The organism is Streptosporangium sp. NPDC000509, from assembly GCF_042898365.1.
Taxonomy (GTDB): Bacteria; Actinomycetota; Actinomycetes; order Streptosporangiales; family Streptosporangiaceae; genus Streptosporangium.
Map to the genome: position 1 here is coordinate 687924 of NZ_JBIAYX010000001.1, position 57671 is coordinate 745594.

The 57671-nt window shown below is 71.0% G+C and carries 48 protein-coding genes (2 of these 48 cut by a window edge); 14 read left to right on the forward strand and 34 right to left on the reverse strand.

The features are described from left to right. On the forward strand, positions 1-63 hold the 3' end of the coding sequence (locus tag ACFY3D_RS02785; RefSeq protein ID WP_389974001.1) for an AAA family ATPase. It extends 723 nt beyond the left edge of the window; 63 of the gene's 786 nt are visible here — the last part of the coding sequence; its start codon lies off the left edge, out of view; it ends in the stop codon at positions 61-63. A 26-nt stretch (positions 64-89) separates the two neighbouring features. Here ACFY3D_RS02785 and ACFY3D_RS02790 read toward each other — a convergent pair whose 3' ends face one another. After that, complete coding sequence (locus tag ACFY3D_RS02790) at positions 90-869, reverse strand: putative hydro-lyase (protein WP_389974004.1); 780 nt, start codon at positions 867-869, stop codon at positions 90-92. A gap of 326 nt (positions 870-1195) precedes the next feature. On the opposite strand from ACFY3D_RS02790, the gene ACFY3D_RS02795 reads away from it, so the two are divergent. Beyond that, on the forward strand, positions 1196-2155 hold the full coding sequence (locus ACFY3D_RS02795; protein WP_362902534.1) for a LysR family transcriptional regulator: 960 nt from the start codon (positions 1196-1198) through the stop codon (positions 2153-2155). A 209-nt stretch (positions 2156-2364) separates the two neighbouring features. Beyond that, entirely contained in the window at positions 2365-3861 is a 1497-nt protein-coding gene (locus ACFY3D_RS02800; RefSeq protein ID WP_389974007.1) for a hypothetical protein, read from the forward strand. Between the two features lie 26 nt (positions 3862-3887). Here the strand turns inward: ACFY3D_RS02800 and ACFY3D_RS02805 are convergent, their stop codons facing one another. The 5 genes from ACFY3D_RS02805 to ACFY3D_RS02825 all read right to left on the reverse strand — a co-directional run bounded on the left by ACFY3D_RS02805 (position 3888) and on the right by ACFY3D_RS02825 (position 9606). Next, complete coding sequence (locus ACFY3D_RS02805; RefSeq protein WP_389974011.1) at positions 3888-4727, reverse strand: sugar phosphate isomerase/epimerase family protein; 840 nt, start codon at positions 4725-4727, stop codon at positions 3888-3890. A gap of 191 nt (positions 4728-4918) precedes the next feature. Continuing rightward, on the reverse strand, positions 4919-6085 hold the full coding sequence (locus ACFY3D_RS02810) for a substrate-binding domain-containing protein (protein WP_389770219.1): 1167 nt from the start codon (positions 6083-6085) through the stop codon (positions 4919-4921). A gap of 73 nt (positions 6086-6158) precedes the next feature. Continuing rightward, positions 6159-7097: an ABC transporter permease gene (locus ACFY3D_RS02815; protein ID WP_362925783.1), complete on the reverse strand. Its 939-nt coding sequence runs from the start codon at positions 7095-7097 to the stop codon at positions 6159-6161. Beyond that, the gene (locus tag ACFY3D_RS02820) at positions 7094-8137 is read right to left on the reverse strand and encodes an ABC transporter permease (protein ID WP_362902542.1); all 1044 of its coding nucleotides are present in this window, start codon (positions 8135-8137) and stop codon (positions 7094-7096) included. Before ACFY3D_RS02820 ends, ACFY3D_RS02815 begins: the two co-directional genes overlap by 4 nt. Then, positions 8134-9606, reverse strand: a complete 1473-nt coding sequence (locus ACFY3D_RS02825; RefSeq protein WP_389769408.1) for a sugar ABC transporter ATP-binding protein — start codon at positions 9604-9606, stop codon at positions 8134-8136. The genes ACFY3D_RS02820 and ACFY3D_RS02825 overlap by 4 nt, the downstream gene beginning before the upstream one ends. A gap of 286 nt (positions 9607-9892) precedes the next feature. Here ACFY3D_RS02825 and ACFY3D_RS02830 point away from each other — a divergent pair, with 286 nt between their 5' ends. Beyond that, entirely contained in the window at positions 9893-11080 is a 1188-nt protein-coding gene (locus ACFY3D_RS02830) for an ROK family protein (RefSeq protein ID WP_362902546.1), read from the forward strand. A gap of 170 nt (positions 11081-11250) precedes the next feature. Here the strand turns inward: ACFY3D_RS02830 and ACFY3D_RS02835 are convergent, their stop codons facing one another. From ACFY3D_RS02835 to ACFY3D_RS02855, 5 genes are all read right to left on the reverse strand, one after another. Continuing rightward, positions 11251-12216 (reverse strand): UDP-glucuronic acid decarboxylase family protein, encoded by a 966-nt coding sequence (locus tag ACFY3D_RS02835; RefSeq protein ID WP_350947342.1) that lies wholly within the window; start codon positions 12214-12216, stop codon positions 11251-11253. Continuing rightward, on the reverse strand, positions 12213-13268 hold the full coding sequence (locus ACFY3D_RS02840; RefSeq protein ID WP_389974015.1) for a glycosyltransferase family 9 protein: 1056 nt from the start codon (positions 13266-13268) through the stop codon (positions 12213-12215). Before ACFY3D_RS02840 ends, ACFY3D_RS02835 begins: the two co-directional genes overlap by 4 nt. Positions 13269-13302: 34 nt before the next feature. Next, positions 13303-14529: a glycosyltransferase family 9 protein gene (locus ACFY3D_RS02845; RefSeq protein ID WP_389974018.1), complete on the reverse strand. Its 1227-nt coding sequence runs from the start codon at positions 14527-14529 to the stop codon at positions 13303-13305. A gap of 355 nt (positions 14530-14884) precedes the next feature. Further along, positions 14885-15328 carry a deaminase gene (locus ACFY3D_RS02850; RefSeq protein WP_389974021.1) on the reverse strand — a complete coding sequence of 148 codons (444 nt, stop codon included), beginning with the start codon at positions 15326-15328 and terminating at the stop codon, positions 14885-14887. A gap of 25 nt (positions 15329-15353) precedes the next feature. Then, positions 15354-16082 (reverse strand): RibD family protein, encoded by a 729-nt coding sequence (locus ACFY3D_RS02855; RefSeq protein ID WP_389974024.1) that lies wholly within the window; start codon positions 16080-16082, stop codon positions 15354-15356. A 456-nt stretch (positions 16083-16538) separates the two neighbouring features. Between ACFY3D_RS02855 and ACFY3D_RS02860 the strand changes: the two genes are divergently transcribed. The 3 genes from ACFY3D_RS02860 to ACFY3D_RS02870 all read left to right on the forward strand — a co-directional run bounded on the left by ACFY3D_RS02860 (position 16539) and on the right by ACFY3D_RS02870 (position 18945). Continuing rightward, positions 16539-17519 carry an anion permease gene (locus ACFY3D_RS02860; protein WP_389974027.1) on the forward strand — a complete coding sequence of 327 codons (981 nt, stop codon included), beginning with the start codon at positions 16539-16541 and terminating at the stop codon, positions 17517-17519. Continuing rightward, a complete protein-coding gene (locus tag ACFY3D_RS02865) occupies positions 17516-18175 on the forward strand; it encodes a DUF47 family protein (protein WP_350947336.1) in 660 nt (219 codons plus the stop codon). The genes ACFY3D_RS02860 and ACFY3D_RS02865 overlap by 4 nt, the downstream gene beginning before the upstream one ends. A gap of 104 nt (positions 18176-18279) precedes the next feature. Further along, positions 18280-18945 carry an AIM24 family protein gene (locus tag ACFY3D_RS02870; RefSeq protein WP_362902557.1) on the forward strand — a complete coding sequence of 222 codons (666 nt, stop codon included), beginning with the start codon at positions 18280-18282 and terminating at the stop codon, positions 18943-18945. A 9-nt stretch (positions 18946-18954) separates the two neighbouring features. Here the strand turns inward: ACFY3D_RS02870 and ACFY3D_RS02875 are convergent, their stop codons facing one another. Continuing rightward, entirely contained in the window at positions 18955-20172 is a 1218-nt protein-coding gene (locus ACFY3D_RS02875; RefSeq protein WP_389974030.1) for a damage-control phosphatase ARMT1 family protein, read from the reverse strand. 95 nt (positions 20173-20267) lie between these two features. Here ACFY3D_RS02875 and ACFY3D_RS02880 point away from each other — a divergent pair, with 95 nt between their 5' ends. Beyond that, on the forward strand, positions 20268-20897 hold the full coding sequence (locus tag ACFY3D_RS02880; RefSeq protein ID WP_350947333.1) for a cupin domain-containing protein: 630 nt from the start codon (positions 20268-20270) through the stop codon (positions 20895-20897). Between the two features lie 24 nt (positions 20898-20921). Here ACFY3D_RS02880 and ACFY3D_RS02885 read toward each other — a convergent pair whose 3' ends face one another. The 14 genes from ACFY3D_RS02885 to ACFY3D_RS02950 all read right to left on the reverse strand — a co-directional run bounded on the left by ACFY3D_RS02885 (position 20922) and on the right by ACFY3D_RS02950 (position 39568). Further along, positions 20922-22301, reverse strand: a complete 1380-nt coding sequence (locus ACFY3D_RS02885) for an FAD-dependent oxidoreductase (RefSeq protein WP_389974359.1) — start codon at positions 22299-22301, stop codon at positions 20922-20924. Continuing rightward, positions 22253-23746 carry a kynureninase gene (gene kynU, locus ACFY3D_RS02890; protein WP_389974033.1) on the reverse strand — a complete coding sequence of 498 codons (1494 nt, stop codon included), beginning with the start codon at positions 23744-23746 and terminating at the stop codon, positions 22253-22255. The genes ACFY3D_RS02885 and kynU overlap by 49 nt, the downstream gene beginning before the upstream one ends. A 151-nt stretch (positions 23747-23897) precedes the next feature. Then, the gene (locus tag ACFY3D_RS02895; protein WP_389974036.1) at positions 23898-24926 is read right to left on the reverse strand and encodes an LLM class flavin-dependent oxidoreductase; all 1029 of its coding nucleotides are present in this window, start codon (positions 24924-24926) and stop codon (positions 23898-23900) included. Positions 24927-25076: 150 nt separating this feature from the next. Beyond that, a complete protein-coding gene (locus ACFY3D_RS02900; RefSeq protein WP_389974038.1) occupies positions 25077-25424 on the reverse strand; it encodes a TIGR04076 family protein in 348 nt (115 codons plus the stop codon). 13 nt (positions 25425-25437) lie between these two features. Next, on the reverse strand, positions 25438-26427 hold the full coding sequence (locus ACFY3D_RS02905) for a zinc-binding dehydrogenase (protein WP_389974041.1): 990 nt from the start codon (positions 26425-26427) through the stop codon (positions 25438-25440). Beyond that, a complete protein-coding gene (locus ACFY3D_RS02910) occupies positions 26424-26912 on the reverse strand; it encodes a DUF4440 domain-containing protein (protein ID WP_389974044.1) in 489 nt (162 codons plus the stop codon). The genes ACFY3D_RS02905 and ACFY3D_RS02910 overlap by 4 nt, the downstream gene beginning before the upstream one ends. Further along, complete coding sequence (locus ACFY3D_RS02915; protein WP_389974047.1) at positions 26909-28261, reverse strand: amidohydrolase family protein; 1353 nt, start codon at positions 28259-28261, stop codon at positions 26909-26911. The genes ACFY3D_RS02910 and ACFY3D_RS02915 overlap by 4 nt, the downstream gene beginning before the upstream one ends. Beyond that, positions 28258-30060 (reverse strand): hydantoinase B/oxoprolinase family protein, encoded by a 1803-nt coding sequence (locus ACFY3D_RS02920; protein WP_389974050.1) that lies wholly within the window; start codon positions 30058-30060, stop codon positions 28258-28260. Before ACFY3D_RS02920 ends, ACFY3D_RS02915 begins: the two co-directional genes overlap by 4 nt. After that, positions 30053-31792, reverse strand: coding sequence for a hydantoinase B/oxoprolinase family protein (locus ACFY3D_RS02925; RefSeq protein ID WP_389974052.1), 1740 nt, complete (start codon positions 31790-31792; stop codon positions 30053-30055). The genes ACFY3D_RS02920 and ACFY3D_RS02925 overlap by 8 nt, the downstream gene beginning before the upstream one ends. Next, positions 31789-33846, reverse strand: coding sequence for a hydantoinase/oxoprolinase family protein (locus tag ACFY3D_RS02930; RefSeq protein WP_389974055.1), 2058 nt, complete (start codon positions 33844-33846; stop codon positions 31789-31791). Before ACFY3D_RS02930 ends, ACFY3D_RS02925 begins: the two co-directional genes overlap by 4 nt. An 8-nt stretch (positions 33847-33854) precedes the next feature. Continuing rightward, positions 33855-36026 (reverse strand): dipeptide ABC transporter ATP-binding protein, encoded by a 2172-nt coding sequence (locus ACFY3D_RS02935; RefSeq protein ID WP_389974058.1) that lies wholly within the window; start codon positions 36024-36026, stop codon positions 33855-33857. Between the two features lie 6 nt (positions 36027-36032). Beyond that, entirely contained in the window at positions 36033-36878 is an 846-nt protein-coding gene (locus tag ACFY3D_RS02940) for an ABC transporter permease (protein WP_350947322.1), read from the reverse strand. Next, positions 36878-37888: an ABC transporter permease gene (locus ACFY3D_RS02945; RefSeq protein WP_389974060.1), complete on the reverse strand. Its 1011-nt coding sequence runs from the start codon at positions 37886-37888 to the stop codon at positions 36878-36880. Before ACFY3D_RS02945 ends, ACFY3D_RS02940 begins: the two co-directional genes overlap by 1 nt. 3 nt (positions 37889-37891) lie before the next feature. Then, on the reverse strand, positions 37892-39568 hold the full coding sequence (locus ACFY3D_RS02950; RefSeq protein ID WP_362902584.1) for an ABC transporter substrate-binding protein: 1677 nt from the start codon (positions 39566-39568) through the stop codon (positions 37892-37894). A 447-nt stretch (positions 39569-40015) separates the two neighbouring features. On the opposite strand from ACFY3D_RS02950, the gene ACFY3D_RS02955 reads away from it, so the two are divergent. Continuing rightward, positions 40016-40201 carry a hypothetical protein gene (locus tag ACFY3D_RS02955; RefSeq protein ID WP_350947319.1) on the forward strand — a complete coding sequence of 62 codons (186 nt, stop codon included), beginning with the start codon at positions 40016-40018 and terminating at the stop codon, positions 40199-40201. A 121-nt stretch (positions 40202-40322) separates the two neighbouring features. Here ACFY3D_RS02955 and araA read toward each other — a convergent pair whose 3' ends face one another. From araA to ACFY3D_RS02975, 4 genes are all read right to left on the reverse strand, one after another. Then, positions 40323-41819, reverse strand: a complete 1497-nt coding sequence (gene araA, locus ACFY3D_RS02960; protein WP_362902588.1) for an L-arabinose isomerase — start codon at positions 41817-41819, stop codon at positions 40323-40325. Continuing rightward, on the reverse strand, positions 41816-42484 hold the full coding sequence (locus tag ACFY3D_RS02965; RefSeq protein ID WP_389974065.1) for an L-ribulose-5-phosphate 4-epimerase: 669 nt from the start codon (positions 42482-42484) through the stop codon (positions 41816-41818). Before ACFY3D_RS02965 ends, araA begins: the two co-directional genes overlap by 4 nt. 109 nt (positions 42485-42593) lie before the next feature. After that, positions 42594-44297, reverse strand: a complete 1704-nt coding sequence (gene araB / locus ACFY3D_RS02970; protein ID WP_389769455.1) for a ribulokinase — start codon at positions 44295-44297, stop codon at positions 42594-42596. A 170-nt stretch (positions 44298-44467) separates the two neighbouring features. Next, positions 44468-45457, reverse strand: coding sequence for a LacI family DNA-binding transcriptional regulator (locus ACFY3D_RS02975; protein ID WP_350944824.1), 990 nt, complete (start codon positions 45455-45457; stop codon positions 44468-44470). Between the two features lie 688 nt (positions 45458-46145). Between ACFY3D_RS02975 and chvE the strand changes: the two genes are divergently transcribed. From chvE to ACFY3D_RS02995, 4 genes are all read left to right on the forward strand, one after another. Then, the gene (chvE, locus tag ACFY3D_RS02980; RefSeq protein WP_362902592.1) at positions 46146-47279 is read left to right on the forward strand and encodes a multiple monosaccharide ABC transporter substrate-binding protein; all 1134 of its coding nucleotides are present in this window, start codon (positions 46146-46148) and stop codon (positions 47277-47279) included. Between the two features lie 100 nt (positions 47280-47379). Further along, complete coding sequence (gene mmsA, locus ACFY3D_RS02985) at positions 47380-48909, forward strand: multiple monosaccharide ABC transporter ATP-binding protein (RefSeq protein WP_350944271.1); 1530 nt, start codon at positions 47380-47382, stop codon at positions 48907-48909. 8 nt (positions 48910-48917) lie between these two features. After that, complete coding sequence (gene mmsB, locus ACFY3D_RS02990) at positions 48918-50201, forward strand: multiple monosaccharide ABC transporter permease (RefSeq protein ID WP_389974067.1); 1284 nt, start codon at positions 48918-48920, stop codon at positions 50199-50201. A 151-nt stretch (positions 50202-50352) separates the two neighbouring features. Continuing rightward, on the forward strand, positions 50353-51390 hold the full coding sequence (locus ACFY3D_RS02995) for a TerC family protein (protein WP_389974070.1): 1038 nt from the start codon (positions 50353-50355) through the stop codon (positions 51388-51390). 84 nt (positions 51391-51474) lie between these two features. Here the strand turns inward: ACFY3D_RS02995 and ACFY3D_RS03000 are convergent, their stop codons facing one another. The 4 genes from ACFY3D_RS03000 to ACFY3D_RS03015 form a co-directional block, all read right to left on the reverse strand. Beyond that, on the reverse strand, positions 51475-52203 hold the full coding sequence (locus ACFY3D_RS03000) for a maleylpyruvate isomerase family mycothiol-dependent enzyme (protein WP_389974072.1): 729 nt from the start codon (positions 52201-52203) through the stop codon (positions 51475-51477). Positions 52204-52427: 224 nt separating this feature from the next. Next, positions 52428-54056, reverse strand: a complete 1629-nt coding sequence (locus tag ACFY3D_RS03005) for a serine/threonine-protein kinase (protein WP_389974075.1) — start codon at positions 54054-54056, stop codon at positions 52428-52430. A gap of 322 nt (positions 54057-54378) precedes the next feature. Continuing rightward, positions 54379-54948 (reverse strand): dihydrofolate reductase family protein, encoded by a 570-nt coding sequence (locus ACFY3D_RS03010; RefSeq protein WP_350944279.1) that lies wholly within the window; start codon positions 54946-54948, stop codon positions 54379-54381. A 73-nt stretch (positions 54949-55021) separates the two neighbouring features. Beyond that, positions 55022-55609 carry an NADPH-dependent FMN reductase gene (locus ACFY3D_RS03015; protein ID WP_389974078.1) on the reverse strand — a complete coding sequence of 196 codons (588 nt, stop codon included), beginning with the start codon at positions 55607-55609 and terminating at the stop codon, positions 55022-55024. 162 nt (positions 55610-55771) lie between these two features. On the opposite strand from ACFY3D_RS03015, the gene ACFY3D_RS03020 reads away from it, so the two are divergent. Continuing rightward, positions 55772-57671: the 5' portion of a BTAD domain-containing putative transcriptional regulator gene (locus ACFY3D_RS03020; protein WP_389974081.1), read on the forward strand. It continues 1520 nt past the right edge of the window; the window shows 1900 of its 3420 coding nt (coding positions 1-1900); the start codon lies at positions 55772-55774; its stop codon lies beyond the right edge, outside the window.

Here is a 57671-nt window from a genome sequence, read left to right on the forward strand (position 1 = left end):
GACACCGAGAACACCGAGGACACCGAGGACACCGAGGACACCGAGGACACTGCCCGCGCCTGAACGCCCGGCGGCGCGGGGCGCGGCGTTCAGGGAACCTGGAAGCGGTCGTCCCTGGCGTCGGTGATCGCCATGTGGCCCGGGAGATGGCCGATGGCGAAGGACACCCCGCTCGCCATGACGGCCGCCTGCGGCGTCACCCCGCAGGCCCAGAAGACCGGGGTCTCCCCCGCCCGCACCTCGACGGGATCGCCGAAGTCGGGGACGCCGAGGTCGGCGATCCCGATCTCCTCGGGGGCGCCGACATGGATCGGCGCCCCGTGCACGGCCGGATATCTCGCGGTCACCCGTACGGCGGCCGGAACCAGGGAGGCCGGGACGGGGCGCATCGAGACGACCAGCGGGCCGACCAGCGATCCCGCGGGACGGCAGGCGATCGAGGTGAGATACATGGGAACGTTCGTCCCCGTCTCGATGTGCCGTACCGGAACTCCGGCCCTGAGCAGAGCGTCCTCGAAGGTGAAGCTGCAGCCGAGCAGGAAGGCGACCAGGTCCTTCCGCCAGAGGTCGCGCACGTCGCCGACGTCGGCCACGGCCCTGCCGTCCTGGTAGACGCGGTAGGCGGGCAGGTCGGTGCGAAGGTCGCCGCCGAACAGGACGGTGCTCACCGCACCGGGATCGCCGACGTCCAGGACCGGGCAGGCGACGGGGTTGCGCTGGGCGAACAGGAGCAGGTCGTAGGCGAGTTCGCGGGGCACGGCGAGCAGGTTGGCCTGGGTCCAGCCCCGGCACCACCCCGCGGTGGGCACCCGCAGCCCCTCCCTGAAGTGACTCCGGGCCCGCGCCGGGGTGAGCGCCGCTACGTCCATCGGCGGATCATAACCTCGGCGCCGTCCGCCGCCCAGCGTTCCCCGCCGCGGATGGGGATACGGATGCTGGATATCGGTGTCTCCGACAGCCGAAACTTCGGCGCAACTCCGGTCCCTGGAATCTCGGATGTCGGACACCGCTGTCAGACTCCGGCCGGCGGGAACGGGCGTCCTCCGGACGAGACGGCCGGAAAGAGGCTAACGGCTGTCCATAAATGCATAAATTAAGGAGCCTAAAACGTTTTTGGAACGATTCGACAAAATTGAGTCATATTTCATGACAAGTTTGCATTGCAGGTATAACGCCCCGGCCTTACGTTCCCGGTATGGATCTCGAGCTCCGACACCTCAAGATCGTGCGCGCGGTGGCACAGGCCGGCAGCGTCACCAAGGCCGCCACCCACCTCGGATTGGCCCAACCCGCGCTGACGGCGCAGCTCAAACGGATAGAGCGGGTTCTCGGGGGAGCTCTTTTCGAACGCGACCACAACGGCGCCAGGCCCACGCCCCTGGGGCAGCTGGTCCTGTCACGTGCACTGGTGCTGCTGCCCGCGGCCCGCGAACTCCAGGAGGAGGCACTTCGATTCGCCAACGCGAACGCCGACCTTCCCAGCTACCGGCTGGGCGCAACCCACGGCCCGATACTCGGCGGTCTGGTGGACCGCCTCGCCACCGCCTGGCCGTCCACCCCGGTGAGCACCCACACCTCCTGGTCCGCGAAGGAGCTCACCGCCATGGTGATGCTGGGCCGGATCGACTTCGCGTTCATCGGCGCCTGCGGAGAGAGCCCTCCGCCGGTGGAGGGGCCGGTGGTGTGGTCGACCGTGGGGACCGACCCGGTCTTCGTACTGCTCAACGAGGACCATCCGCTGGTGGACAGGAAGGAGGTGGAGCTCGCGGAGCTGGCCGACGAACAGTGGACGGTGACCCCGGGCGACAGCTGCTTCGGCGACTGCTTCGCCACGGCCTGCGCCCGCGCCGGCTTCACCCCCAAGACCATCTACGAGACCGACGTGGCCACCTGCATGCACCTGGCCAAGGTCGGACGCGCCGCCGCGCTGTGTCAGGCGACCTTCCAGCCCGCCGAAGGGCTGAAGCTGGTACCGCTCGCCGGGGCCCCGCTGCGCTGGCGGCAGCTGCTCGGCTGGCACCCGGAGGCCGCGAGCGCCACGGTCGCGGCGTCGATCCTCGAACACGCGAAGGCCGCGCATTCCGACGCGATCGGACGGAGCAGACGATACGCGGCGTGGCTGACCGAGAACCCCCGGCTGGGCACCTCGCCATAACGTGACGGTAGGGGGCATCTGATAGAGGCGCGCCTCAGGCGCACCCCGTTACGTTGACGGCACCCCCACCCGAAGGGTTCCAGAGACCAGGCCGGTCCGCCGCCCCCGCGGCCCGGCCGTCCCCGCCGCCCTTCCCCGCCACGAGCTTGTGCGAGCTCCTGGCGGGGAGGGCGGCCTCTCCACGTCCGGGCGTCGAGAACAATGGGGGGATGAGCGACCTTCTGACGCTGAGCGAGGGCGCGGTGCTGACGCACCTCGCCACCCGGGCCGAGCTGGCGAGCGGGGTGCTGCCCGCCTCCGACGACCTGCGGCTGTGGGCACGGCTGGCCGACGGTGCGGGGGTGCCCCTGGCGGGCGGCGGCCGGGTGCGGACCTCGCTCGACACCGGCGAGCCCGTCCTGACCGGACCCGACGGCTGGCTCGCCGGGGTGGAGCCGGAGCAGGTGATCGCGCTGCGGTTGCGCGGCGGCACCTTGGAACTGTCGGTCACCGAGTTGGACGACGTCCCCGCCGAACGGGTGATGCGGGTCGTCCAGGAGTTCGGCGAGCAGGCGCTCGACGCGCTGCGCGCCTTCGCGGAAGGGCTGGAGCCCAGTCCCGGCGTGCCGGTCGACGTCGTGGTCCTGGAGCTGCTGATGAAGGCCCCCGAGACCTTCGCCGACCCGCTGCCGCCGCTGTCCCCGCTGCTGCTCAACGCCTCGCTGGAGCTGCGCGAGGGCCGGGTGGGCATCGTGGGCGCCCCGTGGGACACGGCGTCGGTCGCCGACCTGGCCCCGTTGGACATCATCAGGCTCGCCCTGGTGCGCAGCGCGCTGCGCACGTACGGGGAGGGCGCCGACCTCTCCAAAGCCGTCACCTACCTGTCGCGGTCGGACGCGGTGCTCGCGAGGGTCGCCGACGAGGTGGAGCGCGAGCCGCTCGGCCCGGCACTGGTCGAGGCACTGCCCCGCACCGAGCCGGCCGCTCTGCTGCTGATCGCGAGGTCCGCCGAGGGCGAGGGCCGTTCGTTCGAGGCTGCGGGGCTGATCTCCGAGGTGCTCTCCCTCTCCCCCGATCTGGCACCGGCCGTTCGCGACGCGGCCGAGTACGCCGCGTGCCGCACCACCCCCGGGGCTCCGCTGCCCGAGCGGGCCGCGCACCTGTTCCGGCAGCTGCTCACGTACGCCTACCGCCCGGCCCGCAGGCGGCTGATCGAGGATCTGATCGCGCTGAGTGTCCGGGTGGCGGAGCCCGCCCTCGCGGACCTGGCGCTGTTCGAGAACGACGTCGTCGGCGAGTTCCTGGACGCGCGGGCCGAGTGGCTGCGCGACGACGAGGTGGAGCTGCTGGAGTCCTGGCGGCGGACGCCGCTGCGGCTGTGGGAGGTCCTCGACGTGTCCGGGGACGAGATCACCGTGACCGCCCTCGGGGACGGGACCGGGGAGCGGGTGAGGCTGGTCGACGAGTTGCTCTCCGGGCAGGCGATACCGGGCGACCTGATGCTGACCAGGCTGCTGGACGACGGGACGGGACCGCACGTGTTCGGTCACCCGTTCAAGGTCGATCCCGAACGCGGGGAGGAGATGCTCGCCCTGCTCTCCGACCCCGTCGACCCCTACGCGGTGGCCGCCTTCTTCAGGCGCCCCCGACGGGCACCCACCGCCCCCGGCACGGACGCGGCCGAGGCGGCGGACTCCACGGTGACGGACGACGACACCGGCCGCTGAACGGCTGAAGGCGGGGCGAAAGCCCGTCAGAGGGTGCGCAGGAAGGCCAGGCCCGTGGTCGCGAGGTCGTCCTGGGTCTCGGCGAGGGGGCGCCAGATCGAGGCGGCCGTGGCGATCGTCCGGTTGTGCGCGGTGAACGACTCGATGCAGAGCGGTCCCCGGTAGTCCACGGCGCGCAGCGCGTCGGCGAGGGCGGGCCAGTCCATGTGGTCGGCCCCCGGCGCACCCCGGTCGTTCGCGCAGACCTGCACGTGCGCGACGAGATCCCCGGCCAGCCGTACGGCCGCCGCCGGGTCCCGCTCCTCGATGTTCATGTGATAGACGTCCAGCGCGAGGCCGACTCCCGGGATCCCGCCGACCGCCTCGACGGCCTGCTCGACGGTGTTGACCAGGCTGGTCTCGTAGCGGTTGAGCGGTTCGACGGCGACCGTCACCCCGCGTTCCGCCGCGTACGCGCCGACCGGGGTCAGGTTCTCCCGCAGCTCGGCGTAACAGCTCTTGCGCTCCTCCTCCGACATCCGCCAGGTCCGCCCCACCGAGGCGTAGGCGGGTCCGCCGATCACCGGGCTGCCCACCGCCACGGCGGCGTCCACGCATCGCCGCAGGTAGTCCTGGGTGTCGGCGACCGTCGCCGCGTCGGCGCCGACCAGTTCCCTGCCCGGTGGCATGACGAGGACCACCGAGGCCTTCAGCCCGAGGCTCCCCAGCAGTTCGGCCGCCCGCGCGGGATCCCAGTCTCCGGCCTGCTCCACCGGTAGCTCGATCACGTCGAACCCCCAGTCGGCCACCTTCGGCGCCAGCCGGGCGAGATCCTCGTCCGTCAGCGGCGAGACCCATACCCACGTGTTGACCCCGATGGGGAACATCGGCAACCCCTTTTCGTGCTGAACGCGTACTCGATGTCTCCGAGCCCGTCGGCGGACTCGTCTGGCGGGCCCTTCGTGAGCCTCGTGGCGGCGGGCTCCGGGCACCGCGAGGCGGTGCCCGGAGCCCGGTGGATCCGCTTTGCTCACCGCCCTGGCCGGGGGGATCGCCCCGGTCCGCGGGGAGATCGGCCTTACTTACCGCCCCAGGCGGCGGGGAAGTCCGGCAGCTTCTCGCAGCCGCAGAGCGCGTAGTGCAGCGGCGGCATGTTGGGCTGCAGGTAGGTGTCCAGGTTCTCGGAAGTGATCTTGGGCTGGGGGAGCTTCCAGGTCTTGGGCACCTCCTCACCCTTGAGGATCTTCAGGGCGGCGATGATCGGGGTGCGCCACTGGTAGGTGGGGTAGGTCGGTGCGACGGCCGTGAGGCCGCCGCTCTTCCACTTCTGCAGGAAGTCCTGCTGGTCCTCGCCGACGATCGCCGGCACCGGGACCCCGGCGTCCTCGAACGCCTCGACGGCCGCCACGGCGGTCGCGCCCGCGTCCATCCACACCCCGTCGATCTTGCCGTGCCGCTGGATGTAGTCGCTCACGATGCTCTTGGTCTTGGCCGCGTCACCGTCGGTGAACTCCACCCCGACCACGTCGAGCTGGCTCTGGTCGAAGGTGACCTTCGCCGCCGACCAGCGGGTCTCCAGCACGTCGACGCCCGGCAGGATCCGCAGCGCGAGGACCTTGCCCCCGGCCGGCACCTTCTCCACCAGGAACTCGGCGCCGTCGGCGCCGAAGGCATAACCGCCGATGGGGTTGATGAACGTCACCGGGCAGTCGGTCTCCACGCCTCGGTCGAAGACGATCACCGGGACCTTGGGACAGGCGCCCGTCACCGCGGGGGTGAGCGTCGCGGTGGTGTTGGGCGAGACGATCAGAGCGTCACAGCCCTTGCCGACCAGCTCGGCGATGTCGGAGATCTGCTTGTCGTCCTTGCCCTCCGCGTCGAGGGCGGTGAACTTCTTGATCTCCTTGTGCAGCGCCACCTCGGCCTGCATGGTCTTCCAGCCCACCTGCCGCCACGGGTTGTTCACCGCCGCGTTGGAGAAGCACAGGTTGTAGGGACCATCCTTCTTGTACTTGGCCGTGTCCACCATCTCCGGGGCGATGGCCTGCTCCCACGGCTTGTCCGCGGGCCCCTCCGCGCTCTGGGCCCGCATGGCGAGCTGGGCGTCGTAGTCGGCCTGGACGAAGAACTTCGACTGCTCTCCGGTGTTGGAGGACGCGGCGGTGGAAGGGGCGGCCGCCGAGCTCTCCGGCGCCGCGCTTGAGGTCACCGGCTTGTCACTGGCGCATCCCGCGGCGAGCAACATCGCGGAGACACCCGCGACGAGCACCGTGATCGATCTGTTCAAAGAAGGCTCTCCTTGTTTCTCTGGGGGGCGTTCAGACGCGTAGGGCGCGTCTGAACGGAAGCCGTACGGAACTCGCCGCGACGGCGGCGATGATGATCACGCCCTGGACCGCGAACTCCAGGGCCCCCGAGATCCCGTACAGGTTGAGCAGGGTGAACAGCGCTTCGAGGGTGAAGGCCCCGGCCATCGCGGCGACCACGGAGCCGCGCCCGCCACCGAGCGCGACGCCACCGAGGACGACGGCCGTGATGGCCTGGAACTCCAGGCCCTGCCCGACCTGGGCCGAGACGCCCGCGAAGCCGCCGAGCAGGATGCCCGCGACGGCCGCGGCCAGGCCGGAGATGACGAAGGCGGCGATCCTGGTCCGGTCGACCCTCACCCCGGACAGTCCTGCCGCGCGTTCGTTGTCGCCGGTGGCGATGAGCCGCTTGCCGAAGTCGGAGCGCATGAGGAGGATCGCCGCGGCGCCCGCGACGAGAAGAATGAGCACCGACCAGGGCACCGGGCCGAGGTCCCTGCGACCGAACATCCGGAACGTCTCCGACAGCGCGCCGCGCGGGGCGCCACCGGTCCACAGGAACACCGCGCCGGACAGCACGAGCATCATGCCGAGCGTGGTGATGAACGACGGCACCCTCAGCTTGGTGGTGATGGCCCCGTTGGCGAGCCCGACCAGCAGCCCGATCACGATCAGCAGGGCCAGCACCGGCCAGGTCGCCTGCTCCTGCCCGTCGATCAGCCGGGCGGCCACCACGACCTGCACGGTGACGAGCGACCCCACCGACAGGTCGAACTCCCCCGAGACGATCACGAAGTACTGCCCGGCGGCCAGGATGACCAGCGGTGCGGCTCTCTTGAGAAAGGCGAGGAACCCGGCGGGTTCCAGGAAGAACGGGTTCACCAGCGCGATCAGCACCAGCAGCACCGCCAGCACGGCGAGGATCGGCCCCATGGACCTGAGGGCTCTCATCGGGATCGCCTCCTCGCGCCGCGGCGGGCGTAGACGGCCACGGCGACGACGATCACCAGGCCGCGGACCACGTCCTTGAAGAACGCGTTGACCTCCAGCTGGTTGAAGACGCTGTCGAGCACGGCGAGCAGCAACACCCCGCCGACCGTCCCGGCGACCCCGCCCCTGCCTCCGGCCAGGGCCGTACCGCCGAGGACCACCGCGGCGATCGACTCCAGGTCGTAGCCGCCGTCGGTGCCGACCGTGGGCGCGCCCGCGCCGAGCCTGCTCGCCAGCAGCAGCCCGGCGACGCCCGCGCAGACCGAGCACAGGATGTGCGCGGCGACGACGATCCTGCCGGTCCGTACGCCGGACAGCCTGGCCACCTCCTCGTCACCGCCGACCGCGTAGATCCGGTACCCGAGCCTGGTGCGGCGCAGCAGGAACCAGACGGCGAGCGCGACGGCGGCCCACAGCAGCGCGGAGACGGGGACCGGTCCGATCCTGTCGTAGCCGAGCCGCTGGAAGGATTCGGGCACGCTGCCCGCGGGACCGTCGTAGAGGTGGTCCACGATCCCCTTGACGATGAGGGCCGTGCCGAGGGTCGCGATGAAGGCATGGACGTGCAGCCGGGTGATGACCAGGCCGTTGACCAGCCCGATCAGCGCGCTCACCGCGAGCACCGCCGCGACGCCGGGGACGATCCCGCCGTCCTGCCCGGCCATGATCTCGGCCGCGACGAGGGAGGTGAGGCTGATCAGGTACGCCACCGACAGGTCCAGCGACCCGACCAGGATCGCCAGCGTCTGACCGACCGCGACGATGCCCAGCGCGGCCGAGCGCTGCTGGATGCCGACGATGGTCTCCAGCGTGAGGAAGTCGCCCCCGTCGAGGGCGACCAGCACCCATCCGACGAGCATGACCCCGGCCAGGGCGAGGTAGATGACCTGGGTCGAGCCGATGCGGCCCGCCAGAGCGCGCCTTCTCTCCCCTTCCTGCGGGACGGGGGCGGCGGGCGCGGCGGTGCCGGTCGCCGCCGCGGGCCTGCCAGGGCCGGTCACGACGTCACCTCACCGGCGGCCAGGCGCATCACGGCCTCCTCCGAGGATCCGGCGGGCAGCGCACCGGCGATGCGGCCGTCACGCATCACGACGACGCGGTCGCTCATGCCGATCAGCTCGGGAAGCTCGGACGAGATCATCATGATCGCCATTCCGTCCTCGGCCAGGCCGCGCATCAGGTCGTGGATGGCGGCCTTGGCACCCACGTCGACCCCGCGCGTGGGCTCGTCGAAGATCAGGACCTTCGGCGCCACGGTCATCCACTTGGCCAGCACGACCTTCTGCTGGTTGCCGCCGGACAGGTAGCGGACCTCCTGCTCGGGGCGGGGCGGGTGGAGCCGTACCGCCTCCAGGAGTTCGAGGACACCGGTCCCGCCGGTCCCGCCGATCCTGCCGCCGTTGCCGATCCTGCGCACCGAGCGGGAGACCAGCAGGGCGTTGTCCCGTACGGACTGGCGCAGCGCGAGCCCTTCGGCCTTGCGGTCCTCGTTCACCAGGCCGATCCCGGCGGCCACGGCCTGCCGCACCGACGCCGGCCGCAGCGGGCTCATCGTGCCGCGCGTGAACGGCTCGGCGCCGAACAGGGCCTTGGCCAGCTCGGTGCGGCCCGACCCCTGCAGGCCGGCCACGCCGAGGATCTCGCGTTCGCGCAGTTCGAGGTCGATTCCGTCGAGCACGGCGTTGCCTCCGCCGCGCACGCTGAGCCGCACCTCTCCCGGCTCCGTGCCCCGGTCGGGGAAGTAGGTGCCGAGGTCGCGGCCGACCATCAGCCGGACCAGCTCGTCGGAGGTGATCTCGGCGGTGTCCGCGGTCCTGACCAGCGTGCCGTCCTTCAGCACCGTCACCCGGTTGGACAGGTCGAAGACCTCTCGCAGCCGGTGGGAGATGTAGAGGACGGCGATCTTCCGCTCCCGCAGGCGGGCCACCAGCCGGTAGAGCAGCTCCACCTCATGATCCGCGAGTGCCGCCGTGGGCTCGTCCATCACGATGATCCGGGCGTCCTGGGAGAGCGCCTTGACGATCTCCACGACCTGCTGCTGGGCGATGGAGAGGTGACGGACCAGGTCACGGGGGGTGAAGGAGGTCTCACCGAGTTCCTGGAGCAGCCGGGCGGTGGCTGTCTCCATCGCCTCCCTGTCGACCAGCCCCCGCCGGACGGGCTCGCGGCCCAGGAAGACGTTCTCGGCGACGCTGCGCTCGGGCAGCAGGTTGAACTCCTGGTAGATGATCGCCACCCCGGCGCGCTGCGCCTCGACGGGGTGGGCGAAGGAGACCTCGGTGCCGTCGATCTCGACGCTGCCCTCGTCAGGGGCGTGCACCCCGGCGAGAACCTTCATCAGCGTGGACTTTCCCGCGCCGTTCTCTCCGACGACCGCGTGCACCTCTCCGGCGGCGACCTCCAGATCGACCCCGCTCAGTACGCGGACTCCGAGAAAACTCTTGGCGATGCCACGCATTCTCAGGATCATGAGGCTACCGTCCCCGCGCGAGATACGGCGGCGAGAAAACGCGTTTTAGGTGCCAGGGACACCTGGGATATCAGGGATAGGGCTAACACATCCGAAAATCCGGTCCCGACGTCACCGGATGGTAATCGATTCGTCGGTAACCGGCCGATTTCCTTCATGTGTCCGGATGCTAAAGCGCTCTTATGGCGATGGTCAAGCAAAAGGATGTCACCATTTGGCATAATGAGGCAGGCCGAGCGCCTAAGTCGCTTTGACGCAGCGGAAACAAGGGGTGTTGACTGTGTGCATGTTCAGCGAAGCGAACGGTTCGATCGCCGGTGCGGGGGCGCTTCTCAACATCCTGCGCGACGGTCAGGCCAGAACGAGGGCCGAACTGGTCCAGCTCACCGGGCTGGCCAGGTCCACCCTGGCCCAGCGTCTCGACGCGTTGCTGAGCCAGCAGTGGATCATCCCGACCGAGGAGGCCATCTCCTCGGGGGGCCGCCCCGCCATCGCCTTCACGTTCAACCGCACCGCCCGCGTCGTCCTCTCCGCCGACCTCGGCGCCACCCACGCCCGGGTGGCGGTCACCGACCTCGGCACCACGGTCCTCGCCGAGCGCGCGGCCGAGGTGCCGATAGACCGCGGCCCCGAGGAGACACTCGGCTGGCTCCAGCGCACCTTCGAGGAGATGCTCGCCGAGATCGGCCACCGCCCGGAGGAGATCTGCGGCATCGGCGTCGGCCTCCCCGGCCCGGTCGAGCACAGCTCGGGACGCCCGGTCAATCCGCCGATAATGCCCGGCTGGGATGGTTTCCCCGTTCCCGAGTGGCTCGGCTCGCGCCTCGGCGCCCCCGTCCTCGTCGACAACGACGTGAACATCATGGCGTTGGGCGAGCACTGGGCCGCCCGGCCCAGCGCCGACCACCTCATCTTCGTCAAGATCGGCACCGGCATCGGCTGCGGCATCATCAGCGACCGCCGTCTGCACCGGGGCGCCCAGGGCGCGGCCGGCGACATCGGGCACATCCGGGTGGCCTCGGCCCTGGACACCGTCTGCCGCTGCGGCAACATCGGCTGCCTGGAAGCCGTCGCCAGCGGCGCCGCCATGGCCGCCAAGCTGTCCGCGGACGGGGTGGAGGCCGACGACAGCCGCGACGTGGTCCGCCTCGTACGCGCGGGCAACACCGACGCCGTGCAGCTCATCCGGCAGGCGGGCCGCGAGGTCGGCGACGTGCTCGCCTCGATCGTCAACTTCTTCAACCCCTCGGTGATCGTGGTCGGCGGCGACATCTCCGAGGCCGGTGAGCAGGTGCTCGCCGGGCTTCGCGAGGTCATCTACAGCCGGTCGCTGCCCCTCGCCACCCAGCACCTGACGATCACCGCCAGCGAGCTGGGCGACCGCGCGGGGGTGATCGGCGCCGCCGTCATGGTCATCGAGCACGTGCTCGCCCCCGGCAGCGTCGACCGCTCCGTCGCCGTCCCCGCCGTCTGACCGACCCTCGGTGCGGCCTTCGCGATCCACCTCGCCCATCCCGCTTCCCGGCGGGTAGAGGGCCGCGATTTCCCGGCGGGCAGAGGGTCGCGATCCACCCCGCCTGCCCCGCTTCCCGGCGGGTAGGGGGCTTTCCCGATCCGCCCCGGCTCCGGTGGAAAGGCGGGCTCTCAGCGGGGGATCAGCTCCTGCGACGCGCTGAGTTCCCGCGCGAACCAGGCGATGGTACGGCGCAGTCCCTCGATGACGTCGATTTTCGGCCGCCACCCCAGCGCGGAGACGGCGAGGGAGATGTCGGGACGGCGGATCTGCGGATCGTCGTCGGGGCGGCCGACGAAGCGGATCGGTGACTCCGAGCCGGTCAGGTGACGGACCGTCTCGGCGAGGGCCAGCACGCTCAGCTCGGTGGGATTGCCGATGTTGACCGGCCCGGTCATCTCGCCGCGGGCCAGAGCCAGGATCCCCTCCACGGTGTCGTCGACGTAGCACACCGACCGGGTCTGCCCCCCGTCGCCGGCCACCGTGATCGGCTCACCGCGCAACGCCTGGCGCACGAAGGTGGGAATGGCCCGGCCGTCATAGGGGCGCATTCTCGGCCCATAGGTGTTGAAGATCCGTACGATCGCGGTGTCGGTGCCGTGACAGGTCCGGTACGCGGTGGTCAGCGCCTCGGCGAACCGCTTGGCCTCGTCGTAGACGCTGCGCGGTCCCACCGGGTTGACGTTGCCCCAGTAGGTCTCGCGCTGCGGATGCTCCAGCGGATCTCCGTAGACCTCGCTGGTGGAGGCGAGCACGAGCCGGGCGCCCTTGTTCCTGGCCAGCCCCAGCGCGTGCAGCGTGCCCAGGCTGCCCGCCTTCAACGTCTCGATCGGATGGCGCAGATAGTCCACCGGCGAGGCCGCCGAGGCGAGGTGCAACACCAGGTCCACCTCCCCGGGCACCCGCAGGAAACCCGTGACGTCGCACTCCACCAGCCGGAAGGCGGGCAACCCGACCAGGTGCCCGACGTTGGCCGGCGAACCGGTGAGGAAGTTGTCCAGGCAGACCACCTCCGCCCCCTCGCCCAGCAGCCGCTCACACAGGTGTGACCCGACGAATCCCGCGCCACCGGTCACCACCACCCGCCGCCCGTTCACCGCACCCCCACCTCCATCAGGCGCGCGGCGGCGTCGAGGACGTCCCAGACCCCGATCTCCAGCAGTCCCGGATCGGGCCGGTACCCGTAGGAATCGCCGAGACCTCCCGCCCACAGGACGGTGTGCGGCCCCGCCGGCGGCGGTCCCCACAGCGCGGGCGAGACGGGGCCGAAAAGCGTCACGGAGGGGGTGAGGAAGGCGGCCGCCAGGTGAGCCACGCCGGTGTCGCCGCAGATCACCAGCCGCGCCCTCGCCACCAGCCCGGCCAGTTCGAGCAACCCGGTGCGCCCGGCGAGCACGGACGTGGACGGCAGCCCCGCGAGCAGGGCCACCCGTTCGGCGAGGTCCCTTTCCCGCTCGCTCCCCGTGACCACGACCTGGTGCCCGTTGTCCCGCAGTTCCGCGGCCACGAGCGCGAACCGCTCCGGCGGCCAGCGCCTGGCCGGGTACGCGGCTCCCGGGTGGATGACGACCGGCCGCGAGCCCTCCTCGGCGAGCGGGGGGCGCTCCAGTTCCAGATCGGCGGGATCGGCCTCGATGCCGTACCAGCCGAGCAGGTCGCACCAGCGCCGCACCTCGTGCACGCCGTCGGGCCAGTCCGGTCCGTACGCGTCGGGAAAGGCGGGATGCCGGTAGGTCAGCAGTCGCGCCGGGCCGGTGCGGTGCAGCGCGGCGATGCCTCGCCGGCCACCGCCGTACAGGTTGACGGCGACGTCGACGCGCCGCCCGAGGCGCGGCACGTGACCGGGGCCCGACACGTCGCACACCTCGTCCACCCCGCCGATCAACGGCACCAGGGGCGCCAGCGCGGCGGGCGCGGCCAGCACGATCCGGTGGCCGGGATGGGATCGCCGCAGAGCCCGCAGGGCGGGGACGACGGTGAGCAGGTCACCCAGCCCCAGCCCGCGCAGCACGATCATGACCGGCCGATCGTCCTCCGGGGCGACGTTCCGCCTCGCGGTGTCACCGCCGGTCTCGCTGCCGGGTTCCCTGTCGGTCTCGCTGCCGGCATCAGAGGGACGCGCATGGTCCGGTACCGGGGGGAATCTCATGTGACGACCTCTTTCGCGAACGTCGGGGCGATCCTCATGTGACGACCTCTTTCACAAACGTCAGGTGTTCGACCGCCTCGACGACCCGCGCGCTCGGCACCGACGCCGGACACGGGTGACCGGCGACCGGACGGGCTGCGGCCCACGTCGTCTCGCTGGACGTCCGCCGGTCTCCGAGGAGCACGGCCGGCACCCCGTACGGCGCCCGGCGCCCGGCGGAGGCGAACAGGCCGACGACCGGTGTGCCGACCGCCGCCGCGAGGTGGGCGGGTCCCTCGTCGGCGACGACCACCGCGCACGCTCCTTCGAGCACCGCGGCGAACTCGGGGTAGGTCGTCCTGCCGCCCAGGTCGACGACGGACCTGCCCGGGTGGCCGCCGGACCGCCCGTCACGCGGACCCGGGGGTCCGTTCGGACCCCGGCCACCCGTCGCGGCCGACTCACCGTCGACCCAGCCCGCCGTGAAGGCGGGCTCGTCCGCCTCCCAGCCGCGCAGGCGGGCGGGGCCTTCGCTCATCCAGTCGCCCGCGAAGAGGGGCCCCGGCGACAGGCCGTGCTGCCCGGCGCCGGAGGCGATCCGCGCGGTGAGTCCCCGCTCGTCCCGGTCGCCGGTCACGACGACCCTGCGACCCGAGCGGACCAGGTCGTGGACCACGCGCGCCCAGTTCTCCTCCGGCCACGCCCTGGCGGGTGCCGAGACGCCGGGGTGCAGGACCACGTAGCCCGGCGCCCCGGTGAGGTGGCCGACATCGGGCAGCGGGTGCCGTACGGCGAGGCCGCCCGCGTCTCCCGCCGGGAGCTCGAATCCCGTCGCCGCGGCCAGCCCGAGCATTCGCTCGGGCTCCGGTGTGTCCGCCTCCTCGTCGACGACGTGCCACACGTCGAGCAGCGAGCCCGGATGGTCGGTGGAGATCGCGGCGATCCTCGGCGTGTCCGCCAGCCTGAGCAGCAGAGCCAGCGGCAGCGGAGACCGGTGGTGCGAGGTGAGGATGAGCGCCTGGTCGGGAGCCACGTCACGGACGACGCGCAGCAACCTCAGGACGTGCGTGCCGGTCACGGGCGGCGCGGCGGGATCGATCCACGGCGTACGCCACTCCACCACTCTCGACACCCCGGGCAGCAGTTCGGCGGCGGCCCGGCCGTACGGCCCGGTCAGCAGCACGACCTCCCGCGCGCTCGCGGCCACCGCGCGGATCGCGGGTCCCGCCAGCAGGACATCGCCCGCCTTGTCCAGGCGGGCGACGAGAACGGTGCCGGTCACCGTCGCTCCCCCGGTCGCGTCACGACGTGGGTGATCTCCCCATTGACCAACAAAACAGCCAATGAGTCACGAAAAGTCGCATTTTTACCGAGAAATCCCATGGCGCTCGGCCTCTCGTTCGATATCTACTGACTACCGAGAGGAGCGACTACACAAACCGAAAAATCGTACATAAGCGCAGTTAAGAGGATTATGCAATTACTTTTATCACTATAAGTAATCACTACCGCGATTACCCGGCCCATCGGCCGGGTAACGAAGCACCGCGAGCCCGGACAACCCGGACAACCCGGGGGCAGGCGCGGGAGGCGGCGGGCGAGGAGCCGATCGGCCGGAGAGCCGGACGAAGAGCCCCTCAGCCGGGAATGAGGTGGGCGTTGGGCTCGCGGGCCCGGTCCGCCAGCTCGGGGATCTCCAGCACGGTCACCCCGGCCGCCGCGAGTTCCTCGGCCCCGTGGCAGTCGACGAAGACCAGCGGCTCGCGCCACGCCATCACCACGCGCCGCACCCCGCTGTCCAGGATGAGCCGGGTGCAGGTCCTGGGACGCGAGGCTCGCGCGCTGCACGGCTCCAGGCTGCTGTAGACCGTGGCGCCGGCCAGCCGGGGATCGTCCGGGGAGATCTTGGCCAGCGCCGACTCCTCCGCGTGGACGTGCGGATCGTTCTCCCGTGAGTAGCCCCGGGAGATCTCCTCACCGTCGGCGGAGACGACCACGGCGCCGACCGAGAAGGCCGTCTCCGAGGGCGGGCACGACCGCGCCAGGTCGCACGCCAGCTCCAGCCATTCGCGGTCGCTCATCTCGGCCTCCCCCGTGGACGGCGTCTCAGGTCAGCAGGTAGCGCAGGAGGGTGACGTCGCCCATCTTGCGGACCTCCGCCAGGTCCATTCTGCGATCGCGGTCACGGGGGAACTCCCCGCCCCCGACGAAACGCGGGGCCGCCGGATCGCCGACGAAGAACGGGGCGACGACGAGGTGGAGTTCGTCCACGAGATCCTCCCGCAGGAAGCGGGTGTGCACGGAGGTACCGCCCTCGACCATCAGGCGGCGCACCCCCCGCCCGTACAGGTCACCCAGGACACGACCCAGGTCGACCGTGCCGCCCGTGCCGATCGCGCCGACTGTGCCGTCCGTGCCGCCGTCGGCACCCGGGGCACCGGCGTCGACCACCTCGGCGGCCCCGCCGAGACGCCCGTCGAGCTTCGCCACCGCCGTCGGCGCGGCGTACACGATCTTCTCCGCGTCACCGGCCGTGAAGAAGGCGGCGCCCGGGTCGAGGTCTCCGGTGGCGGTGAGCGTCACCTTCGCGGGAGACGGCGGCAGGCCGCGCGCGACCCGCTCCAGCGCGCGCTCCCGCGACCTGACGAGGAGCCGCGGATCGTCGCGGCGGACGGTGCCGGCTCCGACCAGGATCGCGTCGCAGGTGGCGCGGACCGCGTCGACCCGGTCGAAGTCCTCGTCGTTGGAGAGCAGGAGCCGTCGTGGCGTCTCGTCGTCGATGTATCCGTCGACGGACATCGCGCAGCTCAGCAGCACGTAGGGGCGCTCGCCCACCCTCCACCTCCCCGCCTCGGCACCGGCCGATCGTAACAACCTCGCCGTACCCGCTCGCGGCGACGTCCGCCTCCGCGCGTCCCGCCCGGCCACTTCCCGTCGGTCGCGTACCGGCGAAGACAGGATGTCATCTGTACGTCAGCGGCAATTCCCCCTTCGTTTACCCTCTGTTAACCTAAAACTAAAGCTTTCTCATTGAAGGGGCATAAATGCGCGCGAGTCCGCCGAGATGTGGCCACGGACCATCCCCAGGTCTCCTCCGTCCTCTCGGAAGGCCGACCCGCCACCGTCTCCGCGGCACCGGCCGCGCGCACCCCCTCGCCGCCCTCGCCGTCCCCGCCCTCCGCACCGCCCGTGCCCTCCGCGCTCCCGGGGGCGAGGGGGAGGCGTGACGGCGAGGCATCCGGGACACCGGTGCGGCGCGGGCGCGAGGCACGAACGGCGGTATCACCGCTGATGGGATGGACCCTCGCGTTCGCCGTCGTGGCGATCCTCTTCGTGCTGGCCAGCGGGGCCAACGACGGGGCCACCATCATCGGTCTCGGGCTCAGGTTCCCCCGCTCCCCCGGATGGGCGGTCACCGTGCTCCTCGTGGCCGTGCTCTTCGCCGTCCCGTACCTCCTGGGGGTCGCGGTCGCGCGCACGTTCACCGAGCGGCTGGCCGGGCTCGGGACGAGCGGCGGCGCGGCGGCGTTCCTGGTGGGAGTGGTGATCGCGGTGGCGGTGGTCGCGGTGCTGACCGGCAGGGGCCTGCCGACCAGCCTCACCCTCGCGGTGATCGGCGGCATCAGCGGCGCGGGACTCGGCGCCGGGCTCTCCGTGTCGTGGGGGGAGCTGGGCACCGTCCTGGCGATCGGGGCCTGCGCGCCCCTCGCCGGGCTGGTCCTGGGCTATCTGCTGGGGGCCCTGTCGCACCACGTGCCGTCCTACCGCCGCATGCCGCGACTGGTGTTCACCACCCACCTGCTCGCCTACTCGGCCCAGTGCGTGGCGTACGCGGTGAACGACGGCCAGAAGATGATCGCGGTGGTGAGCGTGGCGATCGGCGTGAGCCGTCACGGGCTCGGCGGGGTGGGGCCCGTCGAGGTCCCGCCGGTGTGGATGGCCGCCCTCGTGGTGCTCTTCCTCGCCGGTGCCCTGACGAGCCTGATCCGCGTCGGAGGCCGGTTGGGCCGCGGGGTGGTCATCACCCGCCCGCTGCACATCGTCTCCGCCGAGACGGCGGCCACCGGCGCCGTCCTCGGCAGTTCGGCCCTGGGAAGCCCGGTGAGCATGACCCAGTCGATCACCGCGGGGGTGGTCGGCGCGGCGACGAGCGAGGGAACGAGGAGAGTGCGATGGCAGGGCGTCGTGAACGTGGGTACGGCATGGCTGGTCACGCTGCCGTCGTCGATGGCGCTGGGCTGTCTCGGCGGTCTCGCGCTGAGGCTGATGTGAGCGGTACCGAGGGCCGCACCCGGAGGTTCGCGCGTGCCTGGGACGACCTGCGCGGCCGGTCGGGGCGGCGGATCGTCTCTCTGGTGCGGGAGCAGGTCGCCATCGCGCGGGCGGGAGCCGTGCTCGCCCTCTCGGTCGCGGACGGCGAGATCGAACGGTCGAAGGCGCGGGCCCGGATGGCCGACGTGGAGCACGAGGGGGACGAGGCCAGAGCCCGGCTGGTACGGATCCTGCGGCGGGTGCTGGCGACCCCTCTCGACAGGGAGGACCTGTTCAGGCTCTCCCGTTCGATCGACGACGTGCTGGACCAGCTCCGCGACTGTGTGCGCGAGATCGACCTGTTCGGGCCACAGGACGTGCGGTTCGCGGTCGAGCCGCTGCGGGCGGTGATCGACGGTCTCGACGAGCTGGAGGGCGCCGTACTGAAGATGATCGACGACCCGGCCTCGGTCACCGGGGCCGTGCTCGCCACCCGCAAGGCGTGCAGTCGCGTCCGCCAGCTCTACCAGGCCCGGCTCGCCGAGTTGTTCGCCGAGCGGCTGACCATGGACACCCTGCGCAGGCGCGAGCTGCTGTCGCGGCTCGACGCGGTGGGCCGCCGGCTCGGCGAGGCCGCCGACGCGCTCGCGGACGCGATGCTCAAACGGAGCCACTGAGGAGCCGCTGATGAATCGCCGAAGGGAACTCCCGCGCGGCCGGATTCGTCAATCTCATGCGACCGTTCACCATGCGACGTCCCCGACGCTGAGAGGCATCTCCCGTGCGCAGCTCGTTCTTCGGAAACCTTGACCAGGACCGGTTCCCCGGCCACTTCGCCCTGCAGAACGCCAAGATGCTGCGGGTGCGGCTGAACGGAGAGGTCCTGGCACGACAGGGATCGATGGTCGCCTTCCAGGGACAGATGGACTTCGACTACGAGGGTGCGGGAAGCGTCGGCCGCTTCCTGAAGAAGATGGTGAGCGGGGAGGGCGCGCCGCTGATGCGCGTCCGCGGGCAGGGCGTGATCTTCTTCGCCGACAACGCCACCGACGTGCACCTGTTCTACCTGGAGGACGAGGCGCTCACCGTCAACGGCACCAACCTGCTCGCCTTCGACCCGCAGCTCACCTGGGACATCCAGCGCGTCCAGGGCGCGGGCGTCGCCACCGGCGGCCTGTTCAACACCACGCTCAAGGGCACCGGCTGGGTGGCGGTCACCGCGCACGGCGCCCCCGTGCTCCTCGACACCTCCCAGGCGCCGACCTTCGCCGACGGCCAGTCCGCGGTGTGCTGGAGCGCGGGGTTGCACGTGGGGGTCAACCGCACGATGAAGGCGGGGGCCCTGATCGGGCGAGGCAGCGGCGAGGCTCTGCAGCTCGCGTTCAGGGGTGAGGGCTTCGTCCTCGTCCAGGCGAGCGAGGGCCCGATCATCCCCAGCTCCGGCTGACCCGGCCGCTCACGCCCTGGCCTGGATGAGGCCGTGAGCCCCGGTGGTCAGCCAGGGACCGCCCGTGGCCTCCAGCGACGTGACCACGTCACCGTCCAGGCCGACGGCGACCTCGGACTTCAGGGTGCGCAGTGCCACGACGGGGCCTGGGAAGTACGCGGTGGCCTCGGCGAACGGGGTGGTGTGCGGCCAGGCCCTGTCGCCGACGAGACGGCGGTAGTTCAGGTCACCCTTCATGATCGTTAGTGACGCGGACGCGAAGTCCTCCCGCATGCCGAAAGGCATCTCGTGGTAGGGCAGGGGCGCGCAGGAGAAGGCGTACGCCCGCAGGAGCAACCTCCCCGACCCGAGCGCCGCCCGCAGCCGCCCCGCGACCTCTCCCGCCTCGCCGCCGGCGGCGGCCATCCGGCGCAGGCAGGCCAGGACGTCGGCGGGGGTGGCGTCGGACAGGTAGTACGGCAGGGGCTTGACGTGCAGGACGACCTCGCCCGCTCCCCTGGCGTGCAGCAGGTGGTCGATGAGGACGAGGTCGGGCAGCAGCTCGCTCCCGGCGTTGTCCGCGACGAGGCAGATCCTCGTGAGCCCTCCGCGACCGGCCTCCCCGCCGTCGACGAGTGACCACAGGAGCGCGCTGTCGTCGGCGAGGAGCCCGGACTCCCGCCCGGCGAGTTCGGGGCCGGCCGCGACCCGGAACACCAGGTCGGCCCGGTTCCCCCACAGCGCCCGCAGAACGAGCGCCTGGGCCCGCTCGGCGGAGGGCAGTTCGGCCAGGGCGTCGAGCTCGCCGAGCTCCTCGTCGACGGCCTCGCCGAGCAGCTCGGCCTGCTTGAAGGGCTCGAACGGGTCGACGCCTCGCCACGGGCCCGGCCCGAAGTAGCCGACCGCGGACAGCAGCCTGCGGTAGAAGTAACTCTCCGCCCACAGGAACGGCGCGTCGTCCCACCGCCGCCCGACATGGCCCCGGTCCCAGCTCTCCCACAGGTCACGGTCGTGCGCGGACTCCTCAAGCGGCTCGATCACCCCCTCGATCTCCTCAAGCAGCAGGTCGAGAGCCCGGTTCACCCCGAGGTCGTACGGCGTGGCGGTGCGGACCTTCTCGATCAGGGCGGGGTGCCGTTCATGAAGAACGCGCCACGGATAGGAACCGGGGACGTCGCTCAGGAACACCTGCGGATCCTGCGGCCCCCAGGGCCCTGCGGCCCGCTGCCGGGCATCACCGTCTGCCATTTCCGACTCCTTTTTGACGCGCGACGACTCTTGTTATGAAATATGTTTAGCTAGAGCGAACAGGCGGCCACGCCGCTTGACGGAGGGAGCCGCGGGTGGGCACATCGGAGCGTCACAGCGGTGAGGAGCTGGACCGCCACGACGCCGTCGGAGCCCGGATGCGGCAGTTCCGTAAGGAGCGCGGTCTGACCCTACGCGGTCTCGCCACCCACTCCGGGCTCTCGATCGGGTTCCTCTCGCAGGTCGAGAGGGGGATCTCCTCCATCGGCCTGACCGCGCTCAACAGCGTGGCCACCGCGCTCGACCGCAGCGTGGCGGAGTTCTTCAACGACGTGCCGCCCGAGGAGGAGACACAGGAGACGCGCGCCCCGGTCTCCCATCTGCCGAGCCACTTCACGCTCACCCGCTCGGCGACGGCCGCCACCGAATACATCTCGGGCCAGCAGACCTACCGCATGCTCTCGGCGAGGGGCCCGAACCTGGTGCTCGAACCGCTGCTGGTGCACATCGCGCCCGGCGGCAAACGCGAGAACTCCTACGGTCACGCCGGGGAGGAGTTCGCCTTCGTGCTGGAGGGCGAGCTGCTGTACGAGGTCGACGGCGTCGAGCACCGGCTGTACCCGGGCGACAGCGTCCACCTGAGGTCGACCGTCCCGCACAGCATGTTCAACGACACCGACCGGGTCACCACGGTCGTGTCCGTGGTGACCCCCCGGCTGTTCTGACCCCTCCCCCGGGCGCGAAGGTGGTCAGCGGCGGCGCAGGGCGCGGGTGGCCAGTGCGACCGCGGCCAGCGCGCCGAGCGCCCCGGCGGCGACCGCCCCGCGCTGGCGGGAGATGCGCCGCTGGATCTCGGCGTAGGGCACCGTGCTGAACGAGACGAGCTCGTAGCGGGAGACGTAGACGCCGGGCAGCAGCCGTTCCAGGCCGTGCTCGACGCGTTTGCGCAGCAGGAACGACCGGGAGGCGACCTTGTCGCGCATCTCGACGAAGTTCTCCAGCGCGAGCTCGGCGATGGTGTCGGCGTGCTCCTTGCGCCGGGCCCCGTACATGGCGAGGGCCCTGGGGAAGTCGTCGCCGGCCTCCTCCAGGCAGCGGTCGAGCTCCACGCAGTCCTCGAAGCCGCAGTTCGCGCCCTGGCCGTAGAAGGGGACGATCGCGTGGGCCGCGTCTCCGAGCAGGCCGACCACCGCTCCTTCCGTGCCGCGTACGTGCCAGGGGCGGGCCCGCATGGTGACCAGGTGCCCGATCGGGTTGTGGGCGTAGTCGTCGGCGAGGTCGGGCATGAGGGCGTGGGCGTCGGCGTAGTTCGCGGCGAAGAACTCCTCGAAGCGCTCCGCGGTGTCCAGTTCGGCGAAGCTGCCCGGCCCCGACTTGGGCCAGAACAGCGTGCACGTGAAGGACCTGTCCGGGTTGGGCAGGGCGATCATCATCGCCTTGCCGCGCGGCCAGATGTGCAGCGCGCCCGGGTCGAGGGCGAACCCGCCGTCGCGCGCCGGGATCGTCAGCTCCTTGTAGCCGTAGTCGAGATACTCCTGGCTGAAGTCGAAGCCGGGCAGGAACTGCAGCCGTCCCCGTACCGCGCTGTAGGCGCCGTCGGCGGCGAGCACGACCTGGGCGGTGCGGGTGACGGGACCGCCGGGCGTGTGGAAGTCCATCCGGCCCGAGTCGACGTCGAGTCCGGTCAGCCGGTGCTCGAAGAGCGCGCGGACCCCCGGCATGCCGAGGGCGGCGTCCAGCAGGGTGCGGTTGAGCTCGGAGCGGCTGATGGAGTTGATCGCCCGCTGCCCTCCCGCGCTGTAGGGCTGGAAGCTGAGCGTGCCGTCGGGGGCGTGCATCATCCGGCCGGGCATCGGCAGCGCGGCCTTCAGCACGGCCTCGTCCAGCCCGATCCGGCGCAGCGCGTCGATCCCCCGTTCGGAGATCGCCAGGTTGATCGAGCGCCCACGCTCAGGCGTGGCCTCGCGCGGGTCGGGCCTGCGCTCGTACAGGGTGACCTCGTAGCCTCGGCGGGCCAGGTAACAGGCCGTCAGGCAGCCGACCAGCCCCGCGCCGACCACGGCGACCTCGCCGGGGGACCTCATCTCGGGCTCACCTCCCTGGCGAGCGCGTCGGCGGCCCGCCAGCAGTCGTGGAACGTGGAGTACAGGGGCACGGGGGCGAGCCGGATGACGTCCGGGCGCCGCACGTCGGCGAGGACGCCGTGGACCTCGTGCAGCCGGTCGGCGAGAGCCGCGGCGTCGTCGACGCCGGGGACGCCGCCGGTCACCCGCAGGGAGAGCTGGGCTCCGCGTCTGGCCGGGTCGGCGGGCGTGACGATCTCCAGCGGGCGGTCGCGGACCACCTCGGCGAGCAGCCGTTCCAGGTAGCCGGTGAGCGCCAGGCTCCGCTCCCTCAGCGCCGCCATCCCCGTCTCGGCGAACATCCGCAGCGAGACCCGCACGGGGGCCATCGCGAGGATCGGCGGGTTGGAGATCTGCCAGGCGTCGGCGGTGGGTACCGGGACGAGTTCGGGCCGCATCTCGAAGCGGGTCGCCTCCTCGGTGCTCCACCATCCGGCGAGCCGGGGCAGCGTGGGATCGGTCACGTGGCGCCGGTGCACGAAGCATCCGGCGACGGCGCCGGGCCCCGAGTTGAGGTATTTGTACGAGCACCAGGCCGCGAAGTCCACGTCCCAGTCGTGCAGCGCGAGCGGCACGTTCCCCGCGGCGTGCGCGAGGTCCCAGCCGACGCGGCACCCGGCCGCGTGCCCGGCCGCGGTGACGGCGGGGATGTCGAGGAACTCGCCGGTCAGGTAGTTGACCCCGCCCAGCAGCACGAGCGCCACCCGGTGCCCCTCGCGGGCCAGGTAGTCCACGATGTCGGCGGTGCGCAGGCAGTCCTCGCCCTCGCGGGGACGCAGCCGGACCACCGTCTCGTCGGGGTCGAGGCCGTGGTGCACGGCCTGGCTGCGCACCGCGTAGCTGTCGGAGGAGAAGGCGTGGTCCTCGATCACGATGCGGGTGCGCTCACCGGCCGGGCGGTAGAAGGTCGCCATCATCAGGTGCAGGTTGACCGTGAGGGAGTTCATCACCACGGTCTCGTCGGGGAACGCGCCCACGAGCGCCGCGGCGTCCTCGCGCAGTTCCGCGTGGTAGGGCAGCCAGGGGTGCGCCGCGCGGTGGTGGCCCTCGACCGCGTGCAGGGCCCAGTCGTCCAGCTCGGCGGAGATCGCGGCGCGGGCGGCGCGGGGCTGAAGGCCGAGCGAGTTGCCGGCGAAGTAGGCGAGCTCGGGGTGCCGGGAGGTGGCGGGAGCGGGCGGGACGAGGAACTCCGCGCGGCGGCACACCGGCCTTCCGGCGGCCTCGGCCTGTCGCGCGGACTCGGCGTCGGCGGCGAGCGCCTCCCGCTCACCGGGCAGACCGCCCTGCCCAAGGCCGCCACGGCCACCGGATCCTTCGTGTCCGCCCAGGTCACGGCGCGAGGTGCGGTCCACGTCACCGCCGGTGTCATGCGGATCGCCGAGGCTCCCGGGCTCCTCGACCGTCACGCCCGACATCTCCGTTGCCGGACCCCCGGCGCGTTCACTCGTCACATCATCTCCTTCTCCTCTCTTATGTTCACCCATACTGAACTGAGGTGAAAATCAGGAGAGTGAGACGATTCGGGCCGTGCGCTTTCCGGACGGAAGGTTCTCGGGGCATCCGGTTTCAAGATGACGGAGCGTCACCGGAGGGTGTCGCGCCTCACACCGGGCCACCGCCCCGCGCCGCGGGGGATCGGTCCAGCAGCGGCAGCACCTCGGCTCCGAGCAGTTCCACGCCCCGGTCGTCGCTGAGACCGTGCGGGGTGCCGAACTCCACCCGGTGCGCGCCCGCGTCGATGAGGGCCTGGGCCTGCGCGGCGACCTGCTCGGGGGTGCCGGAGAAGGCGAACAGGTCGAGCAGGTCGTCGGGGATGAGGCGCCCCGCCTCGGTGTCCCTGCCCTCCCCGACCAACGTCTTCACCCTGTCGAGCAGGTCGGCGGGGATCTCCACGGTCGGATCGAGGTCGGCGACCACCGCGAGGTACATCGCGACCTCGCCGCGCGCCTTGGCGCGGGCCGCGGCGCCGTCGGTGTCCACCACGGTCACCGCGCCCAGGACGACGCCGATCTCGCCGGGATCGCGCCCGGCCGCCACCGCCCCGGCCGCGACCCGCTCGCGGATCACCCCGACCATCGCCGGGTTCGCGCTGCCGCCCACCTTGATCTCGTCGGCGATCCGTCCCGCCAGCGCCGCCCCCCTCGGCCCCCACGTGCCGAGCAGCAGCGGCGGCCGGGGCCGGTGTACGGGATAGCGCAGCCCGGTGCCCGGCGCGAGGCGGAACATCTCCCCCTCGTACCCTCCGGTGTCACCGGCGAGCAGCCGGTAGACCACCTCCGCCGCCTCCGCCAGCGCGGTGAGCGGCCTGGGCTGGGCGATGCCCACCGCGCCGAGCCAGGTGCCGCGCGCCAGCCCGAAGTAGGCGCGGCCGTGCGAGGCGAGGTCGAGGGCGGCGAGCTGCCCGGCGATCTCGTACGGTGCCGTGGAGTAGGGGTTGAGACAGGCCGCGCCGAGCCGCACCCGCCCGGTGGCGGCGGCCATCTCCAGCAGGGGGAAGATCGGCGGCTGGTACATCAGGTCGCCGAACACGCTCAGCACGTCGAAGCCGTGCTCCTCGGCGCGGCGCGCGAGCCGCGCGTAGTCACCGGCCCGCTTGTCGCTCTGCAGGCCGAGGCCGATCTCGGCGGTCATCGGGGGCTCTCCTGCCCGGTGGCGGTCGTCACGGATTCCTCACAGTCTGCGGTCGTCGCGGATCGCCGCGTGATCACGGTGGTCCTCGGGGATCCCTCCGGGACGCCGGTCATCGCGGGTCCTTCTCAGGTCAGCTCAGGTCAGGTCGGCTCAGGTCAGGTCGGCGGAGTTCATCCGGCGGCGCCCGGTCCGCTCGACCCGCATCACCAGCCGCTCCTCCGGGTCGGGGCAGGTGAACAGGGTGTCTCGCTCCAGCCAGTCGCCCTCGGCGAGGTCGCGCTGCTTGGCGGCGAGGAACGGCAGCACCGAGGCGAGCGCGTAGACGCAGAAGTGCTCGCCGTCGGGGAGCCGCAGGTGGGCGCTGTTCTCCAGGGTGAAGCAGTCGCCCACCTCCATCCCGCAGACGGACCTGCCCTCGATGCGGTCGACCACCACCCGCAGGTCGTACAGCTCCATGTCGCCCTGCTCGTCCCCGCCGTTTCCATTGATGTCGTTCACGCCGCTTCCTCCCTCAGCCCGTCCGGACCATGATCTTTCCTGTCGTACGGCGTTCGGCCAGGTCGGCCAGGGCCGCGGGGGTCTCCGCCAGGCTCACCACGCGCGACACGAGCGGCCGTACGGCGCCCGAGTCGAGCAGGGCGAACAGCTCCTCGTAGGCGTCCCGCACCGCGTCGGGTCTCCGCCACGGGTACGCCGACCCCCACGACACCCCGACCAGGGAGGCGTTGGCGGCGACGAACGCCATCGGGTCGACCGGCGGCGGAAATCCTCCGGCCGCACCGACGGCCACCAGACGCCCCTCGAAGGCGAGGCAGTCCAGCGAGCGCGCGCCGACGTCGCCGCCGACGGGGTCGACGACGACGTCGGCGCCGTGGCCGTCCGTCAGGTCCATCACCGAGGCGGCGAAGTCGGTGTCCAGGTAGTCGATCGCCTCGGCCGCACCGTTCTCCCGGCACAGCGCGGTCTTGGCCGGGCCGCCCGCCGTGCAGATCACCCGCGCCCCGAAGGCGAGCGCGAGCTGGGTGGCGGCGATGCCGACACCTCCCGCGCCCGCGTGCACGAGCACCGTCTCCCCCGCCGCGAGCCCGGCCCTGCGCAGCGCGAACCACGCGGTCTGGTACGTGACGGGCAGGGCCGCGACCGTGACGGGGTCGAGCCCGTCCGGGTAGGGCACGACGAGGGCGGCGTCGACGGTGACGACGTCGCCGAGGGCCCCGTGCGGCAGGGTGGGGCAGGCGAGGACCGCCCTGCCCTTCAGGTGCTCGGCACCCGCCCCGGCGGCGACCACCGTTCCCGCGGCCTCGACGCCGGGTGTCATCGGCGGATCCGGGCGTACCGGGTAGGTGCCCCTGCATAGCATGACGTCGAGGTAGTTCAGCCCGACGGCCCGCACCGCGATCCGCACCTCGCCGTCGCCGGGGGCGCGCTCCTCGGGCACCTCCGCCAGGGAGAGGACCTCCTCGGGCTCGCCGTGCTCGTAGGCGACCAGCCGCCGGTTCACGACGTGAGCAGTTCTGAGTGGTGGTGCACGATGAGCCAGTCCCCGCCGACGCGGCGCAGCACGTCGGTCACCCGGCTGCGCTGGACGGGTCCGTCCGGCGGCTGGGCGACCAGCACATAGCGTGCGACGCCGGTGTCGTCCCACACGTCGATCCACTTGTCCTCGGCCTCCAGCCTGGCGAGGCGGGGACGCGCACCCGAGCCGTCCCTCTCGTCGCGGTAGGCGTCGAGTTCCCGCCGGGTCCTCAGCGGTCCCGGCAGGTGCGTCTCCCAGGTGGTCACCGCGTCGTGCAGGTGCCCGTCGAAGCGGTGGCGGTCGGCCGCGAGGAACGCGTCGTACATGTCGTCGATGCCGGCCGCGATCAGGTCGGCGTCCGCACCGGACCCGGTGTTCACGACTTCTCCCATCAGGTCGGCGTCCACCTCGGAGCCGGTGTTCACGGCTTCTCCCATCAGGTCGGTGCCCACCTCGGAGCCGGTGTTCACGGCTTCTCCCATCCCGACCGGTCGTCGCGGACGACCCGGCCGCCCTTCATCACCCAGCGGACCCCGCGGAAGGCCGAGGTGCCCGCGAGCGGGTCGGCGTCCATCGCGATGAGGTCCGCGTACTTGCCGACCTCGACGGTGCCGAGGTCGGCCTCGGCGCCGAGCCAGCGGATCGGGCCGAGCGTGCCCGCGTACAGTGCCCCGGCCGGGCCGAGACCGCCTTCGGACATGCACTCCAGCTCGCGTACCGAGGCGTTCGTCCCCTCGAAGTCCCAGAACGGCGGCATGTCGCTGCCCAGCAGGACGTCCACCCCCGCGTCGAGGGCGATGGCGTAGCTCTCCAGGTGGCGGGGGCCGGCGCCGAGCGAGCGGCACTGCATCCACTCCGGCACCCCGAGCTCGTCGAAGAACTCCTTGCAGCGGGTGACGAGCAGCGTCGGCACCAGGGACGTGCCGCGTTCGGCCATCCTCTTCGCGACCTCGGGGGTGAGCTGGTAGCCGTGCTCGACGCAGTCGAGGCCCATCTCGACGGCCTCGGCGATCACCGCGGCCGGACCCGCGTGCGCGGTGACCTTGCGGCCCCAGGCGTGCGCGGTCTGCAGCGCTGCCGCCAGCTCGTCGGAGAACAGCTGCGGGGTGTCCATCTGCTCGTGTTCCCCGGCGATCCCGCCCGAGATCATGATCTTGATGAGGTCGGCGCCCGCCTTGATCTGGCTGCGCACCCCGCGCCGGAACCCGTCGGCGCCGTCGCACTCCAGGGTGTCGCTCCCCTCGTGCCCGTGGCCGCCGGTGCAGACCAGGGCGCGACCGGCGGTGAAGATGCGCGGGCCGGCCGCCCGGTCCGACTCGATCGCCCGGCGCAGTGCGAAGTCGGCGTGGTCCTTCTCGGCCACGCACCTCACCGTGGTCACCCCGCAGTGCAGGGTGCGCCGGGCGCCGTCGGCCATGTAGAGGGCGAGCTCGTGCGCCGTCATGTTCTTGACGCTGTCGCCTCCCTGGCCGGGGAGCGACAGGGACAGGTGGGTGTGCATGTTGACCAGGCCGGGGGTGACGTACGCGCCGTCCAGGTCGAGCAGTTGGGCGTCGCCCGTCCGCTCCAGGATCCGCTCGCGAGGGCCCACGGCCGCGATCCTGTCACCCCGGATCCACACCGCGGCGTCGGCGATCCGCCCCTCCCCCTCCGCCGTCCGGACCGCGGTGTCGGCGATCCGCCCGTCCGTCGTCCGGGCCGGCCGGATGGCAGCGTCACCCGAGAACGGGACGCCCGCCGTACGACCTCCCGAACCGGCGGCGCGGGCGTCGGTGACGGTGCAGTTGACCAGGACCACATCGTTGACCATGTCGTTCATCGGACGACCTCGGCTCCATAGATCTCGCGGGCGGCTTCGGGGGAGACGTAGCCCTCGGCGACGTCGCGGCGCACCAGGTCGGGATCGCGTTCGCGCGGATCCCCGTGCCCGCCACCACCGGCCGTGAGCAACGTGATCCGGTCGCCGACCTCCACCCTGGTCCGCTTCGTGCTCACCCGATGCTCACGCTCGGTGCCGGGAAAGACCACCACCTGGTTGGGCTCCGGCTCCAGCCCGCCCTCCAGCGCCCACGGCCGCGACCGCGTCTTCTTGATCACCGACAGGAACTCCCCCGGCACCACGAAACGAATGTCACGCCGCAAACCCACCCCACCCCGCAGCCGTCCCGCGCCGCCGGAGTCCTCACGCATCTCCACCCGCTCGAAGAACATCCCGGTCCTGGCCTCCAGAACCTCGACGGGGGTGTTGCGGGCCTGGGTCTGGCACAGGTGGTTGGCGGCGTTCATGCCGTCGTGGGACGGGGTCGCGCCCCAGCCGACCGGGTCGTTGTTGCTGACCGCGAACATCTGCCCGGTCTCCGGGTGGATCCCGACCATCATGAACCCCGGCACGTCACCTCCCGAGGAGGCGGGAAGCCGGTCGGGCATGCCCTGCGCCAGCGCCTTGTAGATCAGCTCCAGGGCGACCGTCCCCGTCCACTGGGTGAAGGTCGCCGCCGGGTAGGCGGCGTGGAAGAGGGTGCCGGGCTCGGCCCGCACCTTCAGCGGGGCGAAGTGCCCGGCGTTGGTCTGCTCTGTCGGCGTGGTGATCGCCTTGAACGCGACCCGGCAGGTCGCGATGGTCGCGCCGAACGGGAGGTTGACCGGTCCCGCGGTCGCGCCGGACGATCCGGCGAAGTCGACGGTGAAGGTGCCGTCGGCGACGGTGACGGTGACCTGCATGCGGACCGGATCCTCGGTGATCCCGTCGTCGTCCAGCCAGTCGACCGCCGTCCACGAGCCCTGCGGCAGTCGGGCGACGGCCTCGGCGGCGGACTCGGCGGCGGCGGCGATCACGGTCTCGACGACGGAGGCGACGACGTCCCCGCCGTAGCGGGTGTACAGCTCGCGGAGGCGGCGCTCGCCGGTGCGCAGCGCGGCGACCTGCGCGTTCAGATCACCGATCACCAGATCCGGCATCCGCGAATTGAACCGGATCAACTCAATGATCTCCCGATTCGCCACCCCCTCCGAGAACACCTTCGTCCCCGGAAAGATAATCCCCTCCTGATGCATATCCGTGGAATCCAGCACATACCCCGGATCCTTCGCCCCCAGATCCATCCAGTGAGCCCGCACACACAAGAAACCCACCAGATCGGCATCCACGAACACCGGAGAGAACAACGTCGCGTCGTAAGAATGCGCCGCGTTCCAGTACGGATAGTTCAACAACACCACGTCATCGGGACGCAGATTCTCCCGCCCCACATACTCCACCCCCTTACGGATGGAATAGTCGTTGGCACCGAGAAAGCGGCTCAGCCCCGTCGACTCGGCAACGAGACGAAGATCCGCGTCGTAGACGGAGATACCGAAGTCGAACACCTCGTAGATCACCGGGTTGAAGGCGGTACGGACGAGCGTGGCCCGCATCTCCTCGGCGACCGAGGAGAGGTGGCTGCGCACCACCTCGACCGTCGCGCCGTCCACCGGGCCGAGGCCGCCGCCCGCGCGGCCGGCCCTTCGCCCTCCTGAGGCGGGCCCGGTGGACTCCGGGGCCGCGGGGCCGGACGGGTCGGAGACCGCGGCCCCCTGGACGGCGGGGCCGGACGGCGTGGAGGCGGCGGGCTCAGACATCGTCGATCCCGTAGGTCTCGCGGGCGGCTTCGGGGGAGACGTAGCCCTCGGCGACGTCGCGGCGCACCAGGTCGGGATCGCGTTCGCGCGGATCCCCGTGCCCGCCACCACCGGCCGTGAGCAACGTGATCCGGTCGCCGACCTCCACCCTGGTCCGCTTCGTGCTCACCCGATGCTCACGCTCGGTGCCGGGAAAGACCACCACCTGGTTGGGCTCCGGCTCCAGCCCGCCCTCCAGCGCCCACGGCCGCGACCGCGTCTTCTTGATCACCGACAGGAACTCCCCCGGCACCACGAAACGAATGTCACGCCGCAAACCCACCCCACCCCGGAACCGTCCCGCGCCGCCGGAGTCCTCACGCATCTCCACCCGCTCGAAGAACATCCCGGTCCTGGCCTCCAGAACCTCGATCGGGGTGATGCGTCCGGTGCTCCCCGAGACGTGGGTGGCGGCGTTCATACCGTCGTGGGAAGGGGTCGCGCCCCAGCCGACCGGGTCGTTGTTGCTGACCGCGAACATCTGCCCGGTCTCCGGGTGGATCCCGACCATCATGAACCCCGGCACGTCACCTCCCGAGGAGGCGGGAAGCCGGTCGGGCATGCCCTGCGCCAACGCCTTCAGGATGAGTTCGACCGCGACGATGCCGGTCCACAGGGTGAACGTCGGCTGCGGGTAGACGGCGTGGAAGAGCGTGCCCGGTTCGGCCCGCACCTCAAGAGGAACGGTCGTGCCGAAGTTGGACGGCTCGTCGGGCGAGGTGAGCGCCTTCAGGACGACCTTGCAGATCGCGATGGTCGCGCCGAACGGCATGTTGATGGGCCCTGCGGTGGCGGGCGAGGAACCGGCGAAGTCGACGGTGAAGGTGCCGTCGGCGACGGTGACGGTGACCTGCATGCGGACCGGATCCTCGGTGAGGCCGTCGTCGTCCAGCCAGTCGACCGCCGTCCACGAGCCCTGCGGCAGCTCGGCGAGGGCGGCGCGGGTGCGCGCCTCCCCGTCCTCGACCATCCGCTGGACCGCCGCCTCCACGGTGGGGCGGCCGAACTTCTCCAGGATCTCCTGGAAACGGCGCTCGCCGGTGCGCAGCGCGGCGACCTGCGCGTTCAGATCACCGATCACCAGATCCGGCATCCGCGAATTGAACCGGATCAACTCAATGATCTCCCGATTCGCCACCCCCTCCGAGAACACCTTCGTCCCCGGAAAGATAATCCCCTCCTGATGCATATCCGTGGAATCCAGCACATACCCCGGATCCTTCGCCCCCAGATCCATCCAGTGAGCCCGCACACACAAAAAACCCACCAGGTCCTCGCCCATGAAAACCGGGCAGAACAACGTCGCGTCATACGCGTGTGCCGCGTTCCAGTACGGATAGTTCAACAACACCACGTCACCGGGACGCAGATTCTCCCGCCCGACATACTCCACCCCTTTACGGAGCGAGAAGTCGTTGGCGCCGAGGAAGAAGGTGAGTCCGGTGGCCTCGGCGATCAGCCGCAGGTCCGCGTCGTACATCGACATGCCGAAGTCGTGGACCTCGTAGATCACCGGGTTGAAGGAGGTGCGGATCAGCGTGGCCCGCATCTCCTCCGCCGCCGCGAGCAGGTAACTGCGCACCACCTCGGCGGTCGCGCCGTCCAATCGAGCGCCGTCCAGCCGGGCGCCGTCCGCCCCGGCGCCGTCCACTCCGGCACCGTCCGATCGAGCACCGTCCAGCCGCTCCGTCATGACGTCGCCTCCACAAGCCGTACCAGCAGGTAGCCGTGTTCCTCGACCTCGACCCGCTGCCCCGAGGGGACCACGGTGGTCGAGGTGCCCTCGTCGACCAGGGCGGGTCCTTCGAACGCGTCGCCCGGCTCGAGCAGCGCGCGGTCGTAGACGGCGAACGACGCCGTGGCGCGGGTGCCGAAGTCGTAGGCGTCCCTGTGGGCGAGCAGCGCCCGGCTCGCGTCGCCGTCACCTGGCGGGCGCGTCACCAGTTCGGGCCGGTCGGTACGGCCGATGCCGCGCACCCGCAGGTTGAGGATCTGCACCCGGTTGTCCATCGCGTGCCCGTACCGCGCCGCGTGGGTCTCCTCGAACGCCCGCCTGATCGCGTCGCGGTCGAGGTCGCGGCCCGTGGTGACGATGAGCGAGTGCTCCTGGCCCAGGTAGCGCAGCTCGAACTGGCGCTCAAGGACCATGCGGTCCGCCGGGACCCGCTGCGCCTCCAGGGAGGCGACCGCCTCGGCCTCGACGCTCTTGAACACCGTCTCCAGCCCGTCGAGGTCGGCGTCGTCCAGGGTGGCCATCACCGTACGGGAGAAGTCGTCGACGATGTCGGCGCTGAGCATGCCCCAGGCGGAGAAGCCGGAGGGCGCGAACGGCACGATGACCTCGCCGATGCCCATCTCCGCCGCGAGCAGCGGGGCGAGCAGCGGCCCCGCCCCGCCGAACGCGAGCAGTGAGAAGCCCCGGGGGTCGTGTCCCCGCTCGACCGTGATCTGCCGGACCGCGCCGACGGTCTTGGCGAGCAGCACGTCGAAGACGCCCGCCGCCGCGGCCTCGGGGCTGAGCCCGAGTGGCCCGGCCACCTGCTCGTCGAGCGCCGCGCGGGCGGCGTCGGCCCGCAGCTCCATGGTCCCGGCCAGGAAACGGTCCGGGTCCACGTAGCCGAGGACGACCGCCGCGTCCGTGACGGTGGGGCGGGTGCCGCCCCGGCCGTAACACACCGGGCCGGGGTCGGCACCCGCACTCTGCGGCCCCACCTTCAGCAATCCCCGCTCCAACCACGCGATCGAGCCCCCTCCGGCGCCGATCGTGCGGATGTCGTAGGTGGGGATCAGCAGCGGGAAGTGCTCCAGCTGCGCCTCGTAGGCGGCCACCGGGGACCCGTGCTCGATCACGCACGCGTCCAGCGAGGTGCCGCCGATGTCGAAGGTGAGAAGGTCCCGGCGACCGAGGGCGGCGGCGATGTGCGCCGCGCCCACGATGCCGCCCGCCGGGCCCGACAGCACGGTGTGCGTCGGGGAGGTCTTGGCCACGGCCGACGTCATGGAGCCGCCGCCGGAGCGCATGATCAGGAATCGCCCGTCGAAGCCGCGCTCGGCGAGCCCGCGCTCCAGCCGGTCCACGTACCTCTCGAAGATCGGCCGGATGTAGGCGTCGAGGACGGTCGTGCTGGTCCGCTCGTACTCGCGGTACTCCCGCACGATGTCGGTGGAGACCGAGACCGTCACCCGGGGGTACGCCTCGCGGATGATCCGGGCGGCCTCCCGCTCGTGGGAGGGGTCGAGGAAGGAGTGCAGGAAGCAGACGGCGATCGACACCACTCCCCGCTCCTCGACCAGGACGCGGGCGGCCTCCCGCACCCCGGCGGCGTCGAGCTCCTCGACCACCCGGCCCCGGTGGTCGAGCCGCCCCCGCACCCCGGCGGTGTGGCGTCGCAGCACGAGGCTGTCGGGCCGCTCGTACTGGAAGTCGTACATGTGGTCGGAGGGCACGTTGCCCCGGCCGATGAGGAAGATGTCGCGGAAGCCGTCGTTGGTGATGATCCCGGTGGGCTCGCCGCGCCGCTCCAGGACGGCGTTGAGCCCGAGAGTGGTGCCGTGGATGAACAGCTCCACCTCCGACAGGTCGGTGCCGAGCGCGGTGACCGCGTCGAGCACGCCCTCCCAGGGGCGCGCCGGGGTCGTCGAGGCCTTCCTGAAGCGCACCTCGTGGGTGCGCGTGTCCAGCTCCATCGCGTCGACGAAGGTGCCGCCGATGTCGACGGCCAGACGGATGTGCTTGGGGTCGGGCATTGCGGGTGTCACCTTTCGATCAGCGCGGGGATCTCGGCGGCGCGGTGGCAGGCGACCAGGCTCGCGCCGTACGGGCGGAGTTCCTGTTCCTGCTGCCGGCACTCGTCGGTCGCGAAGGGGCAGCGCGGCGCGAGGGCACAGCCCGCGGCGGCGTCCGCCTCCTCCAGATCCTTGGTCAGTTCGACCCGCGGTCCGCCGTACCCGGCGCCGAGGCTCGGGGCGCTGGACAGCAGCGCCCGGGTGTAGGGGTGCAGGGGGTTGCCGAAGACCTCTTCCACCGGCCCCTCCTCGACGATCCGCCCCAGGTAGAGAACCACGACGCGGTCGCAGAATCCTCGAACGGTGGCCAGGTCGTGGGAGATGAAGACGCTGCCGCGCGAGCGGTCGCCGCTCACCTCGGCGATCACCTTCAGGATCTGCGCCTGCACGGTGACGTCGAGCGCCGAGGTGGGCTCGTCGAAGACGATCAGGTCGGGGTCGCCGACGAGCGCGCGGGCGATGCCGACGCGCTGCGCCTGGCCGCCGGACAGCTCGTGCGGGCGCCGTCCCAGGATGGACGGGTCCAGTTCCATGCGTTCCAGGACCGCGGCGACGCGTGAGACGCGCTCGGCGGCGGGAACCCCGGCGGCGCGCAGCGGCTCGCCGATCGCGTCCTGCACGGTCCGCCGGGGGCTGAGCGAACCCACCGGGTCCTGGAAGACCAGCTGTGCCCGGGTGCGCAGGCGGCGCAGCTCCCGGCCGCGCACCTCCGACAGGACCCGCCCGGCCACCTCGACCCTCCCTGTGGAAGGGGCGACCAGCCCGAGCATCAGCCTGGCCAGGGTGCTCTTGCCGCAGCCGCTCTCCCCGACGACGCCCAGGGTCTCACCGGCGGCGACGCTGAGGCTGACCCCGCGCAGGGCGTGGTGGCCCCCGCCGCCGAAACGGGAACCGTAGACGACGTGCGCGTCCTCGACGCGCAGCACCTCCCCGCCCGTCCCTTCTCCGGGGCGCGTCCACTCTCCCGAGTCCGTCTTCTCAACCGAGCGCGTCCTCTTCCCCGAACGCGTTCCCACGCCGGAGGACGCTCCCTCCGCGGGGCGGGTCCCCTCCCCCGTCGAGACGGCGGCCGTACGGGCGGGCGGCCCCGTGGGCGACGGGGAAGGGGGGTCGAGGTGCCCGGTGCGCGGCTCGGTGAGGGGCCCGGTGAGCGACTCGGTGAGCGACTCGGACGACTCGGTGAGCGGCCCCGAGCGGGGGTGGAAGCAGGCGGCGCTCCAGTCGGAGGAGAGGGTCCTGGCGTACGGACGCTCCGCCACGCACAGCTCCGTCGCGTGCGCGCAGCGCGGCACGAACGGGCAGGAGGAGGGCTCCTCGGAGAGCAGCGGCATCGCACCGGGGGTGGCGATCACCGCACGCCCGTCGATGTCGGGCACCGAGCGCAGCAGCGCCCGCGTGTAGGGGTGGGCGGGCTCGTCGAGCACCTGCGGTCCCGGACCGCTCTCCACCACCGTCCCCGCGTACAGCACCACGACGCGGTCGCAGACCTCGGCGATGGAGGCGAGGTCGTGGGAGATGAGCAGCACGCCGCGCCGCTCGGCGTTCGCGGCGAGCCGGAAGCGGTTGAGGATCTCCCTGGTGAGGGTGACGTCCAGCCCGGTGGTGGGCTCGTCGGCGATGAGCAGGCCGGGGGCGCAGCCGGTGGCGAGTGAGATCATGACGCGCTGCGCCATGCCGCCGGAGAGCTCGTGCGGGTAGGCGTCCAGCCGGCGCCTCGGGCTGCGGATGCCGACCGACTCGAACAGCTCGGCGGCGACCTCCCTCGCGGGGGTGGGAGCGAGCGCCTGGTGGGTGACGAGCCGGTCGACGAGCTGGCGGCCGACGGTCCTGGTGGGGCTGAGCGCGCCGCGCGGGTTCTGGAAGCAGATCGCGGCGCCGTGCCCCCGGAAGGACTCCAGCTCGGCGGCGCCCATCGTCAGCACGTCGGTGCCCTCGAACAGGACCCTCCCGGTCGTACGGGAGCCGCCGGGCAGCAGGCCCACGATCGAGCGGGCCACCATGCTCTTGCCGCCGCCGCTCTCACCGACCAGGCCGACCACCTCGCCCGGCTCGACGGTCAGGTTCACCCCGCTCAGCGCGGCGACCCGGCGTCCGGGGCGGTGGATCACGACGGAGAGGTCCTCGATCGACAGGAGTGTCATCGTCCGTCACCTCCTCGTGGAGTCGGCGCGTTCCTGCAGGCCCTCACCGAGGAGGCTGAAGCCCAGGACGCAGATCAGCAGGAAGAGACCGGGCGGCACCGAGGTCCACCACCGGCCGGCGACGACGTCTCCGGCACCGAGGCTGATCATGGCGCCCCACTCGGCGGTGGGCACCGGCACGCCGAGCCCGAGGAAGGACAGCCCGGCGAGCGTGAGCATCGCCCAGCCGCAGTTCAGCGGGGCGATGACGCGCACCGGGGTGAGGCTGTTGGGCAGGACGTGCCGCCAGAGCACCCCCCAGAAGGAGGCGCCCGAGGTGCGGGACGCCTCCACGAACGGCAGTTCCCGCACCGAGCGCACCTCGGCCCGCACCAGCCGGGCGTACGCGGGCGCGTTCACCAGCGCGATCACCGCGATCAGGTTCGCGGTCCCGCCGCCGAGCAGCGCGGCCACCGCGAGGGCGAGGATGAAGGTGGGGAACGCCTGGAAGACGTCGAGCACTCGCATCAGCACGTCGTCCGGCCAGCCGCCCCGGTATCCGGCGACGAGGCCGACGAGGCTGCCCGCGACCACGGCGACGGCGACCGCGGCGATCGCGATGCCGACGTCGAGCCTGGCGGCGTGCAGGACCCTGCTCCACACGTCCATGCCGTTGAGGTCGGTGCCCAGCAGGTGGGCGCCGCCCGGCGCCGCGAGGGGCGCGAGGGGGTCGATCTCCTCGGGGCCCCACGCGCTGAGCAGCGGCGCGAACACGACCGCCACGGCGACCAGCGCCAGGATGGCGGAGCCCGCGATGATCAGGGACGACGCGAAACCGCGGTCCCCGCCGACCTCCCGGACGCGCTGCGACATCAGATCCTCACTCTCGGGTCGAGGATCGCGTGGACGACGTCGGCGATGAGGAACACCACCACGTAGAACAGCGCGATCACGAGCACCGACGCCTGCACCACCGGGTAGTCCCGGTAGAGCAGGCCGCGCAGCGCCCACTGCCCGAAGCCCTGCCAGGAGAAGACGTACTCCACGAGGACGGTCGAGCCGATGGAGAAGCCGAACACCAGGGCCGCCAGCGCGGGGAGCCGCACCAGCGCGGCCCGTACCAGGTAGCCGCGGAGCAGCAGCCGGTCCTTGAGCCCGTGCGCGGCGGCGGCCGTGTACGCCTCGGAGGCGAGCACCTCCAGCGCGGAGGCCCGGACGCTGCGCAGCAGCGGCGCGACGATGGCGATCACCAGCGTGGCGACCGGCAGCGCGAGGTGCTCCAGCGCGGAGACGAACGCGGGGCCGTTCGCCGTCAGCGCCGCGTCGAGCAGGTCGGCGCCGGTGATCAGGCTGAGATCGGTGTCGGGGTCCACCCGGCCGCTGGGCGCGGGGAACCAGCCCAGCACGCTGTAGCCGACGAGGACGAGCACCAGGCCGAGCCAGAACTCGGGCACCGAGTTGCCGATGAGCGCCGCGATGCGGACGGTGTGGTCGCCGAACCGGCCCACGTTCCGCGCCGACCAGATGCCGAGCACCGTGGCCAGCAGCAGCGCCACGGTGAGCGCGATCACGACGAGTTCCATGGTGGGACCGATACGCACGGCCATCTCGGCGCCCACGGAGGTACCGCTCTGGATCGAGGTGCCGAAGTCACCGGTGAACAGTCCCCCGACGTAGTCGAGGAACTGCCGCCACAGGGGCTGGTCCAGCCCGAACCTGGCCCGCGCGGCGGCGGCGTCGGCCTCCGTGGCGTTGGGGCCGAGGATGGTACGGATCGGATCGCCCGGCAGGACCCTGACGAGGAGGAAGGTCACGACGACCACCCCGAGGAGCACCGGGACGAGCTGGAGCAGCCGCCTGAGGAGGAACCGGAGGACACGCATGAATCACCCGGTGACGTTCAGGTAGCGCAGCCGGGCCAGACCGTCCATCGGCTGCACCCATCCCTGCACCTCTTCCCTGACGGGGAGGTTGAAGTTGGGCTGGCAGACGACGACCCACGGCACGTCCTCGGCCATGATCTCCTGCACGCGCAGCCAGAGCTTGGCGCGCTCGGCCTCGTCGACGACGGTGTGGGACTCCTCGAAGATCTTCTCGATCTCGTCGTTGACGTAGTTGGAGTAGTTGAGGTTCGCCCCCTTGGTGAAGCTGGTCCCGAGCATGTACTCCACGTCGTTGACCCAGAGCTGGCCCAGGGTGATCTGCAGGGGGATGTTCTTCTTCTCCCTGCGCTCGGCGAGCGTCGCGGGGTCGAGCGGGGTGAGCTTCAGCTCGATGCCCGCCTTCCTCGCCTCGCTCTGCACGAGGACGGCGATCTGCTGCTGCTCCTCGTTGTCGGTCTGGAAGACCAGCTCGGAGGTGATCGAGGTCTTGCCCGCCGCGGTCAGCGTCTCCTTGGCCTTGGCGACGTCGTGGGTGTAGGGGTAGCCGGTCTCGGAGTAGCCGGGCATGTCCAGCGGGACGACGCTCTTGGTGGGCCGCGCGTCGCCGCCGTAGACGTTGGCGATGATCTGCTCGTACGGGACGGCCTGGGCGAGCGCCTTGCGCACCGCGGGGTCGTCGAAGGGGGCGGTGGTCACCGACATCTGGATGGCGAGCTGGTTGTTGCTCGGCGCGGAGATGACCTTGATGCCCTCGGTGGTCTTGAGGTCCTTGATGTCGCGCTGGCCGATCCCGAAGGCGATGTCGATGTCGCCGTTCTGCAACTGGAGGCGCTGGTTGGAGGCCGCGGGCACCACGGTGAGCCTGATCTGCGGGCTCTTGGCGCCGTCGGTGCCGGGGTAGCCGGTGTTGGCGCTGAGCAGGATCTCCTGGCCCTGGACCGCCTTCTCCACGTTGAAGTAGCCGCCGGTCGGGGGGTTCTTGGCGAACCACTCCTTGGCCCAGGGGTCGTCGTCGGTGGCGTGCTTCTTCGCCTCTTCCGAGTCGAAGACGTACAGCGAGATGGCCTGGATCTGCCGGGTGAGGGCGCTGGGGAACGCCTGGGTGAACTTCACGGTGTAGTCGTCGACCACCTCGACCTGGTCGGCCTTGGTGAGCCCGATCAGCCGGTAGACCCCGGCGACGTTCGCCTTCGCGGCGAAGGCGCGGTCCTTGGACCACTTGACGTCGTTGGCGGTCATCTCGTTGCCGCTCGCGAACTTGACGCCCTGGCGCAGCTTGAGGGTCCAGACCTTGTTGTCGGCGTCGGGTTCGAAGGACTCGGCGAAGGTCGGGGCGATCGCCTCGGTGTCGAGGATCTGGCCGTCGCCGACCGAGGTGACCCCATAGTCGATCATGTAGGGGAAGACGTTCTTGTAGAGCATCAGCGCGGTCAGGTCGAATCCGACGAAGTCCTGGTCCCAGCTGCTCAGGTAGCTGCCCACCGCGATCCGCAACGCCCGGGCGGCGGGGGCGCCGCTCTCGCCGGGAGCGGTGCTCGCCGCGGGGGCGGGGTCGCCCGCCTTGGTGCCCGCGGCGCACCCGGTCGCGAAGAGCAGGGCGACCCCACCCCCGAGCTGCAGGATCGAGCGGCGGGACAGCGCGGGGGATCCCGGACCGTGGGGGTGAGAGAAACCGGGCATCGCAGTCCTCCAGGGGCCATGAGGGTTAGGCCGCGAGATGAGCGGATCGTTCCAGTGACGACCCACTCGACCTACATGTGCCGCTTGTTCTATCAGACCTGAGTTCCGTGAACAAGGGAGTAAGGCTTGTTCACAGATAAAACCCATGCTCAGAGAGTCAATTGGGAGGTCTGGCGACCGGGAGGAGTGGCTGTGTTCACTGAATTTCACACGAACGACGCTCGGCTGTGACCCACGCTTCCTACCCTGTCGGCAGGGCCGCGCCGCCCGGAGAGCCCGCACGGGGACGACGAGACGGCCACAGCGCGGACCACATGCCTCCGCCAGACATGATTACATCTCTCAGAACGGGCAGGACCTGTAGGGGCGAGCGCGGATCCGGCCGGATCCGGGTCTCGGCCGCCGTGTCGCCGGAACCCCGGTGACACCCCCTGCGGGAGTGAGTCGATGTTCTCCGTACCTGTACTGCTCGTCGTGACCACCGCGGTCGTGATCGCCGTGCTGGCCTGCGCGCTCGCACTGGTGGCCGGGTCGGCCTGGCCGCTCTCCGTGCTCAGCGGCGTCGCGGCGGGCGCGGCCACCCTCAGCCTGCTCTCCCGCCTGGTGGACGGCGGCCACCGGCTTCGCCCGTAGCGCCCGGATGTCCCCCAGCGGATCCCCTCCGAAGGCGGCCGTGACGACAACGGCTTCCGGTGCCCCCGCGAGCGGCGGGGGCACCGGAAGCCGGCGGCAACGGGAGGAGAGGGGTTCCGGGTCAGAAACCGCGCGCCAGGTGGTAGTACGCCTGGTTCCAGCGGATCTCCTTGGCGAACTGGCGGGCGGTGGTGTCGGCGTCGATGACCAGCAACTCGACGCCGAGCATGTCGGAGAGGTCGGTGAGCTCCTCGGTGGTCAGGGCGGACGACAGCACGGTGTGGTGCGGGCCTCCCGCGGTGAGCCACGCCTCGGCCGAGGTGCTCAGGTTCGGACGGGGCTTCCACACCGCGCGGGCGACGGGCAGGCTGGGCAGCGGCTCGGCGGGGTTGACCACGTCGATCTCGTTCGCCACCAGCCTGAACCGGTCCCCCATGTCGGACAGACCGATCACCACGGCGGGTCCGGGTTCCGCGTCGAAGACCAGCCGGACCGGGTCCTCGCGCCCGCCGATGCTCAGCGGGTGGATCTCGCACGAGGGCACGCCCGCGGCGATCGTCGGGCAGACCTCCAGCATGTGCGCGCCCAGGATCACCTCCTGGCCGGGGGTGAGATGGTAGGTGTAGTCCTCCATGAAGGAGGTGCCGCCCTCAAGGCCGGCCGACATCACCTTCAGGGTGCGCACCAGCACCGAGGTCTTCCAGTCGCCCTCGCCGCCGAAGCCGTAGCCGTCGGCCATCAGCCGCTGCACGGCGAGCCCCGGCAGCTGCCGCAGCCCGCCGAGGTCCTCGAAGTTGGTGGTGAACGCGCCGAAGCCCCCCTCGGTGAGGAAGTGGCGCAGTCCCAGCTCGATGCGGGCGGCGTAGCGCAGCGAGTCGTTGCGCTCGCCTCCGGCGCGCAGCTCGGGGGCGACCTTGTAGGTGTCCTCGTACTCGGTGATCAGGGTGTCCACGTCGGAGTCCGCCGCGGCGTCGACGGCGGCGACCAGGTCGTTGACGCCGTAGGTGTTGACCGAGACGCCGAAACGCAGCTGCGCCTCCACCTTGTCACCCTCGGTGACCGCCACGTCGCGCATGTTGTCGCCGAAGCGGGCCAGCCGCAGCGAGCTCAGCTCCGCGCGCCCGGCCGCGGCCCGCGCCCACGCGCCGATGCGCGCCGCCACCGCCGGGTCGCTCACGTGTCCGGCGACGGTCTTGCGCGCCACGCCCAGCCGGGCCTGGATGTAGCCGAACTCGCGGTCACCGTGCGCGGCCTGGTTGAGGTTCATGAAGTCCATGTCGATGGAACTCCACGGCAGCGCCACGTTGGCCTGGGTGTGCAGGTGCAGCAGCGGCGTGCGCAGCGCGTCCAGCCCGGCGATCCACATCTTGGCCGGGGAGAAGGTGTGCATCCAGGCGATCACCCCGACGCAGGCGTCCGAGGCGTTCGCCTCCAGGCAGACCCGGTGGATCGACGCGGCGTCGGTCAGCACCGGCTTCCACACCACCCGGAACGTCAGCGCGTCGTCGAGCCGCTCGGCGATGCTCCGGGACTGTTCCGCCACCTGGGCCAGCGTGTCCTCGCCGTACAGGCCCTGACTTCCGGTGAGAAACCAGATCTCACGCTCGTGAAGGGTCACCGCGGACTCCTTTGCCCGTAGACGTTCTGGTAGCGGTCGTACAAACTGTCGATGTCTGCTGCCGCGATCGGCAGCGGCTCGCCCAGCTGGCGGGCCACGTGCACGGTACGGGCGACGTCCTCGCACATCACCGCGGCCTTGACGGCCGCGCGGGCGTCCGCGCCGATGGTGAAGACGCCGTGGTTGCGCATCAGCACCGCCGGGGAGCGGTGGCCCTCCAGGGTGGCGACGATTCCCTTGCCGATGTCGTCCCCGCCGATCAGCGCGAACGGCCCGACCGGGATCTCCCCGCCGAACTCGTCCGCCATCGCCGTCAGCACGCACGGGATGGACTCACCCCGCGCCGCCCAGGCGGAGGCGTACGTGGAGTGGGTGTGCACCACCCCGCCCACCCGCGGCATCGCCCGGTAGACGTACGCGTGCGCGGCGGTGTCGCTGGACGGCGACAGCTCGCCCTCGACCAGCTCGCCGTCCAGGTCGCACACCACGATCGACTCGGGGGTGAGGGCGTCGTAGGTCACCCCCGACGGCTTGATGACGAACAGGTTCTCGCCGGGGACCCGGCCCGAGACGTTGCCCGCGGTCCAGGCGACCAGGTTGTAGCGGACCAGCTCCTGGTGGAGCGCCGCCACCGTCTCTTGCAGCTTCCTGACGACGGCGCTCATCGGGCCACCGCCGTTTCGCACGCGGCCGGGTACCCGGCCGCCCATGGGACCGGACGTCCGGCCGCGCACGGGGGCGGGGACTGCCCGATCGGTTGTTCCTCGCGCCCGGTCACGCGTCCTCCTCGTTCGTCGACGTGTTCTTCTCGTTCTCGCCGGCCGGTGTGCTCGCCTCGTAGCGCAGGGCCCGCAGGCCGTGCAGCATCTTCCCGTCGGCGAAGTGGTCGTGCAGGCGGCGGTACTCGGCGTACAGACGGTCGTAGGCGTCCGCGCGACCGGCGTCGGGGATGTAGGCGGCCTCGGCCCGGCTGCCCATCACGGCCGAGGCGGAGGTGATGTCGGGGTAGGCCCCGGCGGCGACCGCCGCGTGGATGGCGGACCCCAGGGCACAGCCCTGTTCGGAGCCGATCAGCGAGATCGGGCGGCGCAGCACGTCGGCGTAGACCTGCATCAGGAAGCGGTTCTTGATCAGGCCCCCCGCGGCGACGAACTCGGTCACCGGCACCCCGGAGCTCTCGAAGGTCTCCACGATCGTGCGGGCGCCGAACGCGGTGGCCTCGATCAGTGCCCGGTAGGTGTCCTCGGGTTTCGTGGCGAGCGTCTGGCCCACCACCACGGCGGAGAGGTTGTGGTCGACCAGCACCGAGCGGTTGCCGTTGTGCCAGTCGAGCGCCACCAGGCCGTGCTGTCCCACCCGCTGCGCCGCGGCCAGCTCGGTGAGGAGGTCGTGCACGCTGAGGCCGCGCTGTTCCGCCTCACGCTCGTAGGAGCCGGGCACCGAGGTCTCGACGAACCACCCGAAGATGTCGCCGACACCCGACTGGCCCGCCTCGTACCCCCACAGTCCGGGCACGATGCCGTCGCGGACCACTCCGCACATGCCCGGCACCTCGGCGAGCGCGTCGGAGGACATGACGTGGCAGGTGGAGGTGCCCATGATGGCCACCATCTGGCCGGGCCGCACGGCGTCGGCGGCGGCGGCCGTGACGTGCGCGTCGACGTTGCCGATCGAGATCGCGATGCCCTCGGGCAGCTTCGTCCACCCGGCGGCGCGGGCGTCCAGCCGTCCGGCGAGCCCCCCGAGGGGGGCCGGGTTCTGGCCGAGCTTGGCGGTGAAACCGGTGAAGCCGGGGTTGAGCTCGGCGAGGAACTCCTCGGACGGGTAGGCCCCGTCCTGGTAGACGGCCTTGTACCCGGCGGTGCACACGTTGCGCGTCTCCACGCCGGTGAGCTGCCAGACGATCCAGTCGGCGGCCTCGATCCAGCGCTCCGCGCGGGCGTAGATCTCCGGGTCCTCCTCCAGCACCTGCAGACCCTTGGCGAACGCCCACTCCGAGGAGATCTTCCCGCCGTAGCGGGGCAGCCACGCCTCCCCCCTGCGGGCGGCGACGGCGTTGATCCGGTCGGCGTGCGACTGCGCCGAGTGGTGCTTCCACAGCTTCGGCCACGCGTGGGGGCGGGAGGCGAACCCGTCGATCTCGCACAGCGGGGTGCCCTCGGCGGTGGCGGGAAGTATGGTGCAGGCCGTGAAGTCGGTCCCGAGGCCGATGACCTGCGACGGGGCGATCCCGGCCGCCGCCACCGCCTTGGGCACCGCCTGGCGGAGCACCTCCCGCCAGTCCTCCGGCGACTGCAGCGCCCAGTCGGGGCCCAGGCGTACGGCGGTGTCCGGCAGCCGCTCCTCGATCACCCGGTGGGCGTACTCGTGCACGGCGGTGCCCATCTCGGCGCCGTCGCTCACCCGTACCACCACGGCGCGGCCCGACAGTGTGCCGAAGTCGACACCGACCACGTAACGGTCGTTGTTAGCGTTCACATTCTCTCCAGGACATCAGGACGGCGGGACCTCGCTCGGGGGGGGTTCTCAGGTACGGGGACCGCACCGGATCCACGGGGCTCAGGCGTGGCGGGGCGGGCCGAGGCGCCGCGGATCCGGGCGCGGAACCACGCCCGGGTGCGGCCACCGGTGCGAAACGATACGCGGTCCTAGGCGCGGAACGGCGCGGTGCTGGTCCTCGCCACGAACCGTGGCGGGACGACATGTCGCTCTTGGGACCATTCCGCTCCCGCCTCCATCTGCCTGAGCAGGACCTCGATGCTGTATTTACCGACCGCCCCGAAGTCCTGCCTGATCGTGGTGAGCGGCGGAGTGAAGAACTCCGACTCGGGGATGTCGTCGAACCCCACGACGCTGATCTGCTCGGGGACTCGCACACCCAGCTCGGCGAAGGCCCGCAGCATCCCGAGCGCCATCTGGTCGTTGGCGACGAACACGGCGGTGACGCCGGGTGTCCCCGCCAGGCGCAGCCCGGCCTCGTAGCCGGAGCGCGGGCTCCAGTCTCCGGACAGCAACTCGGGGGCCGTGCGGCCCGCGGCGCTCAGCACCTCGCGCCAGCCCTCGATCCGCCCGTCGGCCTCCAGCCAGTCCGAGGGGCCGGCGATGTGCCACACGGTCTCGTGGCCGAGGTCGAGCAGGTGCCGGGTGGCCAGGCGGGCGCCCTCGATCTGGTCGACGCTCACCACCGACACGTCGCCGGTGTGGCTGCCCTCGACGGCCACGACGGGGATGTCGGTGGGGGCGCCGGCCAGCGCGGGGGCCGCCGAGCGCTGGGGCGCGACCACCACGATGCCGTCGACGGCCTGCTCGGCCAGATAGCCGAGCGCGTCGCGCACACCCGCGGTGTCGATGGTCTTGAGGCTGACCATGCTGACGAAGTAACCTGCCGCCCTGGCCGCCTGTTCGATGCCGTAGACCGTGCTCGCGGGCCCGTAGAGGGTCGTGTCGAAACTGACCACGCCCAGGGTACGCGTGTGCCTGGTGACCAGGGCCCGGGCGACCATGTTGCGCCGGTAGCCGAGCTCACGGATCGCCGCCAGGACCCGCTCGCGGGTCTCGGCGCGGACGTTGGGGTGGTCGTTGAGCACGCGCGAGACCGTCTGGTGCGACACACCGGCCCTCGTGGCGACGTCCGCCATCACGGGCGGACGGCGTTCGAGGCTCGGACTCACTTGGTCGGCTCCTTCATGGTGGCTTGGGACAGACTGTGAGCGCTAACAACACCCCGCGTCAAGCACCCGTGAGATTACATTCTGATTACTCGGAGATCATCCGTTAACACCTACTTGACGTTGCCGTCATGACGCCCTTAACTGGCGCATACCTTGTTGTTAACGCTCACATCTCCTGCGAGAAGGACTCCATGACGCGAGGACTCCTGACCGCCCGGGGGTTGACAGTCGGCCGACCCGGGCATTTGATTGCTCGTCACACAGCCGAAGGGACCATCCGGTGGCCTCATGCCGCGGATGTGAGCGCTCACAACAGCGCTTACGCCGGTACTGACGGCAGTACTTACGACGGTGCTCATCACGACGCTTACCACGATGCTCATGACGGTGTCCGCGGCGACGCCCACGGACACGTTCACGAACACTTTCACCGACGCCGGAGCGGGCCGGTTCCCGACCGGCTCCGGTGTCGCCGTGGACCCGATTCGGACACAACACGCCCCGGCGGCACGCCGGAATCCGGGGCGTGCCGCCACGGCACCCGCTACTCCCGGGACGCACCGCGCCTCGCTGTGCCCCATCGGCCAAATCGGCCCAACCGTGTCCCCGGCTCACCCCGGACCGTAGGCACGGAACCCCACCCTGGAGGTAATCGATGAAGTTCGGGAAGCTGGCCACCGCCGCGGTGAGCCTGGCTCTCGCCATGGGAGTGACGGCCTGTGGCTCCAGCGTCAAGACCGTCGACGAGGGAGCGTCGGGAGCCTCCGCGGCGCCCGCCGAGACCCTCGTCGGCGTCACCATGCCCACCAAGTCCTCCGAGCGCTGGATCCACGACGGCGACAACGTCAAGGGCGCCCTGGAGAAGCTGGGCTACAAGGTCGACCTGCAGTACGCGGAGAACGACATTCCCACCCAGGTCAACCAGATCGAGAACCAGATCACCAGGGGCGCCAAGCTGCTGATCATCGCCTCGATCGACGGCACCGCCATCACCACGCAGCTCCAGCAGGCCGCCGACAAGAAGATCCCGGTCATCGCCTACGACCGGCTCATCCGCAACTCGCCGAACGTCGACTACTACGCCACCTTCGACAACTACAAGGTGGGCGTGCAGCAGGCGACCTCGCTGCTGGTCGGCCTGAAGCTGCAGAAGGAGGACGGCTCCGAGGGCGACGCCAAGGGCCCGTTCAACATCGAGATCTTCGCCGGCTCCCCCGACGACAACAACGCCACCTTCTTCTACAACGGCGCGATGGACACCCTGAAGCCGTACATCGACAAGGGCACCCTCGTCGTCAAGAGCAAGGAGACCGACTTCAAGACCGTCGCGATCCTGCGCTGGGACCCGGCCACCGCGCAGAAGCGCATGGAGGACCTGATCACCAAGGCCTACTCCGGCGACACCAAGGTCCAGGGCGTGCTCTCCCCGTACGACGGCCTGTCCATCGGCATCCTGTCGGCGCTCAAGAGCAGCGGCTACGGCACCTCCGGCCAGCCCTACCCGATCGTGACCGGCCAGGACGCCGAGGTCGCCTCGGTGAAGTCGATCATCGGGGACGAGCAGTACGCGACGATCTACAAGGACACCCGTAAGCTCGCCGCGGTGACCGTCGAGATGGCCGACGCCGTGCTCAAGGGCGGCAAGCCCGAGGTCAACAACACCGAGGACTACGACAACGGCAACAAGGTCGTCCCGTCGAACCTGCTCGAGCCGGTGATCGTCTACAAGGACAACTACAAGCAGGTCCTCGTCGACTCCGGCTACTACACCGAGGACCAGCTCAAGTAAGCGGTGCCGGTGTCATGACGGATGGCACCCGGCCGGCGGCGCTCCACCCGCCGCCGGCCGGGCGCACACGGAGCGGGAAGGCAGTACGGAGGCGGACGGCATGACCGACGACATACTTCGGATGCGGGGGATCACCAAGACGTTCCCGGGCGTCAAAGCCCTGCAGGACGTCAACCTGGTGGTACGCAGAGGCGAGATACACGCGATCTGCGGGGAGAACGGCGCCGGCAAGTCGACGCTGATGAAGGTGCTGTCCGGCGTGTACCCGCACGGCTCGTACGAGGGCGAGATCCTCTTCGACGGCGAGCCGTGCCGCTTCTCCGACATCAGGGACAGCGAGAAGCGCGGCATCGTGATCATTCACCAGGAGCTCGCGCTCAGCCCCTACCTCTCGATCGCCGAGAACATCTTCCTCGGCAACGAGCGGACCACCCGCGGCCTGATCGACTGGAACCGGACGAACGCCGAGGCCGCCGAGCTGCTGGAGCGGGTCGGGCTGCGGGAGAACCCGGTGACGCTCTCGATGGACATCGGCGTCGGCAAGCAGCAGCTGGTGGAGATCGCCAAGGCGCTGTCCAAGCGGGTCAGGCTGCTCATCCTCGACGAGCCGACCGCCTCGCTCAACGACGAGGACTCCGCGCACCTGCTCGACCTGCTGCGCGGGCTGCGCGACGAGGGCATCACCTCGGTGATCATCTCGCACAAGCTGAACGAGATCCAGGCGATCGCCGACTCGACCACGATCCTGCGCGACGGCCGGACGATCGAGACCCTGGACATGAAGAACGACCGGGTCACCGAGGACCGCATCATCTCGGGCATGGTCGGCCGCGACCTGGAGCACCGCTTCCCGCCGCACGAGCCGAAGATCGGCGAGGAGGCGCTGCGGATCGAGGACTGGACGGTTCACAGCCCCAGCCAGCACGGCCGCGTCGTCGTCTCCGGCGCGAGCCTCACGCTGCGCCGCGGCGAGATCGTCGGCCTCGCCGGGCTGATGGGCGCCGGGCGCACCGAGCTCGCGATGAGCGTGTTCGGCCGCAGCTACGGGGTCGACATCTCCGGCCGCGTCTACAAGAACGGGCGGGAGATCCAGCTCCGCACGGTCGGCGAGGCGATCGGCCACGGGCTCGCGTACGCCACCGAGGACCGCAAGCGGTACGGGCTCAACCTGATCGAGGACATCAAGCGGAACGTCTCGGCCGCGGCGCTGGGGAAGCTGGCGAAACGCGGCTGGGTCGACGACAACAAGGAGTACCAGGTCGCCGACGGCTTCCGGGAGAGCATGAACATCAAGGCTCCCAGCGTGCTGTCGGTCACCGGCAAGCTCAGCGGCGGCAACCAGCAGAAGGTGGTGCTGTCAAAATGGATCTTCACCGACGCCGACGTGCTCATCCTCGACGAGCCCACCCGGGGCATCGACGTGGGTGCCAAGTACGAGATCTACTCGATCATCAACCAGCTCGCCGACCAGGGAAAAGCCATCCTGGTCATCTCCTCGGAGCTTCCCGAGCTGCTCGGCGTCTGCGACCGCATCTACGCCATGTCGGCCGGTCGCATCACCGGTGAGGTCTCGCGGGCGGAGGCCACCCCTGAGCGGCTCATGCAGTTCATGACCAAGGAAAAGGATTAGGGAGCACGATGAGCAGCGGCCAGGTCCCGGCGCACGGAGTCGCCGAACCCGTAGGAAAGACCGGAGCACCACCACCGGACGGCGACCTGTTGTCGGTGCCCGCGAAGGCACCCGGCAGCCGTTTCTCGATGAACCTGCGGCAGAGCGGCATCTACATCGCCTTCGCGCTGATCATCCTGCTGTTCTCCATCCTGACCGACGGTGAGCTGCTCAGCCCGCAGAACATCTCGAACATCATGGTGCAGAACTCCTACGTTCTCATCCTCGCGATCGGCATGATCCTGATCATCATCGCCGGGCACATCGATCTGTCCGTGGGTTCCGTGGTGGGGCTCACCGGCGCCATCGCGGCCGTGCTGATGGTCGACATGGACGTGGCGTGGCCGCTCGCGATCCTCATCACGCTGATCGCCGGCGCGCTGATCGGGGCCTGGCAGGGCTACTGGATCGCCTACTTCGGCATCCCGGCGTTCATCGTCACCCTCGCCGGAATGCTGATCTTCAGGGCACTCACCCTCACCGTGCTCGGCAACCAGGGCATCGGCCCCTTCCCCGACGAGGTACGGACCCTCGCCAACGGCTTCGTGCCCGGCTTCTTCGGCAACATCGGCCTCGGCCCGCTCGGCGGCGCCGACCTGCTCACGCTGCTCGTCGGCCTGGCCGCGGTGGCCGGGATCGCCGGTACGCAGTGGCGTGCCCGCCAGGCTCGGCTGGGCTACCGGCAGAAGGTCGACGCGCTGCCCCTGTTCCTCCTGAAGATCGGCGCCGCCTCCGTGGTGGTGATGGTCGTGATCGTGCAGCTGGCCAGGTTCAAGAACCTGCCCTGGGTGCTGGTGCTCCTCGCGCTCCTCGTCCTGGGCTACACGCTCCTGACCAACCGCGCCGTCTTCGGCCGCCACATCTACGCCATCGGCGGCAACCTGAACGCGGCGAGCCTGTCGGGCATCAAGGTCAAGTCCGTCACCTTCTGGATCTTCGTCAACATGGGCGTGCTCGCCGCGCTCGCCGGCATCATCTTCGCCGGCCGCCTGAACCAGGCGGGCCCGACGGCGGGCAACGGCTTCGAGCTGGACGCCATCGCCGCCGCGTTCATCGGCGGGGCCGCCGTCCAGGGCGGCGTGGGCAAGGTCGTCGGCGCGCTCACCGGCGGTCTCATCATGGCCGTGATCAACAACGGCATGTCCCTCATCGGCGCGCCCAGCGAGCGGGTGATGCTCTTCAAGGGCCTGGTCCTGCTCGCCGCGGTCGCCCTCGACGTGTGGACCAAGCGCCGCGCGGGCGCGGGCCGCTGACCCGGCCACCGTCCCCTCCCCTCTCCCCCGATACGGCCTCGGCCCGCCGGACACCCCGGCGGGCCGAGGCCGTATCGGCCGATGATCACCGGGTGTGGAGGTCCCCGCCCTGGGTAAGGCGAATGATCTCGACCGGTAAAAGGGGACAGCGATGGCGATCGACTCGTTGGGCATGTGGATCGCGGTCATCGCAGTGGTGGTGGCGCTGCTCACCCTCGACTTCGTGGTGGCGGCACGCCGGCCGCACGTCGTGGGCATGCGCGAGGCGGCCGCCTGGACGATCTTCTACATTGGCGTCGCCATCGCCTTCGGCCTGGTACTGCTGTGGCTGGCCGGGGCGGGACTCGCGACGGAGTACTTCGCCGGATGGATCGTCGAGAAGAGCCTCTCCGTCGACAACCTCTTCGTCTTCGTCATCATCATGGCGCGGTTCTCGGTGCCCGAGGAACACCAGCAGAAGGTGCTGCTCTTCGGCATCGCCACCGCGCTGGTGCTGCGGGCCATCCTCATCGCGGTCGGCGCGGCGGCCATCTCCCTCTTCTCCTTCACGTTCCTCATCTTCGGCCTGCTCCTGATCTGGACGGCGATCCAGCTCGTACGGCACCGCGACCAGGACCCCGACGTCGAGAACAACCCGCTGATCCGCCACGCGGGCAAGGTGCTGCCGGTCAGCGACGACATGCACGGCGGCAGGCTCGTCGCCCGCGAGAACGGCAGGCGGGTGGTCACGCCGCTGTTCCTGGTCTTCCTCGCCATCGGAAGCACCGACCTGCTGTTCGCGCTCGACTCCATTCCCGCCGTCTTCGGCGTCACCCGGCATCCGCTCATCGTCTTCGCCGCCAACGCCTTCGCGCTGCTGGGGCTGCGTGCCCTGTACTTCCTGATCGAAGGGCTGCTGGAGCGCCTCGTCTACCTGTCGATCGGCCTCGCGGTCATCCTCGGCTTCATCGGCCTCAAGCTCATCCTGTCGTTCCTGCACGAGGACATCTCGAAGTCCTTCCCCGAGGTCCCGACCCCGGTCTCCCTCGGAGTGATCTTCCTGGTGCTGCTCGTCACCGTCGTCGCCAGCCTGCGCAGGGTGCGCGCGCACCCGGAGGAGCGCGCCCACGCGGGCACCCTGCACCGGATGCGCCGCAAGGACAGAACCAACAAGGGCAGCGAGGGCGGCGAGGGCAGGACCGACGACTGAGGTCCCGGCCGCGGATCACCGACCGGACGGACGCTCCGGAAAGCGCCCGGAACCGAGGAGCGCCGGAAAGCACAGCGGAAAAGCTCAGGCCAGACAGCGCAGGGCGGCCCTGAGCCTGCGGTCGAGAGGATGGTCGACGGGGTGGCCGTCCGGCAGGCGCCCGACGGTCGCCGCCACGAACGCCGCGGGCGCCAGTTGCGCGCTCGCGTCGTAGGCGTGCACCCAGATCCCGTCGGCGGTCAGCTCGACCTCGACCTTCGCCCCCTGCTCCGCGAGCGCGAACGCGCCCACCCTCACCCGCCACCAGACCCGCTCGTCCTCCTCGCCCTCCGCCACGGGCGCGCCGACGTCGTCGGCGTGGGTGGCGTACTCCGAGTCGTAGTGGAAGGTCTGCGACCCCACCGGGTACGGCCCCGCGAGGGTCGGCAGCAGGGCGTCACGGCCGAGTTCGCGCATCCGCTCGCGCGTCTCCCCGTTCTCGCGCCGCCACTCCTGGAGCACCTCCTCGACCGGAACGTCACGGCGGCGCTCCACGCACCAGGCGTTGAAGGCGTCGAAGCCGCCCTCCACCCCCTCGCTCCCGAGCATCGCGGCGAACCCGTCGATGTCGTCGTCCAGACAGGCGTGGTTGTACAGCTCCTCCCCCGCCAGGTGCCCGAGCACGTCGCGCACCGACCAGCCCGGCAGCCGTGAGGGGCGTTGCCAGTCCTCCGCGTCGAGCCCGGAGAAGAAACGGTCGAGGCGACGGGCCTCGGTGTCGAATATGTCGAACGGGTTGAGATCCGCCAGCGGATCCTTCGATTCAGCGGTCATACCTCAGCGGTACCCGGAAACGACGGACATCCCCGTGCTCCCTGCACCTGTAGGTATTCAAGATCACAAGGTTTCGCCCGCGCCGGTCTTTCCCGTCGGCGAACCGTCGTCACGGCACCCGGCCGGACAGTGGCGCACCGGTCCGGCAGCCGGTAGCGCCGGAGACCGTCTCACCCGGACACGGGAAGGAGCGGCCGAGGCGATCTCGACCACGTACCGGCTGCCTAGTCCTCGTTCTCGTGGTCGTCATCGTTCTCGTCGTCATTGTCGCCGCCGCGATGACGTGGCCCCGGCTCCCGGCCCTCCTGGAAGGCGAACCCGGATTTGCGCAGGAAGTCGTAGAGCGGTCCGTCGGAGGCGAGCCTGCCCTTCCTGCGCGCCTCGGACAGGTCCCGGCCGAACTTGCGCAGTTCGTCGCGCGCCTTACGCTCATCGCCCTTCCACAGGGCCTCGCCCGCTTTGGTGACCCTCTTACGGATCTCGCGGGCCGTCCTGGGGTCGATCTTCCCCTGGAGCTCCTGTTCGGTGATCGCCCGGTGGAGGATCGGCAGCTGCACCTGCCATCCGGTCCCCGCCGGCGGTGACAGGACCGGATCCGGGGACGGCGCCGCCGCGCTCCGCGAGACGGACGGCGACGGTGTGGGGGTGGGTGACGGCGACGCGGGCGGCGTGGGCTGCTCGGGAGAGGGCGTCTCGGACGGCACTCCGGCCGTGCTCGCCTGCCCGGTCGGCTCCGACGGCGTCAGCGCCCAGACGGTCGCCGCCACCAGCACGGCCACCGCGCCCAGGGCGATCGCGAGGGTCCGCCCGGACAGCCGCCCCCGCGTGAGCGCGGAGATGCCACCGGACACGGGCACCGGCCCGGAGACCGGCGGCCCCGGCGTGACCTTCGTCGGCGCGGGCGCCTGCATCGGTGGCGGTGTCCCGATGTCGTACGTGGCCGTCGGTGCCGTCGGTGCCGTCGGTGCCGTCGGTGCCGTCGGTGCCGCGGGGACCGGGGAGACGCTGTCGCGGACGGCTGACGTGTGGTGGGCCGTCGCGGTGACCTGGCGGATCACCTCTCCCCCGGTCGGCCGCGCGGCGGGATCCTTCTCCAGCAGGGCCATGACCAGCCCCTCAAGCTCCGGCGGGACATCGGGCCGGTAGCGCCTGAGCGGATCCGGCCGGTCGCGGACGTGCTGGGAGATCACCTCCGCGTCGGGGCCGACGAACGGGGGCCGTCCGCACAGCAGCTCGTAACAGACGCAGCCGAGCGCGTACAGGTCGGAGGCCGTGTTCCCCGGCGTGCCGAGGATCTGCTCGGGAGACAGGTAGGCGGCCGTGCCGATGACGCTTCCCGCCGAGGTCAGCCGCATCGCGGCCTCGCTCGCGACCCTGGCGGTGCCGAAGTCGACGACCTTGAGCACGCCCCCCGTGCCCAGGTGCAGGTTCGCGGGTTTGACGTCGCGGTGCACGACCCCGGCCCGGTGCGCGGCGTCCAGCCCGAGCGCGGCCTGCCTGACCAGGTGGCACGTCTCGGACACGCTCAGCGGTCCCCGCTCGGCCAGCTCGGCGGCGAGATCCCGGCCGGTCAGCGACTCCATCACCAGGTACGGCCGACCCTCGTGCTCACCCATGTCGAGCACCGTCACCACGTTGGGATGGACGACGCGCGCGGCGGTCCTCGCCTCCCCGGCGAACCTCTCACGCACCGCGGCGTCGGCGACCTGCGGCGACAGGATCTTGATCGCCACCGCCCAGCCGGGGCGCAGGTCGTACCCGCGCCAGACCTCGCCCGTACCGCCACGGCCGATCAGCTCGTCCAGCCGGTACCGCCCGGCGAGCACGGCCCCCGCCCCCTCCTGAACGCTCACGATCCTCGCCATCGATTCCGAGCCCGACAATTGGCACCCAACTATATGAGGGGACTTCTCCGACTTATGGATCTACGTCCTAAATCCCGCGACGAACCGAGGCTTCTCGTCCCGTCGAATCTCATCGGCTCGTGGGCGATCCCGGCCTGCGGCGCCCTCCCCGGAGAAGGGTCTCCGCTGCTCGGCGGCGGCGCGGGACGGGGCCCGTGGCCGGCCTCCGGTGATCCGGGCGGCACCGGAAACGAACCGGAGAACGCGGGAAAACCCAGAAGTCCCGGAGACGGCGTGCGCCTCCGGGACTCCTGGACTCCGGCCGTGTCGCTCAGCCCGCGTTCGCCGGGCCTTCCGCCGCGTTCACCGGGCGGTAGGCGAGGGCGACAAGACCGGTGTCGAACGTCGTGCTGTCGACGAGTTCCAGGGTCGCCGTGACGTCCTCCCCCCGGAACAGCCGCTGCCCCTTGCCGAGGATGACCGGCGAGACCAGGAGCCGGTACTCGTCGAGCAGGCCGTTCTCCATGAGCGCGTCGGTGAGCCGGCCACAGCCCCAGATCATGATGTTCCCGCCGGGCCGCTTCTTCAGTTCGGTCACCGTGGGGACGAGGTCGTCGCCGTGGACGATGGTCGAGTTCGCCCACTCGGCCTTCTCCAGGGTCGAGGAGACCACGTACTTCTCGGTGCCGTTCACGTGGTCGGCGTAGGGGTTGCTCATACCGGGCCATGCCTGGGCCATGCCCACGTAGGTGACCCGCCCCAGCAGCAGGGTGTCGCAGCCGAGCGTGAGGTTCAGGGCGTACGCCATCGACTCCTCGTTCGAGTACGGCATGGACCACAGGTGGGGGTTGTCGATGTAGCCGTCGACCGTGGTGTGGGTCATGGCAATGATCTTCCGCATGATTCTCTCCGTGTCGTTCGCGCTGGATGAAGCCCGTTGGAGCCGGGCTGGACGAGGTCGGATGTGAGGACGGTCAGGGGACGTACGGGCTCCTGGCTCGGGCGTCGCGCAGCGCGCGGGCCCACCAGGTCAGCCGGTCGAGCGTGCTCTTCGCCGCGCTGTTGCACTCCGCGCCGGCCCTCGGCCAGGTGCCGTCGGTCGCGAAGAGGTCCCAGTAGCGGGGAAGGATGACGGCGTCGCGGATGGCGACGGCGTGCAGTTCGGTGAAGACCTGACGGAGCTGGTCGACCGCGTGCAGGCCACCGGAGTCCCTGCCGTAGGCGACGAAGGCGACGGGCTTGGCCTGCCACTCCTCGTAGTACCAGTCGATCGCGGTCTTCAGCGGAGCGGGGAAACTCCGGTTGTACTCGGGGGTGACCACGACGAAGGCGTCGGCGGCGGCGAGCCTCGGCGCCAGAGCGGCCACCTCCGCGGGTGCGGGCTCCTCCTGGTCGGTGAGGGTCTGCGGCAGACCGGTCTCGGCCAGGTCGATCAGGTCGACGTCCAGGTCTCCGCGCCTGCGGGCCCGGGAGGTGAACCAGTCCGCCACGGTGGGCCCGAACCGGCCGTCGCGGGTGCTCCCGACGATGACCGCCAGTCGCAGCCTGCCCTCCTCCGGCATCTCCGTACCTCCCTCGTGTCCCGCTCCGTTCGATGTGCCCTCAGCATGTCCGCCCCCCTTTACGGAAAAGCTCCCGCCGCTTTACGGCCGATCCGGGGAGCACGGGAATCCGCCGTAAGACGAGTGGTAAAGCGATGAGCACCCGGGGTTATCGTGGCCTTCATGCGTTTTGGGGTGCTCGGGCCGCTCGCCGTGTGGACGACCGCCGGTGAGCCGGTGGCGATACCCGGGCTGAAGGTCCGGACCCTGCTCGCCGACCTCCTCGCGCACGAGGGACGCCCGGTGCCCGCCGACCGGCTGGTCGACGACCTGTGGGGCGACGATCCGCCGGGCAACCCGACCGGCGCCCTCTCGGCCAAGGTCTCGCAGCTGCGCAGGGTGCTGGAGGACGCCGAACCCGGCTGCCGGGATCTGGTCGTCCGTCATCCTGCGGGCTACGTGCTGAGGGCCGAGACCGACGTGGCCGATTTCCTGCGCCTGCTCGACGAGGCGGCCCTCGCGGGGGATCCACGGGTCAGGGCGGCGCTGCTGGCCGACGCGCTGGCGTCGTGGCGCGGCCCCGCGTTCGCCGACTTCGGTGACGAGCCGTTCGCGCGCCCCGCGATCACGAGGCTGCTGGAACGGTGGCTCACCGCGCAGGAGGAGCACGCGGAGACACGGCTGGAGCTGGGCGAGCACGTCCGGCTCGCGGGAGAGCTCGGCGACCTGCTCGCCGCCCATCCGTTCAGGGAGCGGCTGCGCGCCGCGCACATGCGTGCCCTGTACCGCTCAGGGCGGCAGAGCGAGGCGCTGGACAGCTACGAGGAGCTGCGGGTCCTGCTCGCCGACGAGCTGGGCCTGGATCCGGGCGCCGACCTGGTCACCCTGCACCGGGCCGTCCTCGCCCAGGACCCGGCGCTCGCCGCGTCCGCCCCTCTCCCCGACAGGCCGGGCACCAATCTCCCCGCGCCGCTCACCGACCTGATCGGCAGGGAGGAGGCCGTCGCCGAGATCCGCACCCTGCTGGAGACGGAACGGCTGGTGACGCTCACCGGCCCCGGCGGCGTGGGCAAGACCCGTCTCGCGGTCGAGACCGCCAGACATCTGACCGCCCCGGGTCCTTCCGGCACCGCGCCCTCCGCCTCCGCCTCCCACGCCCCCGGCACCGCCTCCTCGGTCACCGCCGCTCCCGGAACCGTCGCTCCCGGCAACGCCCCTTCCAGCACCGTCCCCTCCGGCACGGCCCTCTCCGACACCGTCGCTCCCGGCCTCGTACGTGACGGGGTGTGGCTGGTCGAACTCGCCGCGCTCGACCGTCCCGGCGACGAGGACGCGGTCCACCGGCTGGCCGAGACGATCATGACGGTGCTGGACGTCCAGGACGCCGCGGGTGGCGCGGGGCCGGTGCCCGCCGCCGACCGGCTCACCGAGGCGCTGCGCCCCCGGAGGCTGCTGCTGGTGCTGGACAACTGCGAGCACGTCGTCGAGCCGGTCGCCGAGCTGGCCGGATCGCTGCTGCGCGCCGCCCCCGGCCTGCGGATCCTCGCGACCAGCCAGGAGTCGCTCGCCCTGCCCGGCGAGGTGGTCTGGAGCGTCCCACCGCTGGAGGTGCCCGGCCGGGCCTTCGACGACATCCCCGAGCTGGAACGAACCGGGTCCGTGCGGCTGTTCGTGGCACGCGCGTCCGCCGCGGCCAGGGGGTTCGCCCTCGACACGGACACCGCTCCGGCGGTCGCGGCGCTGTGCCGCAGGCTGGACGGCATCCCGCTCGCGCTTGAACTGGCCGCGACGAGGGTCCCTGCCCTCGGGGTGCACGGTCTCGTCGCCCGCCTCGACGACCGGTTCAGGTTGCTGGCCACCGGGCATCGGGGCGTCCCACCGCGCCAGCAGACCCTGACGGCGATGATCGACTGGAGCTGGGAGCTGCTGACCGGGGCCGAGCGCGCCGTCCTGCGCCGCCTCGCCGTCCACGCGGACGGCTGCGACCTGGAGGCCGCCGAGGCCGTCTGCGCGGATGACGACGTCCCCGCCGCGGACGTACTCGACCTGGTGGCACGGCTGGTGAACCGGTCGCTGGTGGTGA

What these genes read in the sequence shown, in the direction of transcription:
- ACFY3D_RS02825 (WP_389769408.1), bottom strand. Translation starts at nt 9,606, where the DNA reads ATGATCCTGAGAATGCGTGGCATCGCCAAGAGTTTTCTCGGAGTCCGC.
- ACFY3D_RS03000 (WP_389974072.1), bottom strand. Translation starts at nt 52,203, where the DNA reads ATGACCGCTGAATCGAAGGATCCGCTGGCGGATCTCAACCCGTTCGAC.
- ACFY3D_RS02920 (WP_389974050.1), bottom strand. Translation starts at nt 30,060, where the DNA reads ATGTCTGAGCCCGCCGCCTCCACGCCGTCCGGCCCCGCCGTCCAGGGG.
- mmsA (WP_350944271.1), top strand. Translation starts at nt 47,380, where the DNA reads ATGACCGACGACATACTTCGGATGCGGGGGATCACCAAGACGTTCCCG.
- ACFY3D_RS02790 (WP_389974004.1), bottom strand. Translation starts at nt 869, where the DNA reads ATGGACGTAGCGGCGCTCACCCCGGCGCGGGCCCGGAGTCACTTCAGG.
- ACFY3D_RS02945 (WP_389974060.1), bottom strand. Translation starts at nt 37,888, where the DNA reads ATGCGTGTCCTCCGGTTCCTCCTCAGGCGGCTGCTCCAGCTCGTCCCG.
- ACFY3D_RS02995 (WP_389974070.1), top strand. Translation starts at nt 50,353, where the DNA reads ATGGCGATCGACTCGTTGGGCATGTGGATCGCGGTCATCGCAGTGGTG.
- ACFY3D_RS02955 (WP_350947319.1), top strand. Translation starts at nt 40,016, where the DNA reads ATGTTCTCCGTACCTGTACTGCTCGTCGTGACCACCGCGGTCGTGATC.
- ACFY3D_RS02860 (WP_389974027.1), top strand. Translation starts at nt 16,539, where the DNA reads ATGGGATGGACCCTCGCGTTCGCCGTCGTGGCGATCCTCTTCGTGCTG.
- ACFY3D_RS02965 (WP_389974065.1), bottom strand. Translation starts at nt 42,484, where the DNA reads ATGAGCGCCGTCGTCAGGAAGCTGCAAGAGACGGTGGCGGCGCTCCAC.
- ACFY3D_RS02875 (WP_389974030.1), bottom strand. Translation starts at nt 20,172, where the DNA reads ATGGCAGACGGTGATGCCCGGCAGCGGGCCGCAGGGCCCTGGGGGCCG.
- ACFY3D_RS02810 (WP_389770219.1), bottom strand. Translation starts at nt 6,085, where the DNA reads ATGTTGCTCGCCGCGGGATGCGCCAGTGACAAGCCGGTGACCTCAAGC.
- ACFY3D_RS02840 (WP_389974015.1), bottom strand. Translation starts at nt 13,268, where the DNA reads ATGAGATTCCCCCCGGTACCGGACCATGCGCGTCCCTCTGATGCCGGC.
- ACFY3D_RS02915 (WP_389974047.1), bottom strand. Translation starts at nt 28,261, where the DNA reads ATGAACGACATGGTCAACGATGTGGTCCTGGTCAACTGCACCGTCACC.
- ACFY3D_RS02830 (WP_362902546.1), top strand. Translation starts at nt 9,893, where the DNA reads ATGTTCAGCGAAGCGAACGGTTCGATCGCCGGTGCGGGGGCGCTTCTC.
- ACFY3D_RS02800 (WP_389974007.1), top strand. Translation starts at nt 2,365, where the DNA reads ATGAGCGACCTTCTGACGCTGAGCGAGGGCGCGGTGCTGACGCACCTC.
- ACFY3D_RS02935 (WP_389974058.1), bottom strand. Translation starts at nt 36,026, where the DNA reads ATGACACTCCTGTCGATCGAGGACCTCTCCGTCGTGATCCACCGCCCC.
- chvE (WP_362902592.1), top strand. Translation starts at nt 46,146, where the DNA reads ATGAAGTTCGGGAAGCTGGCCACCGCCGCGGTGAGCCTGGCTCTCGCC.
- ACFY3D_RS02950 (WP_362902584.1), bottom strand. Translation starts at nt 39,568, where the DNA reads ATGCCCGGTTTCTCTCACCCCCACGGTCCGGGATCCCCCGCGCTGTCC.
- ACFY3D_RS02805 (WP_389974011.1), bottom strand. Translation starts at nt 4,727, where the DNA reads ATGTTCCCCATCGGGGTCAACACGTGGGTATGGGTCTCGCCGCTGACG.
- ACFY3D_RS02925 (WP_389974052.1), bottom strand. Translation starts at nt 31,792, where the DNA reads ATGACGGAGCGGCTGGACGGTGCTCGATCGGACGGTGCCGGAGTGGAC.
- ACFY3D_RS03015 (WP_389974078.1), bottom strand. Translation starts at nt 55,609, where the DNA reads ATGCCGGAGGAGGGCAGGCTGCGACTGGCGGTCATCGTCGGGAGCACC.
- mmsB (WP_389974067.1), top strand. Translation starts at nt 48,918, where the DNA reads ATGAGCAGCGGCCAGGTCCCGGCGCACGGAGTCGCCGAACCCGTAGGA.
- ACFY3D_RS02930 (WP_389974055.1), bottom strand. Translation starts at nt 33,846, where the DNA reads ATGCCCGACCCCAAGCACATCCGTCTGGCCGTCGACATCGGCGGCACC.
- ACFY3D_RS02850 (WP_389974021.1), bottom strand. Translation starts at nt 15,328, where the DNA reads ATGAGCGACCGCGAATGGCTGGAGCTGGCGTGCGACCTGGCGCGGTCG.
- ACFY3D_RS02795 (WP_362902534.1), top strand. Translation starts at nt 1,196, where the DNA reads ATGGATCTCGAGCTCCGACACCTCAAGATCGTGCGCGCGGTGGCACAG.
- ACFY3D_RS02975 (WP_350944824.1), bottom strand. Translation starts at nt 45,457, where the DNA reads ATGGCGGACGTCGCCACGAGGGCCGGTGTGTCGCACCAGACGGTCTCG.
- ACFY3D_RS03010 (WP_350944279.1), bottom strand. Translation starts at nt 54,948, where the DNA reads ATGCGGAAGATCATTGCCATGACCCACACCACGGTCGACGGCTACATC.
- ACFY3D_RS02815 (WP_362925783.1), bottom strand. Translation starts at nt 7,097, where the DNA reads ATGAGAGCCCTCAGGTCCATGGGGCCGATCCTCGCCGTGCTGGCGGTG.
- ACFY3D_RS02895 (WP_389974036.1), bottom strand. Translation starts at nt 24,926, where the DNA reads ATGACCGCCGAGATCGGCCTCGGCCTGCAGAGCGACAAGCGGGCCGGT.
- ACFY3D_RS02940 (WP_350947322.1), bottom strand. Translation starts at nt 36,878, where the DNA reads ATGTCGCAGCGCGTCCGGGAGGTCGGCGGGGACCGCGGTTTCGCGTCG.